Source organism: Grimontia indica (genome assembly GCF_000333895.2).
GTDB lineage: Bacteria > Pseudomonadota > Gammaproteobacteria > Enterobacterales > Vibrionaceae > Enterovibrio > Enterovibrio indicus.
The window spans coordinates 1-52,632 of record NZ_ANFM02000008.1 but is presented as its reverse complement, the minus strand read 5'-3'; the positions used below and the strand labels follow the sequence as shown (position 1 = coordinate 52,632).

Annotated in this window: 43 protein-coding genes and 1 riboswitch; of the genes, 18 read left to right on the top strand and 25 right to left on the bottom strand. The window is 50.3% G+C overall.

The genetic code is table 11. The features are described 5' to 3' along the window. The first annotated feature begins 129 nt into the window (after window positions 1-129). Complete coding sequence (locus tag D515_RS04755) at window positions 130-753, top strand: LysM-like peptidoglycan-binding domain-containing protein (RefSeq protein WP_002536518.1); 624 nt, start codon at window positions 130-132, stop codon at window positions 751-753. Between the two features lie 60 nt (window positions 754-813). On the opposite strand, the gene D515_RS04750 is transcribed toward D515_RS04755, so the two are convergent. Beyond that, complete coding sequence (locus D515_RS04750; RefSeq protein ID WP_002536517.1) at window positions 814-1,266, bottom strand: GNAT family N-acetyltransferase; 453 nt, start codon at window positions 1,264-1,266, stop codon at window positions 814-816. Window positions 1,267-1,432: 166 nt separating this feature from the next. Beyond that, a complete protein-coding gene (locus D515_RS04745; RefSeq protein WP_002536516.1) occupies window positions 1,433-3,385 on the bottom strand; it encodes a bifunctional 2',3'-cyclic-nucleotide 2'-phosphodiesterase/3'-nucleotidase in 1,953 nt (650 codons plus the stop codon). A 271-nt stretch (window positions 3,386-3,656) separates the two neighbouring features. Between D515_RS04745 and cysG the strand changes: the two genes are divergently transcribed. The 5 genes from cysG to cysC are packed head-to-tail and all read left to right on the top strand — an operon-like array spanning window position 3,657 to window position 9,850. Then, window positions 3,657-5,078, top strand: coding sequence for a siroheme synthase CysG (cysG, locus tag D515_RS04740; RefSeq protein ID WP_002536514.1), 1,422 nt, complete (start codon window positions 3,657-3,659; stop codon window positions 5,076-5,078). A 14-nt stretch (window positions 5,079-5,092) separates the two neighbouring features. After that, a complete protein-coding gene (gene cysD / locus D515_RS04735; protein ID WP_002536513.1) occupies window positions 5,093-6,001 on the top strand; it encodes a sulfate adenylyltransferase subunit CysD in 909 nt (302 codons plus the stop codon). 10 nt (window positions 6,002-6,011) lie between these two features. After that, window positions 6,012-7,445 (top strand): sulfate adenylyltransferase subunit CysN, encoded by a 1,434-nt coding sequence (gene cysN / locus D515_RS04730; protein ID WP_002536512.1) that lies wholly within the window; start codon window positions 6,012-6,014, stop codon window positions 7,443-7,445. A gap of 5 nt (window positions 7,446-7,450) precedes the next feature. Then, on the top strand, window positions 7,451-9,178 hold the full coding sequence (locus D515_RS04725) for an SLC13 family permease (RefSeq protein ID WP_002536510.1): 1,728 nt from the start codon (window positions 7,451-7,453) through the stop codon (window positions 9,176-9,178). 51 nt (window positions 9,179-9,229) lie between these two features. Next, window positions 9,230-9,850, top strand: coding sequence for an adenylyl-sulfate kinase (gene cysC / locus D515_RS04720; RefSeq protein ID WP_002536509.1), 621 nt, complete (start codon window positions 9,230-9,232; stop codon window positions 9,848-9,850). A gap of 95 nt (window positions 9,851-9,945) precedes the next feature. On the opposite strand, the gene D515_RS04715 is transcribed toward cysC, so the two are convergent. Together D515_RS04715 and D515_RS04705 are read right to left on the bottom strand one after the other, a co-directional pair. Then, window positions 9,946-10,863 carry a TIGR03899 family protein gene (locus D515_RS04715; protein ID WP_002536508.1) on the bottom strand — a complete coding sequence of 306 codons (918 nt, stop codon included), beginning with the start codon at window positions 10,861-10,863 and terminating at the stop codon, window positions 9,946-9,948. 292 nt (window positions 10,864-11,155) lie between these two features. Next, window positions 11,156-11,710, bottom strand: a complete 555-nt coding sequence (locus tag D515_RS04705; RefSeq protein WP_002536505.1) for a YtfJ family protein — start codon at window positions 11,708-11,710, stop codon at window positions 11,156-11,158. Window positions 11,711-12,093: 383 nt separating this feature from the next. Here D515_RS04705 and D515_RS04700 point away from each other — a divergent pair, with 383 nt between their 5' ends. Next, entirely contained in the window at window positions 12,094-12,300 is a 207-nt protein-coding gene (locus D515_RS04700; protein WP_002536503.1) for a DUF1107 domain-containing protein, read from the top strand. 60 nt (window positions 12,301-12,360) lie between these two features. Here the strand turns inward: D515_RS04700 and msrA are convergent, their stop codons facing one another. After that, window positions 12,361-12,996, bottom strand: coding sequence for a peptide-methionine (S)-S-oxide reductase MsrA (gene msrA, locus D515_RS04695; protein ID WP_192815493.1), 636 nt, complete (start codon window positions 12,994-12,996; stop codon window positions 12,361-12,363). Between the two features lie 303 nt (window positions 12,997-13,299). Here msrA and tamA point away from each other — a divergent pair, with 303 nt between their 5' ends. Further along, window positions 13,300-15,024, top strand: coding sequence for an autotransporter assembly complex protein TamA (tamA, locus tag D515_RS04690; protein ID WP_002536499.1), 1,725 nt, complete (start codon window positions 13,300-13,302; stop codon window positions 15,022-15,024). Next, window positions 15,021-18,752 (top strand): autotransporter assembly complex protein TamB, encoded by a 3,732-nt coding sequence (gene tamB, locus D515_RS04685; RefSeq protein ID WP_002536497.1) that lies wholly within the window; start codon window positions 15,021-15,023, stop codon window positions 18,750-18,752. Before tamA ends, tamB begins: the two co-directional genes overlap by 4 nt. Before the next feature lie 53 nt (window positions 18,753-18,805). Here the strand turns inward: tamB and fbp are convergent, their stop codons facing one another. Next, a complete protein-coding gene (fbp, locus tag D515_RS04680; protein WP_192815492.1) occupies window positions 18,806-19,813 on the bottom strand; it encodes a class 1 fructose-bisphosphatase in 1,008 nt (335 codons plus the stop codon). Window positions 19,814-20,125: 312 nt separating this feature from the next. Between fbp and mpl the strand changes: the two genes are divergently transcribed. Further along, the gene (mpl, locus tag D515_RS04675) at window positions 20,126-21,481 is read left to right on the top strand and encodes a UDP-N-acetylmuramate:L-alanyl-gamma-D-glutamyl-meso-diaminopimelate ligase (RefSeq protein ID WP_002536494.1); all 1,356 of its coding nucleotides are present in this window, start codon (window positions 20,126-20,128) and stop codon (window positions 21,479-21,481) included. A gap of 7 nt (window positions 21,482-21,488) precedes the next feature. Further along, the gene (locus tag D515_RS04670; RefSeq protein WP_002536492.1) at window positions 21,489-22,121 is read left to right on the top strand and encodes a flavin prenyltransferase UbiX; all 633 of its coding nucleotides are present in this window, start codon (window positions 21,489-21,491) and stop codon (window positions 22,119-22,121) included. A gap of 64 nt (window positions 22,122-22,185) precedes the next feature. Here the strand turns inward: D515_RS04670 and D515_RS04665 are convergent, their stop codons facing one another. The 3 genes from D515_RS04665 to argR form a co-directional block, all read right to left on the bottom strand. Further along, window positions 22,186-22,623, bottom strand: a complete 438-nt coding sequence (locus D515_RS04665; protein ID WP_002536491.1) for a universal stress protein — start codon at window positions 22,621-22,623, stop codon at window positions 22,186-22,188. 51 nt (window positions 22,624-22,674) lie between these two features. Continuing rightward, window positions 22,675-25,245, bottom strand: a complete 2,571-nt coding sequence (locus D515_RS04660) for a TRAP transporter permease (protein ID WP_002536490.1) — start codon at window positions 25,243-25,245, stop codon at window positions 22,675-22,677. 404 nt (window positions 25,246-25,649) lie between these two features. Next, on the bottom strand, window positions 25,650-26,120 hold the full coding sequence (argR, locus tag D515_RS04655; RefSeq protein WP_002536488.1) for a transcriptional regulator ArgR: 471 nt from the start codon (window positions 26,118-26,120) through the stop codon (window positions 25,650-25,652). Window positions 26,121-26,428: 308 nt separating this feature from the next. Between argR and mdh the strand changes: the two genes are divergently transcribed. Continuing rightward, window positions 26,429-27,364 (top strand): malate dehydrogenase, encoded by a 936-nt coding sequence (mdh, locus tag D515_RS04650; RefSeq protein ID WP_002536486.1) that lies wholly within the window; start codon window positions 26,429-26,431, stop codon window positions 27,362-27,364. A gap of 61 nt (window positions 27,365-27,425) precedes the next feature. Here the strand turns inward: mdh and D515_RS04645 are convergent, their stop codons facing one another. Beyond that, on the bottom strand, window positions 27,426-28,112 hold the full coding sequence (locus tag D515_RS04645; protein ID WP_002536484.1) for a DUF3313 domain-containing protein: 687 nt from the start codon (window positions 28,110-28,112) through the stop codon (window positions 27,426-27,428). 56 nt (window positions 28,113-28,168) lie between these two features. Then, window positions 28,169-29,140, bottom strand: coding sequence for an octaprenyl diphosphate synthase (gene ispB / locus D515_RS04640; RefSeq protein ID WP_039849616.1), 972 nt, complete (start codon window positions 29,138-29,140; stop codon window positions 28,169-28,171). 269 nt (window positions 29,141-29,409) lie between these two features. Between ispB and rplU the strand changes: the two genes are divergently transcribed. From rplU to folA, 4 genes are all read left to right on the top strand, one after another. Beyond that, window positions 29,410-29,721: a 50S ribosomal protein L21 gene (gene rplU, locus D515_RS04635; protein ID WP_002536481.1), complete on the top strand. Its 312-nt coding sequence runs from the start codon at window positions 29,410-29,412 to the stop codon at window positions 29,719-29,721. 17 nt (window positions 29,722-29,738) lie between these two features. After that, the gene (gene rpmA / locus D515_RS04630; protein WP_002536479.1) at window positions 29,739-29,996 is read left to right on the top strand and encodes a 50S ribosomal protein L27; all 258 of its coding nucleotides are present in this window, start codon (window positions 29,739-29,741) and stop codon (window positions 29,994-29,996) included. A gap of 384 nt (window positions 29,997-30,380) precedes the next feature. After that, the gene (cgtA, locus tag D515_RS04625; protein ID WP_002536475.1) at window positions 30,381-31,559 is read left to right on the top strand and encodes an Obg family GTPase CgtA; all 1,179 of its coding nucleotides are present in this window, start codon (window positions 30,381-30,383) and stop codon (window positions 31,557-31,559) included. Window positions 31,560-31,679: 120 nt separating this feature from the next. After that, the gene (folA, locus tag D515_RS04620) at window positions 31,680-32,162 is read left to right on the top strand and encodes a type 3 dihydrofolate reductase (protein WP_002536473.1); all 483 of its coding nucleotides are present in this window, start codon (window positions 31,680-31,682) and stop codon (window positions 32,160-32,162) included. A 4-nt stretch (window positions 32,163-32,166) separates the two neighbouring features. Here the strand turns inward: folA and D515_RS04615 are convergent, their stop codons facing one another. Genes D515_RS04615 through lptD form a run of 6 tightly spaced genes read right to left on the bottom strand, consistent with a single transcriptional unit; the run spans window position 32,167 to window position 38,864 of the window. Next, window positions 32,167-33,000, bottom strand: a complete 834-nt coding sequence (locus D515_RS04615; protein WP_002536471.1) for a symmetrical bis(5'-nucleosyl)-tetraphosphatase — start codon at window positions 32,998-33,000, stop codon at window positions 32,167-32,169. 8 nt (window positions 33,001-33,008) lie between these two features. Further along, entirely contained in the window at window positions 33,009-33,383 is a 375-nt protein-coding gene (gene apaG / locus D515_RS04610; RefSeq protein ID WP_002536469.1) for a Co2+/Mg2+ efflux protein ApaG, read from the bottom strand. 20 nt (window positions 33,384-33,403) lie between these two features. Next, on the bottom strand, window positions 33,404-34,213 hold the full coding sequence (gene rsmA / locus D515_RS04605) for a 16S rRNA (adenine(1518)-N(6)/adenine(1519)-N(6))-dimethyltransferase RsmA (protein WP_002536467.1): 810 nt from the start codon (window positions 34,211-34,213) through the stop codon (window positions 33,404-33,406). Continuing rightward, window positions 34,210-35,205, bottom strand: coding sequence for a 4-hydroxythreonine-4-phosphate dehydrogenase PdxA (gene pdxA, locus D515_RS04600; RefSeq protein WP_039849608.1), 996 nt, complete (start codon window positions 35,203-35,205; stop codon window positions 34,210-34,212). Before pdxA ends, rsmA begins: the two co-directional genes overlap by 4 nt. Further along, on the bottom strand, window positions 35,192-36,490 hold the full coding sequence (surA, locus tag D515_RS04595) for a peptidylprolyl isomerase SurA (RefSeq protein ID WP_002536463.1): 1,299 nt from the start codon (window positions 36,488-36,490) through the stop codon (window positions 35,192-35,194). Before surA ends, pdxA begins: the two co-directional genes overlap by 14 nt. Window positions 36,491-36,512: 22 nt before the next feature. Continuing rightward, window positions 36,513-38,864 carry an LPS assembly protein LptD gene (gene lptD / locus D515_RS04590; RefSeq protein WP_002536462.1) on the bottom strand — a complete coding sequence of 784 codons (2,352 nt, stop codon included), beginning with the start codon at window positions 38,862-38,864 and terminating at the stop codon, window positions 36,513-36,515. A 161-nt stretch (window positions 38,865-39,025) separates the two neighbouring features. Here lptD and djlA point away from each other — a divergent pair, with 161 nt between their 5' ends. After that, entirely contained in the window at window positions 39,026-39,853 is an 828-nt protein-coding gene (gene djlA / locus D515_RS04585) for a co-chaperone DjlA (RefSeq protein WP_002536459.1), read from the top strand. Window positions 39,854-39,857: 4 nt separating this feature from the next. On the opposite strand, the gene D515_RS04580 is transcribed toward djlA, so the two are convergent. The 3 genes from D515_RS04580 to rapA form a co-directional block, all read right to left on the bottom strand. After that, complete coding sequence (locus D515_RS04580) at window positions 39,858-40,811, bottom strand: D-2-hydroxyacid dehydrogenase (protein WP_002536458.1); 954 nt, start codon at window positions 40,809-40,811, stop codon at window positions 39,858-39,860. A 42-nt stretch (window positions 40,812-40,853) separates the two neighbouring features. Further along, window positions 40,854-41,576, bottom strand: coding sequence for a bifunctional tRNA pseudouridine(32) synthase/23S rRNA pseudouridine(746) synthase RluA (gene rluA / locus D515_RS04575; protein ID WP_002536456.1), 723 nt, complete (start codon window positions 41,574-41,576; stop codon window positions 40,854-40,856). A gap of 127 nt (window positions 41,577-41,703) precedes the next feature. Further along, window positions 41,704-44,622, bottom strand: a complete 2,919-nt coding sequence (gene rapA / locus D515_RS04570; RefSeq protein WP_002536454.1) for an RNA polymerase-associated protein RapA — start codon at window positions 44,620-44,622, stop codon at window positions 41,704-41,706. Window positions 44,623-44,979: 357 nt separating this feature from the next. Here rapA and D515_RS04565 point away from each other — a divergent pair, with 357 nt between their 5' ends. Continuing rightward, entirely contained in the window at window positions 44,980-46,353 is a 1,374-nt protein-coding gene (locus D515_RS04565) for a PhoH family protein (protein ID WP_002536452.1), read from the top strand. Window positions 46,354-46,412: 59 nt separating this feature from the next. On the opposite strand, the gene D515_RS04560 is transcribed toward D515_RS04565, so the two are convergent. The 5 genes from D515_RS04560 to thiB form a co-directional block, all read right to left on the bottom strand. Then, on the bottom strand, window positions 46,413-47,852 hold the full coding sequence (locus D515_RS04560) for a transporter substrate-binding domain-containing diguanylate cyclase (RefSeq protein ID WP_002536450.1): 1,440 nt from the start codon (window positions 47,850-47,852) through the stop codon (window positions 46,413-46,415). A gap of 177 nt (window positions 47,853-48,029) precedes the next feature. Beyond that, window positions 48,030-49,031, bottom strand: a complete 1,002-nt coding sequence (locus D515_RS04555) for a GGDEF domain-containing protein (RefSeq protein WP_002536449.1) — start codon at window positions 49,029-49,031, stop codon at window positions 48,030-48,032. A 93-nt stretch (window positions 49,032-49,124) separates the two neighbouring features. Beyond that, on the bottom strand, window positions 49,125-49,814 hold the full coding sequence (gene thiQ / locus D515_RS04550) for a thiamine ABC transporter ATP-binding protein (protein ID WP_002536447.1): 690 nt from the start codon (window positions 49,812-49,814) through the stop codon (window positions 49,125-49,127). Further along, window positions 49,798-51,399 (bottom strand): thiamine/thiamine pyrophosphate ABC transporter permease, encoded by a 1,602-nt coding sequence (gene thiP / locus D515_RS04545; RefSeq protein ID WP_002536445.1) that lies wholly within the window; start codon window positions 51,397-51,399, stop codon window positions 49,798-49,800. The genes thiQ and thiP overlap by 17 nt, the downstream gene beginning before the upstream one ends. Window positions 51,400-51,403: 4 nt before the next feature. After that, window positions 51,404-52,375, bottom strand: coding sequence for a thiamine ABC transporter substrate binding subunit (thiB, locus tag D515_RS04540; protein ID WP_420835365.1), 972 nt, complete (start codon window positions 52,373-52,375; stop codon window positions 51,404-51,406). 71 nt (window positions 52,376-52,446) lie between these two features. Beyond that, a riboswitch (TPP riboswitch) is annotated at window positions 52,447-52,549 on the bottom strand. Window positions 52,550-52,632 lie beyond the last annotated feature (83 nt).

Sequence of the window (52,632 nt, the reverse complement as noted above, 5' to 3'; positions counted from 1 at the left end):
GAAATTTGCCTCGAATTGAACGCATTGATGACCTCTGAATGCTAGCCTCTTCAGGTCATTTGGGTATATTGAGAGTTATTGGATTGACTGAGATACTGGAACTACCCCATGAGGAAATTGGGAGAGGTAATGACCTTGAAAGGAAAGCGCGAAAAAGGAACAGCATCCGCCACGCCGCCTCTGGGCGAGGCAATCAAAAGCGCATTAGAAAAAGCGAAGGCCTCGCTGAGCCCGCTGGTTGAACGTGTTCAACCTTACTGGAATTCCTTGCCAAAACTGCACCGCACGGCGATTTCAGTGTTGGGCGCGTTGTTGGTGGTGCTTTTGCTTTGGCCATCAAGCGATGACACAGCCCCTGAAACGAATACAGCCGGAGAGCGTGTGCCAGTGCCACTTGCGGTTGGGCAGCAGGAAGCCAGCAACGACGAAGGCTTTGATGCCGACGGAGAGCAGGTGATATCCACGCAGACAGTGGGCGCACAAACCGTGAATACGGACTGGGTGAACTATGAGGTGAAAGGCGGTGATACGCTGTCTAACATCTTCCGTGCACAGGACTTGCCGCTGCCAGACCTTTATGCCATCTCAGCGATTGAGGGTGACGATAAGCCTCTCAGCCGAATCCAACCGGGACAATTGCTTCGCTTTAAGCGTAATGATCAAGGTAGCTTGGACATGCTGCAGATTGAAACGTCAGGGGCGTCGGTGATTTTCTTTAGGCTGTCAGATGGCAGCTTTGCCCGCCGTAAATAATGTCTGAAAACAGAAGAGGGCTGCCATTGGGCAGCCTTTTTTATGTCTGTTTACCGCCTATTAGGCAGCGACGCGGCGCATGTCGATGTGCGGAATCCCGTCTTCCAGATACTGCTCGGAAATTTCTTCAAAGCCGTGGCGACGATAGAACTCCCGTAGGTGATATTGAGCACCAATGGTGATCGGCGCTTTTGGCCACACGTCATGCGCCTGAATGATGGCTTGTTTGACCAGCTCACTGCCACAGCCGTTTCCGCGTTCGGTATTGGCGGTCACAATGCGTCCGATACTCATTTCCGGATAGGTGAGGCCGGCGGGCAGAATGCGGGCGTAGGCTGTCATTTTGTCATCACGGTAACCCAGTAAATGTCGGGTTTCGGGATGGGTATCGTGACCGTCTAGCTCCGGATACGGACAGTTCTGTTCTACGACGAACACGTCGGTGCGCAACCTCAATAGGTCATAGAGTTGCCGGGTCGACAACTGACCAAAGGTCAGGGTTATCCATTGCATTATTGTTATTCCTGATTTTTAAAAATCTCTTGGGCTACTTTTTTCATAGCCCATTTCCCTTTGGGTAGCCGGATAACTTATAAAAAAACCGCGATCAAAGCCGCGGTTTTTCTGTATCAATTTTGGAGGTTTTCAATAATTAAACATTGGGTTAACCAATTATTAATCATTTTTTCAGGTCAATGCGATATTGCGCGAAGCCCACATCATCTGTGCCCACTTTCTCCATTGGGTACTGACCCTTTGCCTTCACAAAATCAGCGGCTTTGTCACTTGGTGAGGTTTCAAACACCACGTTCAGATTAGCGTCGGTTTCGATTGGGGCAAACGACCAGTTATTGTCAGCCGTTGGGGTTACCACACCTTTCTCTTTGGTCACTGCACTGATGAAGTTGGCGACCACGGTACGGTTTTCATCCGGTGAGGCGAAGGCGATGAAGTCATTACCTGTGCCAGGGAATTTACCCAGGTATGCACGGTAGTTGTTAGTCGCAATCAAAAATGGCTGTGCCATATCAACGGGCTTACCGTTGAAGGTCAGGTTCTGGATACGCTCAGCATCCGCGTTGACCAGGTTGCAGTCACCGTCATAACGCGCTGGCTGGGTGATATCCACCTGATAGTTCACGCCATCAATCACATCGAAGTTGTAGGTGCGGAAGCCATCCCAGTTGATGAGTGATTGCTGGGCGCTGGATTGAGGGTCAATTTGGTTAAACTGACCCGCACTGCACTCCAGCCACTCTTTCACTTCTTTACCGGTCACTTTCAGTGTCACCAGCGTGTTTGGATAGAGGTAGAGATCCGCTGCATTTCGGAACGTCAGCTCGCCTGCTTCCACTTCGGTGAAGTTCGCTGGGTCATTCTTACGGCCACCGGCTTTGAACGGTGCCGCGGCTGACAGTACAGGAATGCCGTCCAGATCCGGGTCACCCTGAATGAAGCGTTCGACGTAATCTTTCTGTGCCAGGTTAACAATTTGTACCGTTGGGTCGTCCTGCACCAGCGAGAGGAAGCTGTACATCACGTCGTTCGCTTTACCGATAGGCTGGTTGACGAAATCGCGGGTGCCTTTGTGGTCATGCTCTAACACTTTACGCATTTCAACGTCAGCGTCAGCCAGTGATTTGCCGTCAAAGATAGGGCGTGATTCGCTTTGTACCGGCGTGACAATCCACTCATCGCCTTGCTTGTCGAGTTGCAGATCCATGATACCGACGTGGCTACCCCAACGACCCGGCATTACAGCCGCTACGCCTTTGATGGTGCCTTTTTGGTTATCGACGCCTTTAATGTTGTCAAAGCCTTTGCCTGGGAACACCGCGTGGGAGTGGCCGAAGGCGATGGCATCAATACCGTCAACGTCGGCAAGGTAGTACACCGAGTTTTCCGCCATGGCTTTATATTCGTCTTGCGACAGGCCTGAGTGCGGCACAGCCACAATCACATCTGCGCCTTTGGCTTTCATCTCAGGTACCAGCTTTTCCGCGCTGGCTTTGATGTCTTCCGCAATCACCTTGCCTTCAAGGTTCTTTTTGTCCCATACCATTATTTGCGGCGGTACAAAACCGATATAGCCGACTTTCACCAGATGAGCGTTGCCGTCGATGTCTTTGAAGGTGTGCTCTTTGATGATGTAAGGATTGAAGTAGTGCTTACCGGTGTTGGCATCAATCACGTTGGCGGAGATATACGGGAATTTCGCGCCTTCCAGCGAGCGGTCGAGGAAGTCGAGGCCGTAGTTGAATTCGTGGTTACCGATGTTACCCACATCGTAGTCCAGCAGGTTCATTGCCTTATAGACGGGGTGAACTTCGCCTTTCTCAATGCCTTTGGCCGCCATGTAGTCACCCATCGGGCTGCCCTGAATTAGGTCACCATTATCGACCAATACGCTGTTTTCGACCTCTTCTTGTGCAGCCTTCACGAGCGTTGCAGTGCGTACCAGACCGATTTTTTCACTCGGCTTGTCCTTGTAGTAGTCGTAATCCATCACATTGGTGTGAATGTCGGTGGTCTCGATGATGCGCAGTTTAATGGTGTCCGCCATTGCTGGGCCTGCCATGGTAAGCATACCGGTGAGTACAGCGATGGAAAGCGGACGGGCTGAAAGAGTCATGATTATCTCCCAAGGACAGAAATGTGCCTGTATTTTGCATATCGACGACTAGGAATAGTTACATTTCATCTCTAACTGTGATCTATGACTTGATTAAGTGATATGTAATCGAATGCAGTGCTGGCGCGGCTTCGCGGCGGTTGGAGAAAATTTCGTCGCTATGAGAGTGAAGGTCTAATAGCCATAACGTTATAAAAAATGAATTTTTAGAATTTCAAGTAATAACATCAACTCTCTATAGTGGCCTCAATGGATTGAAAGGGCTGACACTATGGATTACTTGCCAATTTTCGCAAAGCTTGAAGGACGCGCTTGTCTGGTCGTTGGCGGCGGTGAAGTCGCATGGCGCAAAACGCGCATGCTGATGAAAGCCGGGGCGTCTGTCACTATCGTGGCGCCTGATGCGGATCATGACGTTATTGAAGCGGCTGAAAATGGCGAGCTGGTGTGGCTAAAAGAAGGCTTTAAACCGGAGCACCTCGATAACGTGTTTCTGGTGATTGCCGCCACTGATAACCCGCTGGTGAATGAGCTGGTTTCTAAAGCTGCCGATAAGCGTCGTGTGTTGGCAAACGTGGTGGATGACACCCCGAAGTGCAGCTTTATCGTTCCCTCTATTGTTGATCGCAGCCCGATCGTGATTGCGATTTCTTCTGCCGGTAAATCTCCGGTTTTAGCCAGACTCATCCGAGAGAAGCTCGAAACCCTGATCCCGTCGCACGTTGGCCGCATGGCTAAACTTGCTGGCGATTTCCGCGACACCTTAAAACAGAAAATCTCGACTCTGAATGGTCGCCGTAAATTCTGGGAAATGGCGTTTGATGGCCGTTTTTCCTCACTGGTTGCTTCAGGCGACGAAGAAGGGGCCAAAGCAGAGCTCGAGCGACTGACTGAAGGCGTTTCCTTACAAGGTGAAGTGGCGCTGATTGGTGCTGGCCCGGGCGACCCGGGTCTTCTGACACTGCGTGCGCTGCAACTGATGCAGCAAGCCGACGTGGTGCTTTATGACTATCTGGTCTCTGACGAAATCATGGAACTTTGTCGCCGTGATGCCGAGCTGATTTGTGTTGGTAAGCGCGCGAGCTATCACAGCGTATCGCAGGAAGAAACCAACGCCATGTTGGTGAAGTATGCGCAGAAAGGCCATCGCGTAGTGCGTCTGAAAGGCGGCGACCCATTCATGTTTGGCCGTGGTGGCGAAGAGCTACAAGTGCTGCAGGAAGCAGGCGTACCGTTTCAGGTGGTACCGGGTATTACTGCCGCAGCAGGTGCAACCGCGTATGCCGGTATTCCGCTGACACACCGCGATTATGCGCAAACGGCGATGTTCATTACCGGACACCTCAAAAAAGAAGACGACAGTTTCCGCTGGGCGACACTCGCGCGTGGTCGCCAGACGCTGGTGATATACATGGGTCTGATGAAAAGCGCCCATATTCAGCAGCAATTAATTCAGCATGGACGTGACCCGGAGACCCCGGTCGCAATCATAGAAAACGGCACGCGTACCAACCAAAAAATCTATAAAGGCAAACTCAACGAGCTGGAGTCGCTGGCTGAAGGTGTAGGTTCCCCTGCATTGATCGTCGTCGGCGAAGTGGTGCAGCTCGCAGACCAGTTGAACTGGTACGGAAAGCAATCATTCGAAGCGGTAGGTGATGTTCGTGCACCGTCCGTGGTTAATTTAGGCTAAGGAAACAACATAGAATGGAAGCCAAAACTCTTACCCACCTCAAACAGCTTGAGGCAGAAAGTATCCACATCATTCGTGAAGTGGCGGCGGAATTCGATAACCCGGTGATGATGTACTCCATCGGTAAAGACAGTTCCGTGATGCTTCACCTGGCTCGTAAAGCCTTCTATCCGGGCAAGATCCCTTTCCCTCTTCTGCACGTCGACACTGACTGGAAGTTCAAGGAAATGATCAAGTTCCGCGATGAAACGGCGAAGAAATATGGCTTCGAACTTCTGGTACACAAAAACCCAGAAGGTCTGGCAGCGGGCATCAATCCGTTTGACCATGGTTCTTCCAAGCACACCGACATCATGAAAACCCAGGGTTTGAAGCAGGCGCTGAACAAATACGGTTTTGATGCAGCATTCGGCGGTGCGCGTCGTGACGAAGAGAAAAGCCGCGCGAAAGAGCGTGTTTACAGCTTCCGCGACAAGAACCACGTCTGGGATCCAAAGAATCAGCGTCCTGAGCTGTGGCACACCTACAACGGTCAGGTGAACAAAGGCGAAAGCATCCGCGTGTTCCCGCTGTCTAACTGGACCGAGCTGGATATCTGGCAATACATCTACCTCGAAGGCATCGATATCGTGCCGCTGTACCTGTCTGACGTGCGCCCAGTGGTTGAGCGTGACGGCATGCTGATCATGGTTGATGACGACCGTATGAAGCTGCAGGAAGGCGAGGAAATTGAACACAAGAGCGTCCGTTTCCGCACCTTGGGTTGTTACCCACTGACCGGTGCTGTGGAGTCGGAAGCCAACACCCTGACAGGGATTATTGAAGAGATGCTGGTGGCGACGTCGAGTGAGCGTCAGGGACGTGCGATCGACCACGATCAGTCCGCCTCCATGGAATTGAAGAAACGTCAGGGATACTTCTAAGGGATTAAACATGAATAGTGCTATTGAACAACAAGTGGCCGAGCTGGGCATCGAGGCCTATCTGGACCAACATCAGAACAAATCCCTGCTGCGTTTTCTGACTTGTGGCTCGGTGGATGACGGCAAAAGTACGCTGATCGGCCGCCTGCTGCATGACTCTAAGCAAATTTATGAAGATCAGCTGGCAGCGATCCACGCAGACAGCCAGAAAGTGGGTACCACAGGTGAAAAACCGGATCTGGCGTTGTTGGTAGATGGTCTGGCCGCTGAGCGCGAGCAGGGCATCACCATTGACGTGGCATATCGCTACTTCTCGACCAAAAAACGTAAGTTCATCATCGCGGATACTCCGGGACATGAGCAGTACACCCGTAACATGGCGACCGGTGCGTCGACCTGTGATCTGGCGGTTATCCTGATTGATGCACGTAAAGGCGTATTGGATCAAACCCGTCGTCACTCGTTTATCGCGAGCTCTTTGGGCATCCGCCACTTTGTGGTAGCGGTGAACAAAATGGATCTGGTGGATTTCGATCAGGCACGTTTTGAAAGCATCCGTGATGATTACCTGGCGTTTGCTGAAAAGCTGAATGCGGACATCGACATCAAGCTGGTGCCACTGTCAGCGCTAGAAGGCGACAACGTGGTAGACCGCAGCCCAAGCACCCCTTGGTATGACGGCGATACCCTGCTGACCTTGCTGGAAGATGTAAACGTGACTGCGGAGAAAGATAACGGTGCATTCCGTTTCCCAGTGCAGTACGTGAACCGTCCAAACCTCGACTTCCGTGGTTTCTCCGGCACCATCTCTGGTGGTGAAGTGCGCCCAGGAGATGAAATCAAAGTGCTGCCATCGGGTAAAACCTCGACAGTTGCGCGTATCGTGACTTTTGATGGCGATCTTGATTACGCACACGCAGGTCAGGCCGTGACTATTACTCTGACTGATGAAATCGACATCAGCCGCGGTGATTTGATTGTACCTGCTGCTGACACCCAGCAAGCGACCAACAAACTGGCTGCGCGCATTGTTTGGATGGCTGAGCAACCGCTGGAAGTGGGCCGTCAGTATGACGTCAAAGTCGCGGGCAAGAAAACTGTTGGTGCCGTGAGTAAAATCCGCCATCAGGTGGACATCAACTCGCTGGAAACGTTCGACACTGAAAGCCTGCCACTAAACGGCATTGCTGAGTGTGAGGTTGAACTGACTGAGTCCGTGCCGCTCGACGTTTACACCGATTGCGCCGACACCGGTGGTTTCATCCTGATTGATCGTCTGACCAACGTGACCGTGGGCGCAGGTATGATCAGCGAGCTGCTCGAAGACAGCGTTGCACAAACTTCAGGTACTGATATCTCTGCGTTTGAGGTAGAACTCAACGCGCTGATCCGCAAGCACTTCCCACACTGGAATGCACGCGACATCAGTAAGCTTCTGGGGTAATTCCAATGAGCTGGGATCAGTCTCTGGTATTGGGATTGCTGCTGGCGATTGTGGCAGGTTTGGTGTTTACCAAAATCAAACCTGCCGTACTCTTCGCAGGCGCAGCTTTCGTTGCATTTCAATCCGGACTGGTATCGGTGGAAGCGATGGCAGGGAACTTCACCAACAGTTCCCTGTTAACGCTGGTACTCCTCATTCTTGCCTCTGCGGCACTGGAAAAAACACGTTTGGTCAGTTGGGTCAGCGGGCAACTTGCCAGCGGTCGTTTAGGAACAGTCGTTGCTAAGTTAGGTGTCTCGACCGCGTTTCTAAGCTCGTTTACCAACAACACCGCTGTGGTGGTTTCCCTGATTGGTGCGGTGAAGCGTAACCGCCGTCATGCGCCTTCACGACTGCTGATTCCTCTTTCTTACGCAGCCATTCTTGGCGGCACTCTGACCCTGATAGGCACCTCGACAAACCTGATCATCAACAGCTTTGTTGAAAGCGCGGGTTTGCCTGCCTTGAGCTTCTTTGCGCCCTCAACCATTGGCCTTGCTGTGTTGGCAGGTGGCCTTCTGGTGTTGATCCCGTTTTGTTATCTCCTTCCTAACTATGACGACGACAGTGATGACGATTTGCCATATGTACTGGAAGCAGAAGTCAAAAGGGGCTCGCCATTAGCGGGTAAAACCGTGTCTGAAAATGGACTGCGTGCGCTCCGCCGTTTGTATCTTGCTGAAATCGTACGCGATGGTGAGCTTATCGCCCCAGTTTGCCCGGATACTGTGATGCGCGAAGGGGACAAGCTTCAGTTCTGTGGCGATGTGGAGAGCGTGGCGACCTTACAGGAAATCGAAGGTTTAGCGCTGTTTGGTCAGCATCACATCAACGGGCAGAACCTGCTTGAAGTGGTAGTGAGCCATAGTGCATCGATTCTGGGTAAGACACTGAAAGAGGCCAAATTCCGTGAAAACTTTGATGCGGTTGTCGTCGCTATCCGTCGCGGTCATGAAAAGCTCGAAGGCGGTTTAGGCAATATTACCCTGCTTGCCGGTGACACTTTGGTGATTGTCCCTGGTAAAGGATTTGCGAAAGAACAACAACGCATGCAGCGCGAATTCGTGCTGGTGAATGGTTTGGACTCCAGCGCGCGCCTCGATAGCAAAATGAGCACTTGGGTGCTGGCAGGTTTTGCCGCAGTAATTGGTTCCGCTTTAATGGAGTGGATGCCACTGCTGAATGGTTTGGCTGCCTATCTGACTGTGCTGTTGCTGACAGGTGTCGTGAATCTGGTAGAGCTGAAACGCCGCTTCCCGGTTGAGATCGTGGTGATTGTTGGCAGTGCGCTAAGTCTTGCGCAGTTGATGATTGAGTCTGGGCTTTCTGAGCAAATGGGCGAGCTGTTTATTCACTGGTTTAATGGCTGGGGCGTTTATGGCGCGCTGATTGCAACCTATTTGCTGACGCTGGTGTTAACGGAGCTTGTGACCAACAATGCCGCAGCGGCACTGTCATTTCCGATCGGATATAGCCTCGCTCTCGGATATGGCGTAGATCCAATGCCGTTTATTATGGCAGTCTTGTTTGGTGCCAGTGCGAGCTTTATTTCGCCATATGGTTACCAGACTAACCTTCTGGTCTACAGTGTGGGTAATTATCAGTTAACGGATTACCTGCGGATTGGATTGCCGTTGTCGTTGGTGTACTCCGCATTGGTGTTGGGTCTTATCCCTCTGTTTTTTCCATTTTAATCACCTCAAAGGCCAATAGAGCCTGAGATGAGGTCAACAAAGGATTGAGTTATGAGTGCAGCGGATACGCCGCATCCGGATGAAAACGTCGTTTGGCATAAACACGTTATCGACAAACAATACCGCGCAGAACAGAAAAAACAGCGTCCGGCGCTGCTTTGGTTTACTGGCCTTTCAGGCTCTGGCAAATCCACCGTAGCTGGCGCGCTGGAAAGCAAACTGGCACAGATGGGTTACCACACCTACCTGCTTGATGGTGACAACGTGCGTCACGGTCTTTGCCGTGATCTGGGCTTTTCTGACCACGATCGCCGCGAGAACATTCGCCGTGTGGGCGAAGTCGCGAAATTGATGACCGATGCGGGTTTGATTGTCTTCTCCGCATTTATCTCTCCGTTCCGCGAAGAGCGCCAATTAGTTCGTGAACTTCTGCCTGAAGGTGAGTTCTTGGAAGTCTTTGTCGATACGCCTTTGGAAGTGTGTGAATCACGCGACCCGAAAGGCCTCTACAAAAAAGCCCGTGCGGGTGAGATTAAAGCCTTTACCGGTATCAGCTCTGCCTATGAAGCGCCGGAAGCACCGGAAGTGCATCTTCATACTGACGAGCATTCTGTTGAAGCTTTGGTGGATCAGTGCATTGCATCATTGCGTCAGGCAGGCATTATCGGCTGACTTTAACCGTTGCTGAAAAATGAAAAACGGCTGGGATTTCCCGGCCGTTTTTGATTTTCGCTTTTCAGTGCTTCATCCCCAAAATAGGGTGGGGATTAAGCTTTCTCGTTGACGGTGGAGCCTACATCGCTCTCTACCACAAATGCTTTGGAAAGCAGCGCCATCAGGGCATCGAGATATTCAGGATGCGCTTTTTGACCCACGAGTTTTGCCAACTCATTACCTGTTGGGCTGAAACGGTAGTAATAAATCCGGATACCTTTTCGCAGCGGTGTCAGCATAAAGGTTTTGTTTTGCCCTATCAGCGGGAAGGAAGCCGGCGGCTCAAGCAGACCGGATTCCAATTCGGTTCTCAATATGAGTCCCAAATCCATCAACAACATCAGATCCGTGAATGGCAATTTGAAATTCCCCAACGCCAAACGTTCAGCAATGTCCGGTTTGAAATAGCGCTTCATGCCATCTTCCGGTTTTCTAAACCCCGTAATGAGTTTGTTGCTGCCATCGCTGCCGAAGGTACAGGCCAAAGCGCAAGCACGCTGAAGAGCTTGTGCTTCGCGTTGTGTCATGGTTTCCAGCAATGACAGAGCTTTCAGTGAAGTGCTGCCGGGTCTGATGATTTCCTGTTTCAGAATTCGCGCCCACAGATTTTGCATGCCATCGCCATAAATGTTCTTCGCCATTTCAAAGAAACGGTACAGCCAGTCCGGATCGGGTGAGCTCGCCGTTTCATCGCGACAAAGATCGTTACAGATCTTGATGATTTGCTCGAGGTTCTCTTGCTGTTTCTGTTTGATCTCAAGCTGGCGGAAAGCAGCTCGGGTAGTCAGGGTGTCGTGTTCAATATCGTGCAGCTTTGCATCAATGTGGTGAGCAGCAGCAATGGCGGCCAGACGATGCTGACTGGATTTAATGTGGCTCTCCTGCTGGCTTTGTGACTTTTCGCCACGCTTCGGGTTCTCTTTTTCGACACTCTCGGCGTCAATCACGACTGGTTTGTTTGGTTCGGCCATGCTATTCCCGCTTTGAACACGTTAAGGTAATGTTTTCGCGATGGTTTGGCGCAAATCGTGTGCAATCAACTATGTTAAAATTAAATTAAATTTGTTAACATTTATCCATGTTATGGAAGCGAAAGGAGGAATGATTGCTGTGAAGAAGTTCAAGTTGAATTCAGTCAATATCCTGCTTGTCGTGTTTTATATTGCCACGCTGCTCTATCTTTCTCAGTTTATCGGCTAATTTCCGCGAAACATTAAAAAACCCGCTTTGAGCGGGTTTTTTCATTTCAGGCAGTGAGCAAGATCACTTCATGAGCTTATTCACTAAATCAATCACTTGAGTGATCTCAGCCTCATTCAGAGCACCTTCTTTAACAAAGCGAACGGTGCCTTCGGCATCTAGCAGCACGATGGCTGAGCTCTCGTCCTGAAGTCTCCATGCGCCAGCAACAGCACCGTTTTTATCCAACACAATGGATGACCAGCTGAATTCTTTTTTGCTGTCTTCTGCTGAAGATTTCACAAAACCACCGGTTCCCCAGATGGCATCATCTTGGTTGATGATGGTGGTGGTTTGGTATTGTTCTCGAGGAAAATCAGCCGCTTTGATTGCTTCAATCAAAGGAGCATTCATTTCCTTGGAGCTGCTTCGGCCAGCTATCGCCTGAATGATGCGGACTTTACCTGTGAGATCGGCGCTGTTCCAAGTCTGATAATTGACACTGTCGCCATTCAGGGTGAGTTCGCCATGGTTTTCAACGGAGACCGAAGGCAGCGCCTGACCGTTTGAGAGGTTGTGAGCCGAGGCAAAGGTGGAGATGAGAGCAGTCGCCAAGGCCAGAGTTTTAATACGACGCATGAGAGATTGTTTCCTGTTCATTGATATTTAGTTTTTATGCGTAAGCCCACTGAATTTGTTCAGTTTTAAGGCTACGTTAATCAATATAGCCGATACAGGATGTGAGCCCGAATCAATAACTGGCCTTACCACTCAAATTTCGACATTGGATCGCTATCTCTTTGAATCTTTTTTAAGACGCTGTGTCGTATATTTGCCATGTGAGAATTTTTGTCTACGCTTAGTTCGGTGGGGGAAACCTGAGTCCATTGTGTTGTCAAAGCTGTTATGGCCACTGCCCCGAACACTTGGCATTTAGATTGCATTGTACAAATGTCAGCCAATCCTGAACGGAATGGCGTGCAATGCAGGTCTTTTATCATTGGCATGGAAGGAGTTCATCAATGTTACGTATATTTCATCAATACCGTCCTCGTCAGGTTGCCCGCTATGTAAAAGGCTTTTTCCGCGGAAGAGTATACATCGATGGCGTAGGCGCCTTTGAGTTTGACCGAGGCAGGCTGTTACCGCCACACAACAAAGATAAACGCGCGCTGGCGGTGATGACCGAAGTCAACAACGAAATTAAAGCGATGGCAGCGGCTGCCTGATAAGACTTTACGAACATAGAAAAACGCCCGTCGTATGACGGGCGTTTTGCTTTTCAGGGGTTATCTTTCCCACGGTGGCAGACAAACCCCAGTACCACCAATACCACAATAGCCGTTTGGATTTTTCTCCAAGTACTGCTGGTGATAGGTTTCAGCAAAGTAGTACGGGCCTGCTGGAGCAATCTCTGTCGTGATTTCAGCTTTACCTTCCGCGTTCAATGCGGCTTGGTACGCATCGCGGCTGGCTATTGCTGCCGCTTTCTGAACGTCATCGAAATAGTAGATAGCCGAACGGTACTGGGTACCCTTGTCATTTCCCTGACGCATACCTTGCGTTGGATCGTGACTCTGCCAAAATTGTGTCAGAATTTCCTCCAGAGAAATGCGTGCAGGATCGAACACCACTTGCACCACTTCAGTGTGGCCGGTCTGTGCACTGCATACGTCTCTATAGGTCGGATTGACGGTGAAGCCGCCGCTGTAGCCGACAGAGGTAGATGTTACGCCATCAAGTTTCCAGAACAGTCGCTCCGCGCCCCAAAAGCATCCCATACCCAGGAGAATTTGCGATTGTCCGGCGGGTACCTCTTTACTCAATAGTGAGCCATTGACGGCATGCGGTTCTGACGGAATAATTTCGTCGAGTCGATCTGGCAACGCCTGATCAGCGGTGATGGAGAGTTGCTTGTGGTTGATAAGCATATATCGACTCCTTGTCGTGTCTGGATTGCGCCTGTCTTTCTGTCAGGTATCCACTATGGAACCATACAGGCAGGAAAACACAAGAACGGCGCAATGAGCTTATTCTTTCATTGCTGCTCGAATCGGCTCAAGCTGCACGCGTAAGATGATTCTGCCGCATCCTCATATGAATCGTTGAGGACATTTTTCCTTGCATTGATGCATATTTGCAACAGAACAACCGAGTACATGGACGGTCATACTGTCACTAATCTTATTTTAAACAGGCTCTCAGGGTGAGAGAAAAGCATACGGTTGATGATTAAGAAACGATTAATACCTTGGGTTGTCGTCGCAACAACATGGATTCCTGGGGTAGCAATCGCCGAAGTGGACTTCGATATCAAAGGGTTGGACGATGCCCTTGAGCAGAATGTTTCCATATACCTCGACGCTATCCCTGCCAGCGAACGCCGACTGACTTTCCGTTTTCAGTCCCGCGTCTCTGATGAGGTGACAAAAGCGCTGCAGGCGCTGGGATATTACAACCCTACGATTGCTTACAATGTCGAGGACAAAGAGTCCATTGATGATGCCACGGTGGTACTGGATATTGTGCCGGGCGAACCTGTGCGCATCGCACAAGTAGATATTGAGCTGACGGGTGATGCGAAAACCGATGAGGCATTTACCGAGCTTCTGAAAACCGCGCCGAAAGTAGGCGACATCCTTAATCAGGGACAATACGATGCTCTGAAATCGTCGATTCAAAGCCTTGCAGTGCGTCGCGGTTACTTCGATGCCGAATACACCCTTTCCCGTCTGGAAGTGGCACCTGGTCGCCATCAAGCCTTTATTCGCCTTCACTTCAGCAGTGGTATGCGTTATCACTTTGGCTCGGTGATTTATCACAATAGCCAGATTAATGAAGAGCGGCTCGACAGTATGCTGACCTTCAAAGAGGGCGATCCGTATTTGGTGTCAGATCTGGGGGCGTTTAACCAGTCGCTGTCGAACACGGGCTGGTTTTCTTCTGTGCTTGTCGAAGCGGGGTTAGATGATCTTCGTGATGACAGAGTGCCAATTTCCGTCAACTTAGAGCCTGCTCCGCGCAACCAATTTGAAACCGGTATTGGGTATTCCACTGATGTAGGACCGCGGGTCAAAATCGGGTGGAAAAAGCCTTGGTTTAACAGTCGCGGACATAGCCTGAATACCGACTTGTATGTTTCACAGCCAAAACAGACGTTGGAATCTACTTATAAGATCCCGCTTGAAGACGTCCAGCGTGAGTACTATCAAGTGCAGGTGGGTCTGGAAAATCTCGATAACAACGACACTGAAAGTTTGGAGCTGACGTCCTCAATTTCCCGTCACTGGAAGTATGACACTGGCTGGCAACGTGCGCTCTATCTTCGCTGGCTCTACTCTGATTACACTCAGGGCAGCGTCTCAAACATCTCGAATCTGATCCTGCCGGGCATTAACTTTTCCCGTGTGCGCAGCCGTGGCGGGGCGATGCCGTATTGGGGAGACAAACAGTCGATCACCTTTGAGGCGGGCGACCCTGCACTATTGTCAGACATCAGTATCTTCCGCGTGGTGGGGCAGACGGCGTGGATTCGTAGTCTGAACAACGACAACCGTTTTCTGACTCGCGTAAATGCGGGCGGTATTTTCACCAGTGAATTTGAACGCGTGCCACCGTCGCTTCGCTTCTTTGCAGGTGGTGACAACAGCATTCGTGGCTACAGCTATGAATCGATTTCACCTCGTGACGATAAAGGTAAGCTCGAAGGCGGTGCCTACATGACGACAGGTTCGCTGGAGTATAACTACCGTGTGACGGGTAACTGGTGGGGCGCACTGTTTGTCGACGGCGGTGATGCCTGGACGAGCAGCGACCCGGAATGGAAAACCTCAGCAGGCGTCGGTGTCAGGTGGGAGTCGCCGGTAGGTCCTATCCGATTTGATATTGCCCATGGTTTTGAAAATAAAGACGATGATTTCATGATCCACTTTAGCCTTGGACCAGAACTATGATGCGTTGGATCAAGCGATTCGTTATCGCCATCGTATTGTTGTTGGTTCTGGTCGCCGCCGGTGTCTTTGCGGTATTACTGACCCCCGCGGGTGTGAAACTCGCGGTCTGGGGCGCTCAAAAAGCCCTGCCTGAGTTAACCATAGAAAAAAGCAGTGGCGCGCTGTTGAATGGCTTTGCGCTGGAAGGCGTGGCTTTCAGCATGGAAGGTTTCTCGCTGTCGGGTAAATCTTTTTCCCTTGATATTAACAGCCGATGTCTGAGTGGTCCTGCGCTGTGCGTGGAGTCACTGACGGGTGACGGCATTGAGGTGGTGGTAGGAGAAACTGAGCCATCACCGGAATCGTCGCCTTCAGAGTCCTTGACGGAAATTAAAACGCCAATCCCACTCTTTCTCAATGGCGTCGCACTCTCGGATATCTCTCTCGATATTCTCGGCACAAAAGTGCATTGGGACAGCCTGACCACCGCCGCCCAGATGCAGGGCAACACGGTGACCTTAAAACCGACCGAGTGGAAAGGCATCAAGGTCGAGCTTGCCCAGAGTGAAGAAAAACCGTCTGACCCTGCAGACCCTGCACCGCCTCCAAGCAGTGAAGCACCGATTGAACTGCCCGCCGTGAATATTCCGCTAAATGTGGTGATTGAAGGCTTTGCACTGAAAGATGCAGAGCTCCTGTTACCGCAAAAACAGGTGATTCACGAGTTCTTTGTGAAAGGCAAAGCGGGTGGTTATGACATTGCTTTGGATGAAGTTCGTCTTGATGCTGAGCAGGGTAAAGTGACGCTCAATGGCGATATCTCGCTGCAAGATAACTATCCGCTGAACCTTGCTGCCAAGGCCAATGTTCGGATGGAGCCATTGCAGGGACACTCACTGACGCTGGATGCAAATGGTGACCTTCGCGATTTGGCGCTCAATGCGAATCTGAAAGGCGTGTTGCAAGCCGTGCTTTCCGGCAAGTTGGATGTGCTTGATCCTAACCTGCCATTTAACGTGCTGCTGACCAGTAAGAACCTGCAGTGGCCGATTGACAGTAAAGCCGAATACACATTGGCTTCCACGGCGATTAACGCCAGCGGTAGCCTGAAAAAATACAGTGCATCGGTCAAAACCAAAGCCTCGGGTGAAGCGATTCCGAATATCAACTTGTCGACCAAATTAACGGGGGACCTCGGCAAAGTGATGCTGGGGGATATCTCGTTGAAAACCCTCGGTGGCGGCATTGATGGTTGGGCAAGTGTCGATTGGTCTAAGCAGGTGAAATGGCAAACCCGACTGGCATTTTCCGATATTCAGCCAGGGCTGCAGTGGCCGGAAGCAGAAGGAAAGCTATCTGGTGAGGTGCAAAACAGCGGTGAACTGACGGAGCAAGGCGGTTGGTTAGTGCGCCTGCCAGAGCTTGATATAGAGGGGATTATCCGCGATCAGGTGCTGGATTTAAGCGGCCAACTCAATGCTTCGGATGTGAAAGGCAAAGGCGACTTGCTGGTAGAAACCAATGGGCTTTCCCTTCGCCATGGTCCAAACCGGATTGATGTATCCGGCAAGGTGGATAAAGCGCTGGCGCTGAAACTCAATCTCAACCTTCCCAAGCTTTCCGCTTCGGTGCCGCAGGCTGGCGGCAGTATTCAAGGCAATATCGGTCTTTCAGGTACGCTGGAAAAGCCTGAGGCGGCGTTGCAAATCAATGCCAATGCGGTGCGTTGGGAAGAGCTGGTCACGGTGCAGGATGTCAGTATCCGTGGATCAGTGACGCCACTTCCTATCATTGGTGGTGGCCTGATTGTCGATGTGAATGGCGTGAAAGCAGAAGGCGTAGAGGTGAAAAGCCTCGCGCTGCGAGCGTCCGGTGATGAAAAAGAGCAGACCGTGAGCCTTAAGGTTGATGGAAAGCCTGTGGGGGCAAACCTCTCCGTTCGCGGCAGTTTGGACCGGAAAAAAGGCTGGAAGGGAAGCTTGTATTCTTCTTCGCTCACAACGCCTGTAGGGCCTTGGAAGCTCGCGAATGATATTCCTCTTGATGTGGATTTTACATCGGGTGCTGTCGATATTGGCGCGTTTTGCTGGACACAAAAACAAAGCAAAGTGTGTCTGGACAAGCCCGCAAAAGTGGCGAACAGCGGCGAAGCCCAACTTTCTATCGTCGATTTCAACCTAGATATTGTGCAGTCCTTCCTGCCTGTGACGACCACGATTGAAGGACTGGTCAATGCCAACGCCAATGTCGCGTGGAAGCCAAACACACTGCCAAACCTTAAAGCATCGGTAGACTTGTCAAAAGGGAAGGTGACGGAACAGTTGGATGCGCCGCTGACCATTGGTTGGGATGCTGTGAACATTGATGCGACGCTGGCTAATAACACCCTGAACGCAGATGTGCTGCTGGCATTGACTGACAACGGTAAAGCGTCGCTCAACGCGGTAATGGGGGATTTGGAGAGCAAGAAACGCACCCTCAAGAGCACCTTCGGCATTGATAATATCGACCTCGACATTCTTGCTCCGGCTTTGGGTGAAGACACCACACTGGCGGGAATGCTGAATGGTAAGGTTATCCTCAATGGCGACTTGGATGCGCCAACCGCCAACGGCAGTATTGAGCTAAGCGGCCTTAGACTCCAGAGCCTTGCTGCGCCTGTGGAGGTGAGGGAAGGTCAGATAACGGCGTTGTTAAATGGCACCAATGGTCGCATCAATGGTGATATCAAAACGCCGGATGGCGATCTGGTACTTACCGGTCAGGCGGACTGGAAAGATCTTAATGCCTGGCTGGCATCACTGAATGTGAAAGGACAACGCCTGAAAGTCGTCGTGCCGCCAATGGTTGCACTGGAAGTCAGCCCAGACATGACGTTGAATGCGTCGCCGAAGTCCGTGAATGTGAATGGCAATGTCTCGGTGCCTTGGGGGCGTATTGTGGTGGAAAACCTGCCAGCATCGGCGGTGCAGGTTTCCAGTGATGTGGTGATCCTGAACGACGATCTTCAGCCTGTTTCTGAGGAAGAAAGCAACCCGATCACGGTGAACGCTAACATTGCGGTCAATATTGGTGATGACGTTCGCCTTGAAGCCTTTGGTCTGAAAACCAATCTGGTAGGTAAACTGGATGTGGCCAGCAATAGAAAAGGACCAAACATTAACGGCGAGATCAATCTGGAAGAAGGGACATACCGTTCATTTGGTCAGGATCTGCAAATCAAAAAAGGTCAGATCCTGTTTAATGGTCCGCCTGAGCAGCCGTATCTGCAAGTGGAAGCGATCCGAAATCCAGATGCCATTGAAGATGGCGTCGAAGCAGGTATCCGTGTGACAGGACCTGCGGATGCACCAGAAGTACAGGTGTTCTCAGATCCTGCCATGCCGCAGGCAAATGCCCTGTCTTACCTTACACGCGGTCGAAATCTGGACAGCGAATCAGACGGCAATGCGATGACGTCGATGCTTATTGGCCTTGGCCTTTCCCAGAGCGGTAAGCTGGTGGGTCAGATTGGCGAAGCCTTTGGTGTGCAGGATTTAACCGTGGACACATCAGGTAGCGGTAATGACGAGAAGGTCGAAGTGTCTGGTTATATTTTGCCGGGGCTTCAAGTGAAATATGGTGTGGGTATTTTTACCAGCTTGCCGGAATTCACGGTGCGTTACCGCCTGCTGTCTGATCTGTATGTTGAGGCGGTTTCCGGCGCGGACAATGCGGTCGACCTGCTTTACCAGTTCAGTATCAAGTAACCCTAAAATGAACAAAGCCCGGCAATATTGCCGGGCTTTGACGTTTTGGGTGCTTATTCTTCGCCAGGGTAAGTCTCGAGGAATTCTTCGACTTTTTCCACCATATGGGTGGAGCCAACAAAAAACGGCACGCGCTGGTGAAGCTCAGTGGGTTTGATGTCCATGATACGCTGCGCGCCATCAGACGCCTTACCGCCCGCCTGTTCGATGATGAAGGCCATTGGGTTGCATTCATAAAGCAGGCGAAGCTTACCGCTGCGATATGCAGCAGTGCTTGGGTAAAGATACAGACCACCCTTGAGCATGTTACGGTGGAAGTCTGACACCAGTGAGCCGATGTAGCGTGACGTGTATGGGCGTCCGTCTTCCGGCACATTCTCCTGACAGTACTTGATGTACTTCTTCACCCCGAGAGGGAAGCGGATGTAGTTCCCTTCGTTGATGGAGTAGATTTTGCCATCCTCTGGAATGGTCATGTTTTCGTGGGAAAGACAGAACGCACCAATGGATGGGTCATAGGTAAAGCCATGCACGCCATTACCTGTTGTGTAAACCAGCATGGTTGAGGAACCATAGATGATGTAGCCTGCCGCGACTTGTTGGTTACCCGGCTGAAGAAAATCCTCCATTGTAGCCGGTTGGCCAATAGGAGAAACGCGGCGGTAGATGGAGAAGATGGTTCCGACGGAGACGTTCACATCGATATTGGAAGAACCATCGAGTGGGTCCATCAGGATGACATATTTGGCGTTGCGGCCAAGTTCGGTGTCGAAGATAACCGCATCATCTTCTTCTTCACTGGCTACGCCACACACTTGATCCCGTGCAGCCATCGCTGCTTTGAATTTCTCGTTGGCGTAGACGTCCAGTTTTTGTTGTTCTTCGCCCTGGGCGTTCTTTCCACCAAATGCACCCGTGATATCAGCGAGTCCCGCTTTGTTGATTTCACGGTTGACGATTTTGGCCGCAAGTCGGATAGAAGAGAGGAGTGAGCTGAGCTCTCCACTGGCGTTCGGGTATTCATGTTGCTTTTCAACAATGAACTCGCCAAGTGTACGCATATCGGACATTCCAGATCCTTTTGATGTCTGTTATTAGATTCTTGGGTAAGATGCTGGAAAACAAAGTCGCAAGCGAAGAGCAATAAGGCCTTTGCTTTCCTGGTTGATTCGATGCGTCCGGTGCATCGCTTGGGTGGCAGGCAAAAGTTTTTGCCAAAAACGTGACGTCACAACCGGACAAAAAATCAACTTGTTACACATTTTATAGTGTAGAACTTTTTATTCGTATCGAAGTAATTTGGACATGTCGGGATCTGTGATCCTTAGGGAATCAGACCGGGCAAAGTCACTGATTTAAGCTGACGGAACCTTATGCATATACACATTTTAGGGATTTGCGGCACCTTTATGGGCGGTGCAGCCATTCTAGCCAGACAACTGGGTCATAAAGTGACAGGTTGTGACGCCAATGTTTACCCACCAATGAGCACACTGCTGGAATCTCAGGGTATTGAGATCATTCAGGGCTATGATCCTTCGCAACTTGATCCCGCGCCGGATCTGGTAGTGGTTGGAAATGCCATGAGCCGCGGAAATCCGTGTGTGGAATATGTGCTGAACAATAACCTTAATTACACGTCCGGTCCTCAGTGGTTATTGGATTTCCTGTTGAAAGATCGTTGGGTGCTGGCGGTGGCGGGCACGCACGGAAAAACCACGACAGCGAGCATGCTGGCTTGGGTCTTGGAAGATTGCGGTTATCAGCCGGGTTTTTTGATTGGTGGTGTTCCGGGTAACTTTGGCGTATCTGCGCGCCTTGGTGAAACCATGTTCTTCGTGGTCGAAGCCGATGAATACGACAGTGCTTTTTTCGACAAGCGTTCTAAGTTCGTGCATTACCATCCACGCACGCTGATCATGAACAATCTTGAGTTCGATCATGCTGACATCTTCGACGATCTGAATGCTATCAAACGTCAATTTCATCATCTGGTAAGAACCGTACCGGGGATCGGCCGTATCATTGCGCCTTCAAATGATGAAAACATCAAATCGACGTTAGAGATGGGTTGCTGGAGCGAGCTGGAGTTTGCTGGCGAAGATGGTATCTGGAAGGCGGAAAAGCGTGTAGCTGACGGCAGTGAATTTGATGTTTGGTTTGAAGGTGAGTTGGTTGGCAGCGTGAAGTGGGATCTTATTGGCGACCATAACGTCAGTAATGCATTGATGACCATTGCTGCAGCCCGTCATGTGGGGGTGACCCCGGATTTGGCGTGTGAAGCCTTAGGCAGTTTTATCAACACCAAACGCCGTCTCGAGCACAAAGGCGATTTCAATGGCGTCACGGTTTACGACGACTTTGCCCATCACCCAACCGCGATTAAAACCACACTGGAAGGCTTGCGCGCCAAAGTGGGAGAACGCCGTATCCTTGCGGTGTTAGAGCCGAGATCCAACACCATGAAGCTTGGCGTACATAAAGATGAGATTGCACCATCACTGGATGCTGCCGATGAAGTATTGCTGTTCCAACCGGAACACATCAAGTGGTCGGTGAAAGACGTGGCAGAGGCCTGTAAAGCACCGGCGAAAACCTTCGACGAGATTGATGCTCTGGTTTCAGGCATCGTCAGTGAGGCAAATGCAGACGACGTTATACTGGTGATGAGCAACGGTGGTTTTGGCGGCATACACGACAAGCTCAAAGCCGCGTTGGAACAACAATAAGGAACACATGGCAAGTTCAATGAATGACAAACGCATCACACTGGCCTGGAGCGGCGCTTCCGGTGCGCCTTATGGTCTTCGCCTATTGGAGTGCTTGCTCGCGGCTGACTATGAAGTGTATCTGCTGGTGTCATCCGCCGCACGTGTGGTACTGGCAACGGAACACGGTTTGAAACTGCCATCCGGCCCTGAAGCGGCAAAAGAAACCTTGGTGAAACACCTCAATGCACCCACCGATAAATTGGTAGTGTGTGGCAAGGAAGACTGGTTCTCGCCAGTGGCATCTGGCTCCGCAGCACCCAAGAAAATGGTAGTGTGCCCATGTTCCGCGGGCTCGCTGGCAGCGATTGCCCATGGAATGTCGGATAATTTGGCAGAGCGCGCTGCTGATGTGGTGCTAAAAGAGCGCGGCCAATTGCTGTTGGTGGTGCGCGAAACCCCGTTTTCTACTTTGCACTTAGAAAACATGCTGAAGCTGTCGCAAATGGGTGTGACCATCATGCCCGCGGCGCCGGGGTTTTATCATCAGCCCAAGTCTATCGACGATCTGGTGGACTTTATGGTGGCGCGTATTCTCGATCATCTCGGTATCGAACAGGTTCTCGTACCGCGGTGGGGCTACGATCAGCGCGACAAATAACTCTGATTCAGATAAACAAAAAGGGCGGTATCTATACCGCCCTTTTTAGATCTTGGTGTTGCAATCAGCCTTGTGGCTTCATGATCAACACATTGACTTTTGACTGTTCCAGCACCTTAGATGCCACAGAGCCAATGATAAGTTTGTTCGCCTTAGAACGCTTATGGCTAGGCATCACGATCAAATCGCAGCCAAGGCTGTCAGCGGTTTTGACGATGGCCTTGTAAGGCTTACCTTCAGCCACAGACAAATCATACGAAATGCCTTCCGGCACCATGCGCTCGGCAAAGGCTTTCAGGTTGTTACGCACGTCCTGTTTCATTTGGCGGGCAGCGTCTTCCGGGAAGTAAGACTGAACCATGGAGTTGTGAATGCCCGGTAGGGCGGTCAATAGATGCAAGGTTGCACCTGTTTGCCCAGCGATCCAAACAGCGTGCTCAACGGCTTTGTCCGCGAAGCTTTCATCATTCAAATCAACAGGGACCAGAATGTGTTTATACATGTCGTCTACTCTCTTGTGTGGTAGTGACCGGGGCTATATGCCCCGGACTAATTACGCTGTTTGTTGTTTTTCTGCTCTCGCACGGCGGCGTTGATTCCATGCCATGGCGGCAAGCAGGATAAGAGTTGGCACAAATACCCATTCTTTCGCCGGGCGCTCAGCAGGTGTGCTTACCTGAACAATTTCCCAGTCGAAATCGATACCTGCATCAGACGCCGGGCTGCCCCACTGAACCATATCGACCAGTTTCGAACCTTCTTCATCACGAAGTTCCAAACCGGTAGACAGCACACGCGCTAGACCTTCTGCTTCTTCATAGTTCACCGGAAGGTGTACGTGTTTGGTGATGACATCGCCATCAATGGTCTCACCACGAACCTGTAGGTTAAGCGTTTGACCATTTGGCAGTTTTTCTGCTACTTCAATGATAGCTGAACCTGGGTAATCGTTCGTTGGTGGAAACACTTGATCCCACCAGTAACCCGGACGGAACAGTGAGAAGGTGATCAGCAACATGAGGAGGGTTTCCCACCACTTGTTCTTGGTAAACCACCATCCCTGTGTGGCGGACGAGAATACCAGCATGGCGATCACTGCGGAGCCTATGGTCAGCAGAAGATGCACAGGGCCTTCAATATCCATCAACAGCAGTTGGGTGTTGAAGATGAACATAAACGGCAGGATTGCTGTACGGATATCGTAAGTGAAACCCTGAATACCAGTTTTTATTGGGTCAGATTTCGCAATCGCCGCTGCCGCAAAGGCCGCGAGACCAACTGGTGGGGTGTCATCTGCCAGAATACCGAAGTAGAACACGAACAGGTGAACGGCGATCAAAGGAATGATAAGACCTTCCTGAGCACCCAGTGTCACGATAACTGGTGCCATCAGGGTCGATACCACGATGTAGTTTGCCGTCGTTGGCAGACCCATACCCAAGATCAGGCTGATGATTGCGGTGAACAGCAGCATCAACATGATGTTACCGCCAGAGATGAACTCGACGAAGTCAGTCATCACCAGACCGATACCAGTCAGTGTGACCACGCCTACCACAATGCCTGCAGCAGCAGTCGCTACACCGATACCAATCATGTTACGTGCACCGGCAACAAAGCCCTCTGCCAAGTCGATGAAACCGTTTTTGATTTCTTCACCGAAGTTAGATTCGCCATGGAAGAAAGCAAACAGTGGGCGTTGAGTGACGACGATGAACATCATAAACAAGGTTGCCCAGAATGCAGACAGACCTGGTGAGAAGCGTTCAACCATCAGACACCAAACCAGTACTACGATTGGCAGCAGGTAGTAGAGACCAGAACGAGCGGTTGGACCCGGATCCGGCAGCTCTGAAAGGTCAGTGTCTGCAGGGTCTTCTACTGCATCTTTCTTGTATTGCGCTGAGTAGCGAACCAGTGCGATGTAGGCAATGAAAATCGCAACCGCAATGATTGGGCTTGCTGCAGCACCAAATACATCTTTGGTCCAGCCAATACCGTAGTAAACCGCAAAGCTCAGCACGCAGATACCAATGACGATGGTCAGGAAGCTCAGCAGAGACTGTACCAACGTTGATTGATGGCGACGTGGAAGGCCTGTCATGCCTGCCTTACAAGCTTCAAGGTGAACGATGTAGATAAGTGCGATGTAAGAAATGATGGCAGGCAAAATCGCCGCCTTAATCACTTCGATGTAAGGAATACCGACGTATTCCACCATCAGGAAGGCCGCCGCACCCATGATAGGTGGTGTCAGCTGACCATTCGTTGACGCAGCGACCTCTACCGCACCGGCTTTTGTTCCTGGGAAACCGACACGTTTCATCAGTGGAATGGTGAATACACCAGTGGTTACCACGTTTGCGATAGATGAACCTGAAATCAGGCCGGAAAGGCCAGAAGCCACAACGGCTGCTTTTGCCGGACCACCACGCATGTGGCCGAGCATAGAAAACGCCACTTTGATGAAGTAGCCACCTGCACCCGCACGATCAAGCAGGGCACCGAAGAGTACAAACAGGAAAACAAAAGACGTTGATACACCCAGTGCAACACCAAATACACCCTCTGTGGTCAGCCACATGTGCGACATGGCCTTGTTCAGGCTTGCCCCTTTGTGCGCGATAACGTCGGGCATGTGGGGACCTGCGAAGGTATAGAGCAGGAAGACCAGCGCGACCACCATCAGCGGCGGGCCTAGGGCGCGTCTTGTCGCTTCCAGCAACAAAATCATGCCTGTGACTGCAACAACAATATCAAACGTTGTTGGTGCACCAGCGCGTGAAGCGAGTTCGGTATAGAACAGAAAGAGATACCCAGCTGCAAAACTTCCTGCGAGGGCAAATATCCAGTCTTGGACAGGAATGCGATCTCGTGGAGAGTTTTTCAATGCAGGGTAAGCGGTGAATGCCAGAAAGATAGCAAACGCCAAGTGAATCGATCGTGCCTCGGTATCATTGAGCGCGACAGTAAATGGTGAGGCATACCAGAGCTGGAAAATAGACCAGCACAGCGGAACGAACCAGAGGATCTTCCCTGATATACCTGACGGAGCGCGGGCTCCGGTGTCCGCTTGAGCGACGATATCCTGCGCTTCTTGCGGTGTCTCGGTCGTCTTCGTCATGCCATTGTCCTTTAATCGGCAAGTAAAAGTGTAAAAAAACCTGACATCAGATGCGGATAACCCGCAACGAAGCGGGCTATCTCCACAGCGTGTTTTATACGCCTTTATTGTCTTCACCTAATGACGAGTACTGCTTTGCACGGTCTTGTGTAAGACTCAGTTTATTTTGTGTATTTAGGATTCTTTGGTTATGAATGATAACAAATCCGTTTCCAAAATTTAAAACTAGAGAAATATTTTGTCATGATATTTCGCATCGAATTGAGGCGTGAGGGAAGATAAAAGCCAGAAAGTCTCAATAATGAGATGAAAGATAGTGTCGGAGTATGACTACTTGGATAAAGAAATAGGCTGGATGATCGGAAAATCATCCAGCCTATTTTGGAAGGTTTTCTCTGTTTGAATTATCGGGAGTAATCGAAAAGTCCGCAAACGGCCTCAAACAGTCGCACAGTGGTGGTTGAGCGCGTTGGGGTGATAAAGATGGTATCGTCGCCAGCCACTACACCAAGGATACCTTCTGCTTTACCCAGTGAATCCAAGAGGCGAGCGATAAGCTGAGCTGCACCAGGACCAGTATGGATAACCACCAACGCATCGTTGTAGTCGATATCCATGACCAGCTCTTTCAGCGGGCTGCTGGTAGTGGGTACGCCAAGTTCCACTGGCAGGCAGTACACCATTTCCATTTTTGCGTTGCGAGTGCGTACAGCGCCGAACTTGGTCAGCATGCGGGAGACTTTAGATTGATTAATGTTCTCAAAGCCTTGCGCTTTCAGAGCATCCACGATTTCGCCCTGGGAGCTGAATTTCTCTTCTTTCAGGATGGCTTTAAAAGCCTTCACCAATTGATCTTGTTTATCTGAATTGCGCATATTTCTTCTTTCTTCCCCGTGTCAGGATGGCGCATTCTTGCATAGTGATTCAGTCACGGGCAATAAAATCAGCGGTAAAGTGACGCACCTATCACCTTTCAACAGGCTTGAGGAGCTTTGACGGTAAAAATGAGAAGCGCAGCTTATCCTCATGCCGATAAGCTTGTGGTTATCTATGATGGGAACGTATCATGCGCAAAGGTCCGTTATGCATACGGGGTTGTCAGTGAATGTAAGTAAACCACCTTATGCTGACTTACCTCGTATCCAAGGTCTGAAATAATAAAATCGTAAATAAGGAGAACGAGATGAAAGTTGCTGTGATTGGCGCCGCTGGTGGCATTGGTCAAGCTTTAGCCCTGCTTTTGAAAAACCGTCTGCCTGCGGGTTCAGATTTGGCTCTGTATGACATTGCGCCGGTAACGCCAGGTGTTGCTGTCGATCTTAGCCACATCCCGACCCCAGTATCTATCAAAGGTTACAGCGGTGAAGATCCATCACCTGCACTGGAAGGTGCTGACGTGGTTCTGATTTCTGCCGGTGTAGCGCGTAAACCAGGTATGGATCGTTCAGATCTGTTCAACGTGAACGCGGGTATCGTTCGTTCTCTGAGTGAAAGAATTGCTGATGTGTGCCCGAAAGCACTGATCGGTATTATCACTAACCCTGTGAACACCACTGTTGCTATCGCGGCAGAAGTGCTGAAAGCAAAAGGTGTTTACGACAAGAACCGTCTCTTTGGTGTGACCACGCTAGATATCATCCGTTCTGAAACTTTTGTGGCTGAGCTGAAAGGTAAAGATCCAAGCGATGTTCGCGTACCAGTTATCGGCGGTCACTCTGGCGTAACTATCCTGCCACTGCTGTCTCAGGTTGAAGGTGTTGAGTTTACTGAAGAAGAAGTGGCTGCACTGACACCACGTATCCAAAACGCGGGCACTGAAGTGGTTGAAGCAAAAGCGGGTGGCGGTTCTGCGACTCTGTCTATGGGTCAGGCTGCATGTCGCTTTGGTCTGGCGCTGGTTCGCGCAGCTCAAGGCGAACAAGACGTTGTTGAGTGTGCTTATGTGGAAGGCGATGGTAAATACGCACGCTTCTTCGCTCAACCAGTACGTCTGGGCAAAAACGGTGTGGAAGAGATCCTGGATCACGGCCCACTGAGTGCTTTCGAGCAAAACGCACTGGACAGCATGCTGGATACACTGCGTAAAGATATCCAACTGGGCGAAGAGTTCGTTAAGTAACTTTTCCCTCAAAGAGAAAAAGCGGCTGGTAAGCCGCTTTTTTTATGCCCGCGCTGTTCGATTATTCGCTGGTAACTTTACTGTCGAGTGTTTTGCCTAAGCGCTCGACCCAAAAGTTGATCGCATCTTTGGCATCGTCCAGTGAGTCAATCATGGTGGACAAGTCTTTATTTCCTGTCTCTCGGTCTATGACGGCGAAAAGTGGCTTGTCATCACTTGCGTCACTGACCAATAACTCAATCGTCGCGCTGCCGACATTCGTGTGTTCACCAGTGGTGATCTTTGAGATCGTAGAAATACCTAATCCGACAGGGAGCAGGCTACTGGTCACCGCCAGAATTGGATTTGGCGTTTCTACGTTGCTGATTGCAATACTCAGTCGAAGCGTATTGTTTTCAGGTGTTTCAACGATACGTTTGTGCGGAGCAATCTTTTCTTTAAGTGTTTGTGCAAGATATTCTGTTAACTCGTGAATATCTTCGTCATCTAGTTCATTGCTTTCTGACGTTAATACGTAAATCCTGTCCAAAACGACGGAGTCATATTGGGCAAGCTTGCGTTTTAATCTTGCTTCATCGCGTAATCCCACGCGCGCCCATACCAGATCAACGCCGCCTTCAGGGCCGGTTTTAAAATCTTCGTATGATGTGAATGAAGTCGCGGGAATACGATTGCCTCCGGCACAGCCGAAAAGCATGGCACTGCCTAACACAATGGCAGCGGCTTTCATGGGAAAGGGCTTCAACATTTCTTCCTTAAAATCGCATCAAAAAGAAAACGCACCCTGGGGTGCGTTAAACAAGATTACTTTTTACGGTGCACAGCAATGTGTGCCAGCGCTTTGAGCGCCTCTTTATATTCTGAATCTGGAATAGGCGCGAGGGCTTCTATGGCCTTCTCCGCTTCTTCCTCCGCGCGTTGGCGAGTGTATTGCAGAGAGCCGCATTGCTCCATGCAGGCAAGGATAGGATCGAGTTTGTCCAGACCATTACCTTGTTCGATCGCTTCACGGATCATGGCTGCCTGCTCGGTGTTACCGTTGAGCATGGCGTGTAGCAATGGCAGGGTAGGTTTGCCTTCAGCCAAGTCGTCTCCGGTATTTTTGCCCATCTCATCGCCTTGTGAGGTGTAATCCATCACATCATCAATAAGCTGGAAAGCGGTGCCAAGGTAGCGGCCGTAATCCTGCATCGCTTTTTCAATATCTTCTGAAGAATCAGACAGGATCGCACCGATCTGGGTTGCCGCTTCAAAAAGACGCGCAGTTTTTGAGTAGATCACCTGCATGTAACTTTCTTCAGTGGTGTCGGGGTCATTACAGTTCATCAACTGCAAAACCTCGCCTTCTGCGATCACATTGGTAGCTTCACTCATCAGATCGAGGATCCTCAAAGATCGAAGCTCTGTCATCATCTGGAATGAGCGTGTATAAATGTAGTCGCCCACCAGCACGCTGGCTGCATTGCCAAACATAGCATTGGCAGTTGCTTTGCCACGGCGAAGGTCCGATTCATCGACAACATCGTCGTGTAGCAGGGTAGCGGTATGGATGAATTCGATAAAGGCAGCGGCGGTGATGTGTCCTTCACCTTGATAATTCAGCGCACGGGCTGATAAAACAGCAAGCATTGGGCGCAGGCGTTTGCCTCCACCACTGACGATATAAAAACCTAATTGGTTAATCAGGGCGACGTCAGAATTCAGTTGCGCAAGTATTTTTTTGTCCACTTTTGCCATGTCATCGGCAGTCAGTGCTTGGATGGTGTTAAAATCCATTGATGCGTCCGGTCCAAGGGAAGATTGCAGTTTGCTGCTCTCGTTTTTGCGATGATAGTACACTAAAATTCCTTACTCGACACAGTATCAATGTTGGCAAAATAAGCGGTTAAATACAGTGAACAGGTTTTCGCCAATTTTCTTTCACTACCCTCTTGCCAGAAGGCGAATCTTACCGTAGAATTCGCGCCCTATTGATGAATTAAATGCGCACCCCTCACTGCACAATTTTTAAACGCAGAAGGCTGTGCGGAAATGCGGAGAAAACCATGTACGCAGTTTTCCAAAGTGGTGGTAAACAACACCGTGTAAGCGAAGGCCAAACTATTCGCTTGGAAAAGCTAGACATCGAAACTGGCTCAACTGTTGAGTTTGATTCTGTTCTGCTGGTAGCTAACGGCGAAGAAATCACCGTTGGTGCACCGTTCGTAGCAGGCGGTAAAGTAACTGCTGAAGTAGTTACCCACGGTCGTGGCGACAAAGTGAAAATCGTTAAGTTCCGTCGTCGTAAGCATTCTCGTAAGCAAATGGGCCACCGTCAGTGGTTCACTGAAGTCAAAATTACTGGCATCAGCGCTTAATCTAGGAGAAGAGATAAATGGCACATAAAAAAGCTGGCGGTTCTACTCGTAACGGCCGTGATTCAGAAAGCAAACGTCTTGGTGTTAAGCGCTTCGGTGGTGAGTCTGTTCTGGCAGGTAACATCATCGTTCGTCAACGTGGTACTAAGTTCCACGCTGGCACTAACGTAGGTTGCGGTAAAGACCACACTCTGTTCGCTCTGTCTGATGGCAAAGTGAAGTTCGAGGTTAAAGGTCCTAAGAACCGTAAATTCGTTAGCATCGAAGCTGAATAATAGCCCTCGATACTGATTCTGAAGCCCTGCCTTACGGCGGGGCTTTTTGTTGCATAGCTAAGTGACTTTTGTCCAAGAGCATTTAGCTATACAACATAAATGTAAGCTCAGGCGGCTCAGCAGCGAATTTACGCATGCCGCGTATCGTTCGCGGCTTGAAGGGAATCGCGTCACGTGAATGTCACAGATGTCACTAATGCATCTGTCGGCATATATAGCGAGACAATACTGAACGCAACCCGGCTTTTGATCCTAAGATCTTCAATAACGGACAAGGATCATCGGCCAGAAGTGCTCCATCAGGGTGCTGCTCGATCGCCAATGTAAACCCAGAACACGTAATACCTTCCAAGACGAAGGTGGTGAAGGGCATGGAGAAGAAAAATGAAATTTGTAGATGAAGCGGTAATCCGCGTTGAAGCCGGCGATGGCGGTAACGGTACAGTCAGTTTCCGTCGTGAGAAATATGTGCCTAAAGGTGGTCCTGACGGCGGTGACGGCGGCGATGGTGGCGACGTTTACCTGCTGGCAGATGAAAACCTGAACACCCTGATTGACTACCGCTTTGAGCGTTTCCACGCAGCGGGCCGTGGTGAAAATGGCCGTGGTGGTAACTGTACCGGTAAGCGTGGTGACGATCTGATATTGAATGTCCCTGTGGGTACCCGTGCCGTTGATGAAGACACCGGCGAAGTCATTGCTGACCTGACTCACCATGGTATGAAAATCATGGTGGCGAAGGGCGGCTGGCACGGCTTGGGTAATACCCGTTTCAAGTCCTCTGTAAACCGTGCTCCTCGCCAAAAATCGATGGGTACCAAGGGCGAACTGCGTCACCTGCGTCTTGAGCTGCTTCTGTTGGCTGACGTGGGTATGCTGGGTCTGCCTAATGCAGGTAAGTCTACCTTCATCCGTGCGGTATCAGCGGCTAAGCCTAAAGTGGCGGACTATCCGTTCACCACATTGGTACCAAGTTTGGGCGTGGTGCGTGTTGCTGACAACAAGAGCTTTGTTGTTGCCGATATCCCAGGTCTGATTGAAGGTGCTGCGGAAGGTGCCGGCCTCGGTATTCGATTCCTGAAACACCTTGAACGCTGTCGTGTGCTGCTGCATATGATTGACCTGATGCCCGTTGACGGTTCTGATCCTGTCGATAATGCATTCACTATTATCGAAGAGCTTCAACGCTACAGCGAGAAGCTGGCTGATAAGCCACGTTGGATCCTGTTTAACAAGATCGACCTGATGAGTGAAGAAGATGCGGAAGCGGAAATCGAGCGTATTCTTGATGCATTAGGTTGGGATGAACCTTACTACGCGATTTCTGCTATCAACAAAGGCAATACTCAGCAGCTCACTTACGATCTGATGGAATTCATCGAATCACTGCCAACGGCCATTGAGCCGGAAGAAGCGGCTGAAGAAGCTAAAGTTGAATTCAAGTGGGATGACTACCACGAGCAGGAAATCAAGAAGCAGTCTAAGTCTGATGATGACGACGATGATGACTGGGATGATTGGAACGAAGACGATTACGACGTAGAGATCATCTACCGTCCATAATCCGGAATACATAGAAAACCGCCTAGATAAAGGCGGTTTTTTTTCGCCCAAATCAGTTCCGTAGGGAAAACCTGTGATGTAGCATGTTGCAGCCGTTTGAAAATAAAGGATCAATAGCAGATGAAGATCAGTATGATTGCCGCAATGGCGAAGGGACGTGTGATAGGGAAAGACAACGCCATGCCTTGGCATCTGCCTGCCGATTTTACCTGGTTCAAACAAAACACGTTAGGCAAGCCAGTCATCATGGGTCGGAAAACTTATGAGTCCATTGGCCGCCCGCTGCCGGGTCGACGTAATATCGTGATCAGTCGAGATGAAAACTGGTCAGCAGAAGGCGTGGAGAGCACTACCAGCATTGACGCAGCGATTGCGCTAGCAGGTGATGTTGAAGAAGCGGTGATCATTGGTGGTGGTACCATTTATGAAGCGAGCATGCCCCGGGCTGATAAGCTTTGTCTGACCTTTATTGATGCGGAGATAGACGGTGATACCTGTTTCCCTTATTGGGGGGAAGGATGGGCAGAGACGCACCGCGAATCCTATCAGGCTGATGAAAAGAACCGCTACAACATGGAGTTTGTGGTGTTAGAGCGGGCGTAAGCGGTCAGGCATGAATCGGGCAAGGGCGAGAAAACCTTTGCCCATCTTCCCATCTCACCATGGTGAGTGAACCACCCCACACACAGCCAGTATCCAGCCCTAACAGATTGTCAGTTAATACGCCGCCAAGTGCTGCCCAATGGCCAAAAACCAGCGTTTCGTCAATCGTGCGACGATTTGGCATCTGAAACCAAGGCATGAGACTTCCATCTTTCACTTTCTCCGGAGGGAGTTTGCAGGCCATATCCAAGCTGCCATCCGGTTCACAAAAACGCATGCGTGTCATGGCATTGATGGCATAGCGATACTTCTCAATGCCTTTTAAGTTTGGTGACCAAAGTGCAGGCTCATTGGCATACATGTTTTTGAGTAGCCAAACATAACGATCACTTTTCAGGACGCTTTCCACTTCCCGGGCGTTTGTCTTAGCCGTATCAATATCCCAGACAGGAGGGATACCAGCATGGGTCATGACAAAACCTGGACTCTCTTCATTGGCCTGATCAACATGGATCAGCAGGGGCTGCTGGCGAAGCCAATTGAGCAACTCATCACGATCTTCAGCTTCCAGTATCGGTAGGGTTTTGTCTTTATCTTTTGGTTTCATGATCCCTTCAGAAACCGCTAAAAGGTGGAGATCATGATTTCCAAGAACCGTATGGCCATGCTTTCCTAAGGATTTAACAAACCTCAGTACTGCAAGGGAGTCTGGGCCACGGGCAACGAGATCTCCAGCTATGTATAGGTGATCGCTGTATGGATCAAAGCTAGCTTCTTTCAATAGTGCGTTAAGATCGTCAAAACAGCCCTGAATGTCGCCGACAAGGTAAGTAGCCACAGATGTTCCTAGTGGAGAATATTGGGAAGCGCGAGACGGAAAGGTGAGACTTCGATGTCGAATTCTTTCTCGTCGACATCGATCATGGTGTAGAACCCTTGCATCACTCCCACTGGGGTTTCCAGCACAGTGCCGCTGGTGTAAGTATATTCGTCGCCCGCTTCGATTAGGGGCTGTTCACCCACAACGCCTTCGCCCTCGATCACCAGTTTTTTGCCATTGGCATCGGTGACCAGCCATTTGCGGCGAAGAAGTTGCGCGTGACGATCACCATTGTTTTCAATGGTGATCGTATAGGAAAACACATAACGTTTTTTATCCGGCTCAGATTGTTCTTCTACGTAGTGAGTCAGCACACGAACCGTAAAGTTGTTGTTTATCATCCCTGAAGTGTTCCCTGAAATTATTGTTGATGGTTTGCATCCATCCAGTTTGCCAGTGCAACAAACTGTGCCAGCGTGAGGCTCTCTGGGCGTGCCGAAGGATCGATACCCAGCGATTCCATGGTTTCTGCATCAATCAGTGATTTGAAACAGTTACGCACTGTTTTACGGCGTTGGTTAAAGCCTTCTCGGCAAACACGCTCCAACCATTTAAGGCTAGTGGTTGGGTGTGGCAGCTCTTTGTGTGGAATAAGGCGCACAACGGCCGAGTCTACTTTTGGCGCAGGTTTAAACGCTGTTGGCGGCACTTCCAATACAGGTACAACTTTACAGTAGTACTGTGCCATAACTGTCAATCGGCCATAGGCTTTGCTGTTTGGACCGGCAGCCAGACGGTTAACAACCTCTTTTTGCAGCATAAAGTGCATGTCTTTGACTTTACCCGCAAAGCTAAAGAGGTGGAACATTAATGGCGTGGAAACGTTGTACGGCAGGTTACCGAAAATACGCAAAGGATTCTCTTCAGAGGACAATTGCGTAAAGTCAAACTTCATCGCATCGCCTTCATAGATGGTCAGTTTATCTGCCAAATCCGGGTGATGGCGAAGGCGTTCTGCGAGATCGCGGTCTAGCTCTACCACGCTCAGTTTGTCGACTTCGCGTGCAACAGGCTCGGTTAATGCCCCCAGACCTGGGCCTATCTCAACCAAGTTTTCGCCTGGCTGTGGATTAATCGCGGAAACGATGCCATCAATGATGTACGGATCGTTTAGGAAGTTCTGGCCAAAACGCTTGCGGGCGCGGTGACCAAGGTGGACTTTATCGCTCATGCTTTCTTATCTACTAATTCGAGGGCGTGGGATAGCGCTGTCCGCAGGCTTCCAGTATCCGCCGTTCCGGTACCCGCTAAATCCAATGCGGTACCATGATCTACTGAAGTTCGGATGAAAGGCAGGCCAAGCGTGATGTTGACTGACTTTCCAAATCCTTTGAATTTTAACACAGGCAGCCCCTGATCGTGATACATCGCCAATACGGCATCTGCATCTTTCAGGTACTTGTCCTGAAAAAGTGTGTCTGCAGGCAAAGGGCCAATGAGATTCATGCCTTGCTCGCGAAGTTTTTCAAGTGCTGGCTCGATGATGTCGATTTCCTCGCGGCCTAGGCAGCCATCTTCCCCAGCATGGGGATTCAAGCCGCAGACATAAATCTTAGGTTCAGTAATACCGAACTTGGATTTGAGGTCGTCGTTCAAAATACCAATCACCTGGAATAGGCGATCTTCGGTAATAGCTTTCGAGACATAGGCTAACGGAATATGGGTGGTGACCAAAGCAACGCGAAGTCCTTCAGTTGCCAACATCATGACGACTTGTTGCACATTAGCGTGGTGCTGGAAGAACTCAGTGTGGCCACTGAATGACACGCCGGCACGGTTAATCACACCTTTGTGAACCGGACCTGTCACCACTGCGGCAAACTCCCCCTGCATGTTACCTTCGGCTGCGCGGGTTAGGGTGTTTAACACATAGTGGCCATTCGCTTCATTGAGCTCGCCTGCTACTACGTCAGCTTCAAGTGGCTCATCACAAACTACCAGTACGCCCGGTTGATGGGCCTTGGGTGCTGCTGATGGGTCGTAATCTTCAAAGCTGACGCTAATACCGAGCTGCTTGGCGCGCTCTGCCAGCATTGCTTTATTGGCACAAACCACCAGCTCGTGGGGCCAATTGTCATGCGCAAGCGCGAGAACCAAATCAGGACCGATTCCCGCTGGTTCTCCTGGGGTGATCGCAATGCGTTTTGGATTAGCTGTCTTCATCAAGGTTACCCACTTGTTCTACGTAAGCACCAGCACGAAGTTCTTGCAACCAAGCCTGTGCTTCTTCATTAAACTTACGGTTCAGCAGCATGCGGTAAGCACGGTTTTGCATTGCAGCGTCGGTGCGGTCAGCCTGGCGACGATCCAACACTTCGACAATGTGCCAGCCATGAACGGTTTTAAATGGTTCGCTGATTTGACCTTCTGGGAGCGTGTCGACTTTATCTTTGAATTCAGGCACATAAAGCTCTGAGGTTTGCCAGCCAAGGTCGCCTCCTTTCACCGCAGAGCCTGGATCGGCACTGTATTGTTTGGCTAAATCGTCAAAGGTTTTCTCGCCCTTGTTGATTTGCGCAATCATTTGGTTGAGCTGACGTTTCGCACCATCATCACTCAGTACGATAGAAGGCTTAATGAGGATATGACGGGCTTTCACTTCGGTGACGGCGACAGATTGAAGGCCTTTTACATCAGCAATTTTCAGAATGTGATAACCCACACCGCTGCGGAATGGACCAATGACAGCACCTTTGCCGTTGCTTTTGATTTGATCGGCGAAGATGGTTGGCATTTCCTCAAGGCGCATCCATCCCCAATCACCGCCATCAAGTGCTTTCGGGCCTTTGGAGTTTGCAAGAGCGAGCGCTTTGAAATTGGCGCCAGCCTCAAGCTCAGAAACCAGCTCGTTGGCTTTGGCCGCGACAGCATCACGCTCGTCCTTGTCTGCATCTTCATCTAATCGAAGTTGGATATGACTCAGTCGGTATTCAACGTTCTCTAAATTCTTTGCGTTGAGTTGGGATGCCAGTGACTCCACTTCCTGAGGAAGAATATTAATGCGGCGTCTAACCTGAGCATTACGCGCTTCGCTGATGGTCATCTCACGGCGGATTTGGTCTCGGTAAGACGACCAAGTGATACCGCTACGTTTTAACTCTTCACGTAGTTGGTTTACAGACACATCCTTGTCTTTGGCGATAGAGTCAATGGCCTGCTCTAAGCGGGTGTCGTCGATACGAATACCCAATCTTTTGGCTTCTTGAAGCTGGAGTTCTTCAATGATGAGCTGGTCGAGGATTTGTTGCTCGAGCACATCTTCTGGTGGTAGGTTTGCCGTATCTGCGTTCAAAGCCACTGTCTTTTTTAGAGATTCGACATCACTTGAAAGGATCACTCCTTCATTCACAACAGTGATAACGCGATCTAATTCTGCCGGGGAAGCCGACACCATTAACGAACTGGCTGAGATTGCCGTGGCCAGTAAAGCTTTCGTCCATTTATTCATTTGTGTTTCCAAAATCTCAAAATTAGTTCTTAAGGCCAAACGGATTGCGGTAACCCAAGGCGTTGCCGCTGGCGGTGCTGTAGCCAAAGCCTGCGTTAGCACCAAGACCAAGCAGACTGAATGACAAGCTGATGTTGTTGTCGTATCGCGCAGTATTATTGATATTGCTGCGCGCCAGCAGATATTCGTTGTAACTTAGGCCAATCACCCAGCAAGCAGATGTGTATGTCAGACCAAACTGGTTTTCTAACATTAGATCTTGCGTTAAGTCGTGAAAGTACTGCCCCTGAAAATTCACATTTGAAGTGATGGGAAAGCCAGTGACTAAACCAACTTGGGAAATCCCGTCTTCAGTGATCTGGTCTAAATTGTCGAACCCAACGGTACTCGCGATGTAATCTTTTGCTACGTATCGATAACTGGTTTGAGCATAAAACTCGCCATCCCGATATTCCAAAGTGGCATTGCCAAATTGCAAGTCACTGAGATTACTATCGTATTCCAATGACCCTCTGACAAACAGGTAATCATTGAGGTTCAGCTCACTTTCAATTGCCCACGCGGAGTAATTAATGGATGTATCTTCCTGATTGCCGAAGCGATCAAGATAATAAATCTGTCCAAATGCCAGATTAAATCGTTCTTTGTATCCATCGTCAAAGAAGCGGGTCGCAGCACCAACCGTAAATTGGTTAGCCGGGTTGATATAGTCGACACTGCTGTATTGGTTAGCCCTAAACAGGCCATAGTAATCCGTTTGTAGGCGCGCAGTATCGTAGCCACCACCTGAGTAGTTGACCGGGTTGTAAATGCCAGATTGGTCAACGTCTTTGATGTAAAGATACTGAATTTGCGGTTCCAGAGTCTGTGTATATGGGGTATCGAAGAATGCACCATTGCGTTCCAGCGTCACGACGGCGTGAAGTCTTGTCATCGGCACCACGCGGGAGACTGTTTCCTCAAGCTCCTCACCATTAACACCAATCACACCATCAATATTTGACTGGTCGTAATAGGTGTAAAATAATTTACCTTCTGCAGTCGCACTCAACCAGGGCAGGTTGTAAGGCAGAACAATGGTGGGCTCAATGTTAAAGCGAAGCGCATCAGGTTTACTGTTGTCATCAGTTGCAAATTTACTGATTTGCGCTGGCATGTAAAAGTCAAATCCGAAGCCTGCCTCTGGACGATAATAGTTCATCGCTAACTGAGGCAATAAGCGGTATACAGAAGTGTCTTGGCTTAGAGGCTGAAAATTACGAACCGTCAGTGTTGAGTCCCAGTTCAGGTCACGATAGGACACTTCACCTGTTTGCAACAAGGTGTTGTCTTCACGGCTACCCACGCGCGAATCGGTGTGGCGTGTGAAGTAACTAAAATCACTGACCTTGCTGTAGTCAATATCGTATAGCCAGTGGTTTTGGATTCCGGAATGACTCCAGTTGAAACCCCAGCTCTTATCAAACTCAGGGTAGAGTTTATCTTCCCCCATGTATTCGAGCACCATGCTGCCTGAGCCCATTTCGGTGAGGTAACGGGGTTCCATGGTCATAAACAAGCCACGGTTAGACATATATTTAGGGGTAATGCGCATGTCAGCCTGGGGATGAATATTCCAGTAAAACGGCGTTTCCAGTCCGAAACCGTCGGTATCGTTCCAACTGATGGAAGGATAAAGGAAACCTGTCAGTCTGCCGTCTTCAACCGGCACGCGAAGGTAAGGCAGATAGAAAATCGGGGTATCTAACACTTCAAAGCGGGCGTGGTAGAGGTCAGCAAAAATGTCACCATCTTCCTTTTCCAACTTACCGGCACTGAAACGCCAGCTTTTGTCATCGTCAGGGCAGGTGGTGTAAGTGCCATCTTCCAACTCGTAGAAGGTGGTGCCGTTTTTAAATACGCGCTTGGCTTCGCCGCGGCCCGGGGTACACATCATTTTGTACTGGGCATCGTTCAGAGTAGTGTCTTCATTATCCAGATTGGTTTGCAAAGACTGACCGGAAATAGCGATTTCCCCGTCATGGAAATATACACTCCCTTCCGCGGTAACGATATTTTCCGGCTGGCGCAGCGTCGCTGTGTCGGCTTTAACAGTGCGATTACCCTGAGTCACCACGACGTCACCACGGTAAATGGCTTTTTCGTTGGCTTTGGCTTCAGCACTGTCTGCCTCAATTCTCACCGGTAAATTGTTGATATCATCTGTGTTGCCTGTATTTGGGCGACAGCGGTATTCCGGTGCAAGGCATTTTTCAGTCGGGATCACCAGCGGTTCTGTGCTGTCCTGAGTAACTTGGCTCTCTTCCGCCATGGCCTGTCCATAAAGGGCAAGGCAAATCATCGAGGATAAAAAACTTCTGGCAGTCAGTGACATTAAAACTCAATCCTGTTGTTGGCATACAGCACTGGTATACTCTTGCGCTGCGTCCTGGCAATTTTTTGCTGAAAAATGGGGGTTATGATAATGCAAATCATCTCTCACGGCACCTGCTTGCTGGCGGAATCGAGATAAATTAGTCAAATAGAGAATAATGCATGGCGATTTGGGGAAAAGTGCTGGGGGCATTTTTTGGCTTCCTGCTCGGTGGTCCTTTCGGATTATTGTTAGGTCTGTTTTTGGGGCATAAGTTCGATAAGGCAAGACAAAACGTTTCCTTGGGCGGTGGTTTTCAGGGGCAGAACCAGCAAGCGCGTCAACAGGCTTACTTTCATGCCACTTTTTCAGTCATGGGACATGTTGCCAAAGCCAAAGGTCAGGTGACGCAAAACGAAATTCGTCTTGCGACAGAGCTTATGGATCGGATGGGGCTGCATGGTGAAGCGAGACGGCAAGCACAAGATGCATTCCGTGAAGGTAAAGACGCCACGTTCCCGCTGGAAGAGACATTAGCGTCGGTTCGTCGCAACTGTGGTGGCCGGTTTGACCTGCTGCAGTTCTTCCTTGAGGTGCAAATTCAGGCTGCGTATGCCGATGGTTCTATGCACCCGAGCGAGCGTCAGGTGCTTTACACGATTGCCAGCACCCTAGGTTTTTCCCGTCGGCAACTCGAGCAGCGCTTGGCGATGCAGGAAGCGGCTTACCAGTTTTATCAACAACAGGGTGGCCAGCATCAAGGTCAGCAACAGTGGCAAAAAGGTTTTGGCGGGCCCAATATCGCTGACGCCTACAAAATTTTGGGTGTTGATGAAGATGCGAATGCACAGACACTTAAACGTGCTCACAGAAAGCTGATGAATGAGCACCATCCGGATAAGCTAGCCGCAAAAGGTCTGCCACCTGAAATGATGGAGATGGCAAAACAAAAAGCGCAGGAAATTCAGGCAGCTTACGATCTGATCAAAAAAGAAAAGGGCTTTAAATAAGCCCTTACACGAGATTCTGTGGTTTACCTTCGATAAAGGCATTCAGGTTGTCGGTAAGTTGATTTGCCAGTGTCTGGATGCTGGAATCGCTGCCCCAAGCGACATGAGGGGTCAGGATTAAGTTCGGCATTCCTGCATGCGCCAACAATGGATTGCTGGTTGTAGCAGGCTCTTCAGTAAATACATCCACCCCTGCGCCAGCAATTTCGCCTTTCTTAAGCGCCTCAACCAGCGCCATTTCATCAACCAAGCCACCTCGTCCCGTGTTGATTAACACCGAAGTAGACTTCATTTTTGCAAGTTCTTCAGCGCCAATCAGGTTTCGGGTAGCATCGCTGAGCGGACAATGCAGGGTCAGGATATCGGTCTGTTGCAACATATCCTCAAATGAAACATACCCGTCTCGGACCGATGTTGCGCCTTTTCGTTCTGAGCGAATCACCTTCATGCCGACAGCGTTAGCGAGTATCGCTACTGCCTGTCCCAAACTACCTGACCCAATAATCCCGAGCGTGGCGCCAGCAATATCACCGATAGGATGAGTGAAGAAGCAAAATTGGTTCTTCTCTTTCCAAACACCCAGCTCAATGTCCCTGTGGTAGGCATTGAGGTTTCTTCTCAGAGCAAAAGCGAGCGCGATGACATGTTCTGGCACGGAGCGGGTGGCATAACCACGGATATTACAAACAGGAAGGTGGTTGGCTTTGCACCAGTCGATATCGACATTGTTATAGCCTGTTGCGGCCAAGGCAATCAGCTTTAGCGATGGGAGTTGAGCCAACAGTTCTCCATTGAGGATGACTTTGTTAGCTATAACAATGGTGGCATCTTTGAGTCTGCTTAATACTTCTTCGGGTGATGTTTCTTCGAAGCTTTCCCATTGGTGAGGAAAAGAGGGCGAGGGAATACGGATATGAGAGGGGATAGTGGCGCTATCCAGAAAGACGATCTTTTCCATGGCGAACTTCCTTTTTTCGCCAGTGTAAAACTGAACTGTTGATTACTTCAACAGTTCCGGGTTAGCTTTGATGCCTCGTCGTACCAGCGTGTCACCCGGAGCACTGCTGTAAAAATCGCAAGGCGCAGACAAATGCATAGGCTCTCCCGAACCTGGATGCAGGAAGCAAAGTTCACCAGCGTGAAGTTGCAGTCTTGGTGAGTATTTCAGTGCCTGTGGATGAGCATAAAACTCGTCGCCGACAATCGGGTGTTCTAGCGCTAGCATGTGCACACGAAGCTGGTGGGAGCGGCCTGTGATTGGCAGAAGGCGCACCAGCGAGGTTTTCTTCTCCCGCTTAATCACTTCGTAGTCTGTTACTGACGGCTTGCCGTTTTCGAAACACACCATTTGCTTTGGGCGGTTTGGCCAGTCACAAATCAGCGGCAGGTCGATGCGGCCTTCATCCTGCTCAACACTACCCCACACGCGTGCGTAATAGAGCTTGTGGGTTACACGCTCACGGAATTGGGCTTTCAAGTGGCGTTCTGCCTCCTTGTGTTTAGCAAACACAATCAGGCCAGAAGTCGACATATCGAGTCGGTGAACCAGTTCAGCGTCAGGATATTCCGCCTTGATGCGTGACCATGCACTATCGTAATGCGCAGGGTCACGTCCCGGGTTGGTCAGAAGACCACTCGGTTTGTTGATGGCAATGATGTCGTCATCCTGATAGATAACATCCAACCAAGGATCCGTTGGCGGGTTATAAATAAAGTCGCTCATGGCTTTACTCGAAAAAGAACTGCTCGAAGTTTAGACGGGCGGCAGTTTAGCATGCCCCAATGTAAAGGGAAGGCTGGATACAAAAAGGCACCGCCGAAGCAGTGCCTTGCCTTTGGGCTAGCTCAGATTACTGATGGCTGACCACGATCACACGCAGCGCATCCAGATTCACCTGTGCCTGATTGATGTAGCCGCGAAGCTCACCCATTTGGGTTTCAATCGCTTCCAGCTCATCGTCACGGATGTTTGGGTTCACGGCTTTCAGTGCCTGAAGGCGATCCAGCTCGGCACGAAGCTTGGCTGTCATCTCAGCTTCTGCCGCTTCTTTGACCACGGCCAGTTGTTTTTCAGCCAGCGGGTCGCCCATTTCGATCAAACCATGAATTTGGGTTTGAACTGAGGACACCAGTTTGCTTGCCAGATGGCGGTTCACAGGGCTCAGTTGGCGGTGGAAGCCTTCAAACTCTACCTGCGCTGCCAGATCGTTGCCTTTTGCATCCAGAAGTACACGGATTGGGGTCGCTGGCAGGAACTGGTGAATGCCTGAGCTCTTCGGTGCCTGTGCATCGGCTACATACAGCAGCTCAAGGAACAGGGTGCCGACAGGGAGAGCCTTGTTTTTCAACAGGGAAACCGCAGTGGTGCCCACATCTTCAGAAAGCAGTAGATCAATACCGCCCTGGATCATTGGGTGTTCCCAACTGATAAAGTGCAGGTCTTCACGAGATAGCGCTGTTTCACGGTCAAAGGTGATGGTGCAGCCTTCGCTTGGCAGGCCAGGGTAGCTCGATACCAGCATGTGCTCTGAAGGCGTGATCACAATGGCATTCTCGCCTTTATCGTCCTGATTCAGACCAACCGTGTCAAACAGGCCTAACGCAAAGGTCACCAGATTGGTGTCGCCGTCATGGGAGGCGATGGTTTCTGCCAACGCCTTGGCATTGTCGCCGCCATTAGAGTGCATCTCCAGCAGACGGTCGCGGCCTTTTTCAAGCTCCGCTTTCAGCCTGTGGTGCATCTCGGCACTGGTTTCAATCAACGTATCCAGAGACTCGTCCAGACTGCCTTTCGCCAGCAGTTGCAGCAAATCTTCCTGAACGTGTTCAAAGACAGCACGGCCTGTCGGACAGGTCTCTTCAAAGGCGTTCAGGCCTTCATTGTACCAACGCGCCAGCAGTGCTTGCGACGTCCCTTCCATGAATGGGACGTGGATTTCGATGTCGCGCTTCTGGCCGATACGGTCCAGACGGCCAATACGTTGCTCCAACAAGTCTGGGTTCATTGGCAAATCGAACATCACCAGTTGGTTAGCAAACTGGAAGTTACGGCCTTCTGAGCCGATTTCAGAACAGATCAGCACCTGTGCGCCAGCTTCATCCTGTGCGAAGTAAGCAGCTGCTTTATCGCGCTCCAGAATCGACATACCTTCGTGGAAAACAGTACCGCGAATACCTTCACGTTCGCGAAGTGCTTGCTCCAGCGACAATGCAGTTTGTGCGCGTGAACAAATCACCAGCACTTTCTCTTGACGGTTGGATTTCAACAAATCCAGCAGCCAGTCAATACGTGGATCGAAGCCCCACCAAGAGGCGTTTTCACCTTCAAATTGCTGGTAAATATCTTCAGGGTACAGCCACTGAACCGCTTTTTGTTCGATAGATTGGCTGCTGCCACCCATCATGGCGGCAACACGCATCGAGGTCTGGTACTGGCTTGGCAGTGCCAGTGGGTACAGGTTCAAATGGCGCTGTGGGAAGCCCTGAATCGCCGCGCGGGTGTTACGGAATAACACGCGGCCCGTACCGTGGCGGTCCATCAGGTTGTCTATCAGCTCGTTACGAGCGTCACGGCGTTGGTCGTTATCGACATCTCCAGCTTCAATAATACGCAGTAGCGGCTCAACATCCTGCTCGGAAAGCAGTTCGGTAATGCTGTTTTTCGCTTCATTGCTGAGCTTGTCTTCAGACAGCAGCTGGCTCACAGCGTCAGCGACCGGCGCGTATTGGGTTTCTTCTTCTACAAATGCCTGGTAGTCATAGAAACGGTCTGGGTCGAGAAGACGCAGACGGGCAAAATGACTTTCGTGACCCAGCTGTTCTGGGGTTGCCGTCAGCAGCAGCACGCCTGGGGTGTTTTCAGCGATGCCTTCAATCACCTGATATTCGCGGCTGGCTTTCTCTTCGCTCCACTCAAGGTGATGCGCTTCGTCGACGACCAGCAGATCCCATTCGCCTTCGGCGGCTTGCTCCGCACGTTTACGGCTTTTACGCAGGAAATCCAATGAACACAGTACCAGCTGTGCAGTATCAAACGGGTTATCCGCATCCGCAAACGCTTCGATGCAGCGCTCTTCGTCGAAAATGGAGAAGTGCAGATTGAAGCGACGAAGCATCTCAACCAGCCACTGGTGTTGGAGGGTTTCCGGCACAACAACCAAAACACGGGACGCACGACCTGACAACACTTGCTGGTGGATGATCATGCCTGCTTCGATGGTTTTACCCAAGCCTACTTCGTCAGCCAACAATACGCGTGGCGCGTGACGGCGACCCACTTCATGGGCGATGAAAAGCTGATGAGGGATCAAACCCGCACGCATACCACACAGGCCGCGCATAGGGCTCTTATGCTGCTCGTATTGGTTCTTCAAGGCGCGGTAGCGCAGTGCAAAACGGTCCATGCGATCGATTTGACCGGCAAACAGCTTGTCCTGCGGGCGGTTAAAACGGATTTGGTGGCTCAGGAAAATTTCACGAAGCAGCGTGTTTTCTTCACCCGAGTCGGTGCGTGTACCCACATAGGTCAGCACGCCGCCTTCCTCTTCAACACGTTCAACGGTCAGGAACCAGCCTTCATGACTTTCAATGGTATCGCCTACGTTAAACATCACGCGCGTGATGGGCGCGTCGTTATTGGCGTAGAGTCGATTTTCTTCACTGGCTGGGAACATCAGGGTCACAGTACGCGCATCAAGCGCAACAACTGTACCCAGACCCAGGTCACTTTCGGTATCGCTGATCCAACGTTGTCCGAGGGCGTAAGACATAGGGGAGAAACCTCTGGTTAAAGCTGACACAAATTGGAGATGACGTGCCTCATGCGAACTACAGTGTAGGCCATGATGCGCACGGAGAAAAAGGTTGCCAATGGTACTCGAACTTGTGAGCAGGGTCACGGCGAATGTTGGAAATTTGGCGGTCGTAACAAACAAGTAACAAATTCGTGAAAATGTGGCGTAGTCTACGGGTAAACACTGAAATATGTCTTACGATTAAGATTATGCAGACACAGACTTTTTAGCGTAGTGGCTGTATTTACCCGATTACCGTGGCACGCGGTTTGCTTGCGGGATCAGGGGAAACTCGTGGGGCTCCCACAAGCCTATGCAACCAAGGAGGTGCCTATGGGCGATGCCGATCGGAAATTCTTTGTGCTGGACACCAACATCCTGCTTCATGAACCTTTCGCCATCTATTCCTTTCAAGAACATGACGTGATCATTCCCATGACCGTCCTCGAAGAGCTAGACCGGATCAAAGACAGCAAGCGGGATGTCTCCCGTGACGCACGTGTCGCGATTCGTGCCCTCGAAGATATCTTTAAAGACGCCACCCCAGACCAGATTGCTGAAGGAATTATTGTCGGCAAAGAAGGCAGCACGGGGACCGTCTCCATTTTTGCAGACTACGAAATTAAGGAAACCGTTCAGGCGTTTGCCGACAAAGCGGGAGACAACCGTATCCTCAATGCGGTGCTGCACCTGCAGGCTAAACGCTCACCAAGAACCGTGGTACTGGTCACCAAAGACATCAACATGCGCCTGCGTGCGAAAGGGGCTGGCGTACTGTTTGTTGAAGACTACCGTACCGACCAGTTGATTGATGATGTCAGCCTGCTGACCAAAGGCTTCCAGGTCTTTGAAGGCGGCTTTTGGGACAAAGTCGGTCAAGTGGAAACGGAAAACAGCGGCCGCACCACCTTACACACTTTGCCGCGTGAACTCGCCGATACGACCTTCGTGAACCAGTACCTGCTGGATGAAGGTGACGATTTTGCCGGACGTGTGGTGGGGTTAACCGAAACGGAAATGACCGTCAAGGACATCAGCCGTGAACGTTTGATGCACCGCGAAGCCTGGGGAGTGCGCCCGAAAAATATCTATCAGGGAATGGCAATGGATGCATTGCTCGACCCGAATGTGGATCTGGTGATCCTGACCGGCCCTGCAGGTTGTGGTAAAACCATCCTGGCCATGGCAGCTGCTCTTGAGCAGGTGGTCGAAAAGGGCATGTATGACAAGATCATCGTGACCCGAAACACGCCGGAAATTGCTGAGTCTATCGGTTTCCTTCCCGGCACCGAAGAAGAGAAAATGCTGCCCTGGTTAGGTGCAGTGACCGATACGTTGGAAGCGCTGCACAAAAATGACGAGTGTGCAGATGGCTCGATGCGTTACATCATGGATAAAGCCAATATCCAGTTTAAATCCATCAACTTTATGCGTGGCCGCTCCATCCAGAATGCTTTTGTGATTCTGGATGAGTGTCAAAACCTCACCGCATCACAGTTGAAGACCATCATCACCCGTTGTGGTGAGGGAACGAAAATCGTTTGCTCCGGTAATCTGGCGCAAATAGACAGTCCATATCTGACCCCTGTGACATCAGGGCTGACATACATTGTGGAAAGATTTAAGAACTTTGAAGGCAGTGCCTGTGTTTACCTCAATGGTGTGGTGCGCAGCCGTCTCGCAGAGTTTGCTGAAGAGAACCTCTAACCGGAACCGAATTGAAAAAGGCTGCCCTTTGGCAGCCTTTGTTTTTCTGCATAGTGCTACTAAGCCCAGCGATGCTCAGTAAATAAATCGTCGTCATTGTTGCCCGCCGTAAAGTTGTTCTGTGACTGCTTATTGGCGCGCATACGGGTTGAGGCGATACGAACCAACTTCTCACCACTTTCACCATCATAGGGATAGCAGGCAATCCCAGAACTGAATTTTACGGGTACCACTTGCTGGTCGATGTAAAGCAGGCTGAGCTGAAGCGTTTTCTGCAACTGTTGCAACTTGCGTTGTGCCTGACTGCTGTCGCTTAAATCAAACAGGACCGCAAATTCTCCCCCGCCCAAACGAGCGCGCAGTGTTTGGCTCGAAAGCTGAAGCCTAAGCTGAGTAGCCAGATGCTTAATTGCCATGTCACCGACATCTTGCCCATAGCTTTCATTGACTTGCTTTAGATGATCAATATCTAACACGGCGACCACGTAAGGTGATGGTGAAAATCGCTTATCACTCAATGCTGTGAAAAATTGATGACGGGTTTTGGTGCCAGTCAGCGGGTCGTTTTGGGTCGCAGTTTCCAGCTTTTGCTTTGAATCCTTGAGTGCTTTCACGGCAGATTTTAGCTCTGCGGTGCGGTGCTTGAGTAGGCGGTGGTACAGAAACAAACCGACCGTCAACAGTACCATGGAACAGAGAAAAATCAGGTATTGCGCGGTTTTGTTGAGCCAAGGTAGCGCCAGGTGAAGTTTGTTCTGAGGCAGCCACTTATCATAAATGGCCTGCAAGTCAGACGGGTCAATGTTGTTCAACCCTCGCTCAACCTTTGCGATGGTTGATTTGGAATCCTTACTGACAGCGAAATGCATCGGGAAAGAATAGAGTTTCTGGCGTGATGTGAACTGACCGCTGTTGCCTGTATGGCGCATGTCGTATAGCGCAGTGCTGTAGTCATCAATAAATACATCGACCTCGCCGCGGTAGGCGGCATCATTCAACGAGCCAAATGTCGGGAAAAGGCGGATGTTTTTTTCTGGAATTCGGGAAATCAGAAAAGCGTGTTTAGTGCTGTCTTTGACGGTGCCGACGATGGCGGAGTCGAGCGAATCAAGCCCTTCAAATGAGCGGTCTTTTTGCGCAAATAGGTGAACATTGTAGTGATTTAGCGGAAGTTCGCGGGAAAAAGCCAGTGTTTTTGCGCGATCGCCAGTATAGCCTAATCCACCATGTATCACGTTCGGTGTCGAACGGGCGTACTCCAGTGATTCACTCCAGGGCTTGAGTTCAAAGGTGACATCAACATTGTTGGCTTTGCCATAGAGGCGCCAAAAATCCACCATGATGCCGTCGGGTTGACCAAGGCGGTTGATGAATGAGAAGGGTTGCCAGGTCGAAGAGCCCGTAATGATCAGCTTTTTGGTTTCAGCAAATGATAATGGCGAAAACGAAAAGAGTACTGACGTCAGCAAAAGAGCGGTGAGCTGGCGAATACTGGGCATAAGAGAACTCGGGTACATCAACCTGTCTAGATTATCTGTCGAGATTATACGCAACCCTTTGCGTTGTGTGAAACGATTAATCAGATTTCTGTCAATCGTTAATGTGATGTGAAAATTGAACTTACATCCCAAAAAGAAAAGCCGCCTTATGTGGCGGCTTCTTAAACAATGCGACGGTTAAAACAATTCGACATCATCCTCGGGCACAAGCTCTTGCAGCTCGCCAGAGGCTATCAAATCTTCATAGAAGGCGACTTGGTTTCGACCATTTTGCTTCGCTTTATAGAGTGCTTGGTCAGCGAAACCCAATACAGTAATAGCATTCAACTCCTGATCACTGATGGCCGCGGCTCCCATAGAAATTGACACTTCCTTGGCTTGACCATAATCGCGTTTGTTGACGGTTTCCAGGAAGTTTCTCACCGTGGCTTCCATCTGTTCACGAGGCTGTGGATGCATAATCACCACAAATTCATCGCCACCATAGCGGAACAGGATATCTTCTTCGTCGAATGACTGCTTCATCATCGCAGTGATGAGCAGTAGTACTTCGTCGCCAAATACGTGACCAAGTGCATCGTTGATTTGCTTGAAGTGGTCAACATCGAAAATACACACCCAGTGATGATGTGTTGGGTCGTCAGTGATGCTGGTGCCCTGAATCAAAAAGCGATCAAGCAAGAGATCGATTTTGGTCGTCAATACTTTGCGGTTATACAGGCCTGTCAGGCCGTCACGTTCGCTGGCTGAAATGATCTTCTGGTAGTTCTCGTAGATCTTCGCGAGCCCTTCAATGAGCTGCACTTCATCGCCTTTAAGCTCGTCGGCTTTGCAAAATACGACTGCATGGATGTCATTGTTTTCACCGTAACGGATGGGGACGGCTAGCAAGGATTGGTTGTCATCCTTACTGTATTCCACCACGTTCTCGCCGATGATCACGCAGTTGCGAAGTACCCGCTCGATGGCGTCTTTCTCTTCTTCAAATAAGAAGATGTCTGAACACGCGACAACCATGAACTCCGGGCTTGCTTCCGCATTGTAATCCAACACCAATACCTGGTTAGCCGGTGTTAGCTGTAAAACAGTCGTAATAAGGCTTTCGGAAATGGTATCGGACTCTGTCTGGGCTGTAATATCGACCACCGAGTCCAGTACATCGATACTGGTAACAGTCACAATCGCATCTCTCTTATGTGTTAAGTGTCTTAAAAATAAGTATAGATGCGGTTAGTTGATGCGCAATATTTCACCATCACACATCATCTAACATTATGAAATGTAGGGTGTTATGACCTCATTTGGTGTGCTGAGTTCGGCAATTTCAGCGTGATAAACGACCTTTCCACCGTCAATAAACAACACCTTATCAGCAATGGCGATAGCATCTTCAGGATGATGGGTCACCATCAAAATGGTGGTTCCTGTTGTTTTGGCAAGTTGCTGAACTTCCAAAAGCATATCCCTACGCAGGGAAGGATCCAGTGCCGAAAACGGCTCATCAAGTAAAAGCAGAGGGCGGTTACGGACGAGACACCTTGCCAACGCCACCCGCTGTTTCTGGCCACCAGACAGTTCACCAGGCTGACGGTTTAGGTAACCTTCTAATCCAACCTTGGCGGCGGCTTCTTCAACACGAGCCTTGTCTTCAGCGCTCAGAGAGAGTTTGGGACTGATGCCCAACGCAATATTGTCAAACGCACTAAGGTGACTGAACAGGTTGTGTTCCTGGAAAAGAATAGAGAGTGGGCGGTCATGCGATGGCTTTTGTGTGAAGTTGTCGTCATTGAAGCTCACCGAGCCTTCTTGAGGCGGCAAAAGCCCACACAGCAAAGAGAGCAGAGTACTTTTTCCTGCACCGCTGGGACCTAAAATGGCGGTGATGCTGCCAGGCGCTGCTTCAAAAGAGAAACTTAGCGTTTCAGACCGGTATTGATAATTGAGCTCACTGACGCGCAGCATAACGTTTTCCTGAAATAACTTTTTCGATGAGGGCATAACTGCCGAGGCTGAGTGCAAACAGAATTAGCGATGCCGCAGCAGCCGCATCCATTTGATAGCTCCCCATTAGGTGGAACAGGTACAAAGGCAGGGTTTGAAAATCCTGACTGCCGACCAAAGCAATCGCACCAAGATCGCCGGTAGAAAGCACAAAACTGATACCGACAGCACGGGCAATCGGCGCCTTTAGAGCGCGCCACTCAATGAGCTTGAGGCGGTTGATTCCTTTTACACCGAGGCTACTGCACAGGTTCTGATATTGCTGCGAAAGTTGGAAAGCAGGTGTGCTTAACGTTTTCACCACATAAGGCAACGCCATCAATGTATTGACTGCAAGAACGAGCCAATAAGGTGAACTGAACACATCGATGTGCTCGCGCAGCATTAGAAATAGACCCGTGCTGAGGACTACGCTGGGCACCACCAATATCAGCGAAGCGGTCATTTCTATGCTATCTGCACGCCGGTTTGCGCCACATAAACGCCAAAAGCGGCTAGTGAGCACAATGGCACTGCCAAGTACAAAAGCGCTAACCGCAGCTCCTGCTGCCAATGATAGGGAGTTGGCGGTCGCCTGCCAAAGCGCTGCACTTGTTAGTACATTCAGCGCGCTGGGGTTGATACCACTCAGGGTCACCATCAGAAGGGGAGGAATGACAAAAAGTACCGCGAGGGCAATCCATGCGATGTCCCAGATTTTTTCAGCAGTGCTGTCGAGTCTTGGTGGAAGCACAATATGGCTGTCCTTTCCTTGCTGGGAAACAGGACGCGTCAGTCGCTGGATGGCGAGGTGGAAAAGGCCACAAAGCAGCAGTTGCCATAGTGCCAGCAGCGCACCTGTCTGCAAATCAAAATCAAAGCGGATAGCCTGATAGATAGCAAGTTCAATAGTTGTTGCGCCTGGACCGCCACCCAGTGCCATCACAGTCGCAAAGCTCGTAAAGCAGAGCATAAAGACCAAACCAATCACATGAGGCAGTTGCTGGCGAAGGTAAGGCCATTCCAATAGGCGGAAGCGATGCCATCCGCGCATTCCGAGTTGTTGCGCAAGTCTTTGTTGATCACCTGGAACCCGCTCTAAAGCCTGTACCAGAAGTTGAGTGGAAAATGGCAGGTTAAAGAATACGTGTGCCAGCAAAATGCCGGAAAGGCCATAGATATTGAGGTCCCAGCTCAATCCCATCAAAGGAAGCCAATCTGACAGCAGTCCTTTCTTGCCGTAAATCGCCAGAATACCGAACACGCCAACCAGCACAGGCAGGACCAGCGTCATGGAAAATAATTTCAGTAATAAGCGCTTGCCTGGAAACTGCCGACGCGAGAGCGCATGGGCAACAGGAATCGCCAACCCGACGGACAACAGCGTGGAAAGGACTGCCTGTTTAATGCTGAACAGGGTGACATGCTTGAGGTAAGGATCGTGCCAAAGTGAGGCGATATCTGGCGTTGGAGCCTGAGTCAGTAAAGAAAACAACGCGGTGCCAATCAGCACCGCGATGACTGACGCCGACAATATGCCGGGCCAGGTTCTGGAAGGGTTTAGCACGGACTTATTTCACCAGCGCCGATTGCCATTCACGAATCCAGTTGCGGCGGTTGTCGGCTACTTTTTCCGGTGCGAATTGAAGACTTTTCGACGGCACAGAAAGGGTGTCGAAGCCCTTTGGCAGTTCAACCCCCGTAACCGGATACATCCACTGACCCGTTGGTACTGCATTTTGGAAGCCATCACTCAGGATGAACTGCATAAACTGATCAGCCAGCTCCTGCCTTTCCGAACTTTTTACTTTGGCTGCGACTTCGACCTGCATGTAGTGGCCTTCTTCAAAGTTGGCACTGCTGAAGTTCGGGTTTTCTTCAGCGATTAGGTGATAAGCTGGAGACGTGGTGTAAGACAGCACCATGTCTGATTCGCCATTCAGGAACATGCTGTAAGCTTCAGACCAGCCTTTGGTCACAGTGACGGTTTTGTTTGCCAGTTTCTGCCAGGCACCCGCAACATCATCGCCGTAGACGGATTTCATCCACAGCATCAGGCCTTGGCCTGGTGTTGATGTGCGTGGGTCTTGATAGATAACGGAGATGTCATCACGCTTCTCAACCAGCTCTTTCAGGCTCTTTGGTGGGTTTTCCAGCTTAGTTTTGTCATAAACAAAGGCGAAGTAGCCGTAGTCGTATGGAACGAATGTGTTGTTGTTCCAACCGTCAGGCAGGGTGACAGACTTTGTGTCCACACTGTGAGCGGCCAGCAGACCAGTCTTTTCTGCTTCAGTCATCAGGTTGGTATCTAAGCCCAGAATGACATCAGCTTTGCTATTTTTTCCCTCTAGACGCAGGCGATTAAGGATGGTCACGCCATCTTCCAGAGCCACGAGGTTCAGGGTGCAGTGACATTCTGCTTCGAAGGCTTTTTTTACCGCTGGGCCCGGGCCCCAGTCAGCAGCAAAAGAGTCGTAAGTGTATACCGTCAGGGTATCAGTAGAGTGTGCCAGCGCAGGACCAGCCATGGTCATTGCCAACATCAGAGCAGAAATAGAATATTTCATCGGTGCCTCACGTCAATGTGCGGCGAGGGTGAGGTCATTGAGCGGGTCAGCTTTGGACATCTCATTCCTACGCCAGCATTATCTGGTTCAGGTACATGGGTTTAGCGTTCGCAATCTCAGCCGACGAAGTCAGCACCCCACGAGATGGCCAATATTGTAAACCAATCGTAGTGATATACCCAAACGACTTGAAGATGCTCGCATTCAGAGGTCATCAATGCGTTCAATTCGAG

What these genes read in the sequence shown, in the direction of transcription:
- D515_RS04755 (WP_002536518.1), top strand. Translation starts at nt 130, where the DNA reads ATGACCTTGAAAGGAAAGCGCGAAAAAGGAACAGCATCCGCCACGCCG.
- D515_RS04750 (WP_002536517.1), bottom strand. Translation starts at nt 1,266, where the DNA reads ATGCAATGGATAACCCTGACCTTTGGTCAGTTGTCGACCCGGCAACTC.
- D515_RS04745 (WP_002536516.1), bottom strand. Translation starts at nt 3,385, where the DNA reads ATGACTCTTTCAGCCCGTCCGCTTTCCATCGCTGTACTCACCGGTATG.
- cysG (WP_002536514.1), top strand. Translation starts at nt 3,657, where the DNA reads ATGGATTACTTGCCAATTTTCGCAAAGCTTGAAGGACGCGCTTGTCTG.
- cysD (WP_002536513.1), top strand. Translation starts at nt 5,093, where the DNA reads ATGGAAGCCAAAACTCTTACCCACCTCAAACAGCTTGAGGCAGAAAGT.
- cysN (WP_002536512.1), top strand. Translation starts at nt 6,012, where the DNA reads ATGAATAGTGCTATTGAACAACAAGTGGCCGAGCTGGGCATCGAGGCC.
- D515_RS04725 (WP_002536510.1), top strand. Translation starts at nt 7,451, where the DNA reads ATGAGCTGGGATCAGTCTCTGGTATTGGGATTGCTGCTGGCGATTGTG.
- cysC (WP_002536509.1), top strand. Translation starts at nt 9,230, where the DNA reads ATGAGTGCAGCGGATACGCCGCATCCGGATGAAAACGTCGTTTGGCAT.
- D515_RS04715 (WP_002536508.1), bottom strand. Translation starts at nt 10,863, where the DNA reads ATGGCCGAACCAAACAAACCAGTCGTGATTGACGCCGAGAGTGTCGAA.
- D515_RS04705 (WP_002536505.1), bottom strand. Translation starts at nt 11,710, where the DNA reads ATGCGTCGTATTAAAACTCTGGCCTTGGCGACTGCTCTCATCTCCACC.
- D515_RS04700 (WP_002536503.1), top strand. Translation starts at nt 12,094, where the DNA reads ATGTTACGTATATTTCATCAATACCGTCCTCGTCAGGTTGCCCGCTAT.
- tamA (WP_002536499.1), top strand. Translation starts at nt 13,300, where the DNA reads ATGATTAAGAAACGATTAATACCTTGGGTTGTCGTCGCAACAACATGG.
- tamB (WP_002536497.1), top strand. Translation starts at nt 15,021, where the DNA reads ATGATGCGTTGGATCAAGCGATTCGTTATCGCCATCGTATTGTTGTTG.
- fbp (WP_192815492.1), bottom strand. Translation starts at nt 19,813, where the DNA reads ATGCGTACACTTGGCGAGTTCATTGTTGAAAAGCAACATGAATACCCG.
- mpl (WP_002536494.1), top strand. Translation starts at nt 20,126, where the DNA reads ATGCATATACACATTTTAGGGATTTGCGGCACCTTTATGGGCGGTGCA.
- D515_RS04670 (WP_002536492.1), top strand. Translation starts at nt 21,489, where the DNA reads ATGGCAAGTTCAATGAATGACAAACGCATCACACTGGCCTGGAGCGGC.
- D515_RS04665 (WP_002536491.1), bottom strand. Translation starts at nt 22,623, where the DNA reads ATGTATAAACACATTCTGGTCCCTGTTGATTTGAATGATGAAAGCTTC.
- D515_RS04660 (WP_002536490.1), bottom strand. Translation starts at nt 25,245, where the DNA reads ATGACGAAGACGACCGAGACACCGCAAGAAGCGCAGGATATCGTCGCT.
- argR (WP_002536488.1), bottom strand. Translation starts at nt 26,120, where the DNA reads ATGCGCAATTCAGATAAACAAGATCAATTGGTGAAGGCTTTTAAAGCC.
- mdh (WP_002536486.1), top strand. Translation starts at nt 26,429, where the DNA reads ATGAAAGTTGCTGTGATTGGCGCCGCTGGTGGCATTGGTCAAGCTTTA.
- D515_RS04645 (WP_002536484.1), bottom strand. Translation starts at nt 28,112, where the DNA reads ATGTTGAAGCCCTTTCCCATGAAAGCCGCTGCCATTGTGTTAGGCAGT.
- ispB (WP_039849616.1), bottom strand. Translation starts at nt 29,140, where the DNA reads ATGGATTTTAACACCATCCAAGCACTGACTGCCGATGACATGGCAAAA.
- rplU (WP_002536481.1), top strand. Translation starts at nt 29,410, where the DNA reads ATGTACGCAGTTTTCCAAAGTGGTGGTAAACAACACCGTGTAAGCGAA.
- rpmA (WP_002536479.1), top strand. Translation starts at nt 29,739, where the DNA reads ATGGCACATAAAAAAGCTGGCGGTTCTACTCGTAACGGCCGTGATTCA.
- cgtA (WP_002536475.1), top strand. Translation starts at nt 30,381, where the DNA reads ATGAAATTTGTAGATGAAGCGGTAATCCGCGTTGAAGCCGGCGATGGC.
- folA (WP_002536473.1), top strand. Translation starts at nt 31,680, where the DNA reads ATGAAGATCAGTATGATTGCCGCAATGGCGAAGGGACGTGTGATAGGG.
- apaG (WP_002536469.1), bottom strand. Translation starts at nt 33,383, where the DNA reads ATGATAAACAACAACTTTACGGTTCGTGTGCTGACTCACTACGTAGAA.
- rsmA (WP_002536467.1), bottom strand. Translation starts at nt 34,213, where the DNA reads ATGAGCGATAAAGTCCACCTTGGTCACCGCGCCCGCAAGCGTTTTGGC.
- pdxA (WP_039849608.1), bottom strand. Translation starts at nt 35,205, where the DNA reads ATGAAGACAGCTAATCCAAAACGCATTGCGATCACCCCAGGAGAACCA.
- surA (WP_002536463.1), bottom strand. Translation starts at nt 36,490, where the DNA reads ATGAATAAATGGACGAAAGCTTTACTGGCCACGGCAATCTCAGCCAGT.
- lptD (WP_002536462.1), bottom strand. Translation starts at nt 38,864, where the DNA reads ATGTCACTGACTGCCAGAAGTTTTTTATCCTCGATGATTTGCCTTGCC.
- djlA (WP_002536459.1), top strand. Translation starts at nt 39,026, where the DNA reads ATGGCGATTTGGGGAAAAGTGCTGGGGGCATTTTTTGGCTTCCTGCTC.
- D515_RS04580 (WP_002536458.1), bottom strand. Translation starts at nt 40,811, where the DNA reads ATGGAAAAGATCGTCTTTCTGGATAGCGCCACTATCCCCTCTCATATC.
- rluA (WP_002536456.1), bottom strand. Translation starts at nt 41,576, where the DNA reads ATGAGCGACTTTATTTATAACCCGCCAACGGATCCTTGGTTGGATGTT.
- rapA (WP_002536454.1), bottom strand. Translation starts at nt 44,622, where the DNA reads ATGTCTTACGCCCTCGGACAACGTTGGATCAGCGATACCGAAAGTGAC.
- D515_RS04565 (WP_002536452.1), top strand. Translation starts at nt 44,980, where the DNA reads ATGGGCGATGCCGATCGGAAATTCTTTGTGCTGGACACCAACATCCTG.
- D515_RS04560 (WP_002536450.1), bottom strand. Translation starts at nt 47,852, where the DNA reads ATGCCCAGTATTCGCCAGCTCACCGCTCTTTTGCTGACGTCAGTACTC.
- thiQ (WP_002536447.1), bottom strand. Translation starts at nt 49,814, where the DNA reads ATGCTGCGCGTCAGTGAGCTCAATTATCAATACCGGTCTGAAACGCTA.
- thiB (WP_420835365.1), bottom strand. Translation starts at nt 52,375, where the DNA reads ATGTTGGCAATGACCATGGCTGGTCCTGCGCTGGCACACTCTACTGAT.